Origin of the sequence: Streptomyces sp. NPDC049585 (genome assembly GCF_040675615.1) — a bacterium.
Taxonomy (GTDB): domain Bacteria; phylum Actinomycetota; class Actinomycetes; order Streptomycetales; family Streptomycetaceae; genus Streptomyces; species Streptomyces luteosporeus.
The window spans coordinates 56,398-111,363 of sequence record NZ_JBFAPE010000018.1; the positions used below are offsets into that span (position 1 = coordinate 56,398).

General features: G+C 73.5%; 54 protein-coding genes, 4 tRNA genes and 1 riboswitch (2 of these 59 cut by a window edge). Of the genes, 32 read left to right on the forward strand and 26 right to left on the reverse strand.

Annotated features, from left to right (window positions below; translation table 11 throughout):
• From AB0K17_RS19515 to AB0K17_RS19525, 3 genes are all read left to right on the forward strand, one after another.
• Positions 1-179, forward strand: the 3' end of a protein-coding gene (locus tag AB0K17_RS19515) for a cysteine synthase (protein WP_365966727.1). The gene continues 772 nt to the left of window position 1, outside the view; only the last 179 of its 951 coding nucleotides appear in the window; the start codon falls outside the window, past its left edge; its stop codon occupies positions 177-179.
• 92 nt (positions 180-271) lie between these two features.
• Positions 272-424 carry a transposase gene (locus AB0K17_RS19520; RefSeq protein ID WP_365983696.1) on the forward strand — a complete coding sequence of 51 codons (153 nt, stop codon included), beginning with the start codon at positions 272-274 and terminating at the stop codon, positions 422-424.
• Positions 425-820: 396 nt separating this feature from the next.
• Positions 821-1,573 carry an MBL fold metallo-hydrolase gene (locus AB0K17_RS19525; protein ID WP_365966726.1) on the forward strand — a complete coding sequence of 251 codons (753 nt, stop codon included), beginning with the start codon at positions 821-823 and terminating at the stop codon, positions 1,571-1,573.
• 89 nt (positions 1,574-1,662) lie between these two features.
• On the opposite strand, the gene AB0K17_RS19530 is transcribed toward AB0K17_RS19525, so the two are convergent.
• Both AB0K17_RS19530 and AB0K17_RS19535 read right to left on the reverse strand, forming a co-directional pair.
• Entirely contained in the window at positions 1,663-2,940 is a 1,278-nt protein-coding gene (locus tag AB0K17_RS19530; RefSeq protein WP_365983658.1) for a PTS transporter subunit EIIC, read from the reverse strand.
• A 260-nt stretch (positions 2,941-3,200) separates the two neighbouring features.
• The gene (locus AB0K17_RS19535; RefSeq protein WP_365983659.1) at positions 3,201-4,514 is read right to left on the reverse strand and encodes a PTS transporter subunit EIIC; all 1,314 of its coding nucleotides are present in this window, start codon (positions 4,512-4,514) and stop codon (positions 3,201-3,203) included.
• A 107-nt stretch (positions 4,515-4,621) separates the two neighbouring features.
• Between AB0K17_RS19535 and AB0K17_RS19540 the strand changes: the two genes are divergently transcribed.
• From AB0K17_RS19540 to rdgB, 3 genes are all read left to right on the forward strand, one after another.
• The gene (locus tag AB0K17_RS19540) at positions 4,622-4,921 is read left to right on the forward strand and encodes a PTS glucose/sucrose transporter subunit IIB (protein WP_344434523.1); all 300 of its coding nucleotides are present in this window, start codon (positions 4,622-4,624) and stop codon (positions 4,919-4,921) included.
• 96 nt (positions 4,922-5,017) lie between these two features.
• On the forward strand, positions 5,018-5,749 hold the full coding sequence (rph, locus tag AB0K17_RS19545; protein WP_365966723.1) for a ribonuclease PH: 732 nt from the start codon (positions 5,018-5,020) through the stop codon (positions 5,747-5,749).
• On the forward strand, positions 5,746-6,357 hold the full coding sequence (gene rdgB / locus AB0K17_RS19550; protein WP_365966722.1) for an RdgB/HAM1 family non-canonical purine NTP pyrophosphatase: 612 nt from the start codon (positions 5,746-5,748) through the stop codon (positions 6,355-6,357). Before rph ends, rdgB begins: the two co-directional genes overlap by 4 nt.
• A gap of 47 nt (positions 6,358-6,404) precedes the next feature.
• On the opposite strand, the gene AB0K17_RS19555 is transcribed toward rdgB, so the two are convergent.
• A tRNA-Leu gene (locus AB0K17_RS19555) sits at positions 6,405-6,488 on the reverse strand.
• A 244-nt stretch (positions 6,489-6,732) separates the two neighbouring features.
• On the opposite strand from AB0K17_RS19555, the gene AB0K17_RS19560 reads away from it, so the two are divergent.
• Together AB0K17_RS19560 and AB0K17_RS19565 are read left to right on the forward strand one after the other, a co-directional pair.
• Positions 6,733-7,260: a hypothetical protein gene (locus tag AB0K17_RS19560; RefSeq protein ID WP_365983660.1), complete on the forward strand. Its 528-nt coding sequence runs from the start codon at positions 6,733-6,735 to the stop codon at positions 7,258-7,260.
• Positions 7,260-8,522 (forward strand): HAMP domain-containing sensor histidine kinase, encoded by a 1,263-nt coding sequence (locus tag AB0K17_RS19565; protein ID WP_365983698.1) that lies wholly within the window; start codon positions 7,260-7,262, stop codon positions 8,520-8,522. Before AB0K17_RS19560 ends, AB0K17_RS19565 begins: the two co-directional genes overlap by 1 nt.
• Positions 8,523-8,581: 59 nt before the next feature.
• Here the strand turns inward: AB0K17_RS19565 and bcp are convergent, their stop codons facing one another.
• A complete protein-coding gene (bcp, locus tag AB0K17_RS19570; RefSeq protein ID WP_344434516.1) occupies positions 8,582-9,049 on the reverse strand; it encodes a thioredoxin-dependent thiol peroxidase in 468 nt (155 codons plus the stop codon).
• Between the two features lie 146 nt (positions 9,050-9,195).
• Between bcp and AB0K17_RS19575 the strand changes: the two genes are divergently transcribed.
• The 3 genes from AB0K17_RS19575 (at position 9,196) to AB0K17_RS19585 (ending at position 10,404) form a co-directional block, all read left to right on the forward strand.
• Positions 9,196-9,546 (forward strand): DUF3618 domain-containing protein, encoded by a 351-nt coding sequence (locus tag AB0K17_RS19575; RefSeq protein ID WP_365966720.1) that lies wholly within the window; start codon positions 9,196-9,198, stop codon positions 9,544-9,546.
• A 122-nt stretch (positions 9,547-9,668) separates the two neighbouring features.
• On the forward strand, positions 9,669-9,971 hold the full coding sequence (locus AB0K17_RS19580) for a co-chaperone GroES (protein WP_048831771.1): 303 nt from the start codon (positions 9,669-9,671) through the stop codon (positions 9,969-9,971).
• A gap of 21 nt (positions 9,972-9,992) precedes the next feature.
• Positions 9,993-10,052: riboswitch (guanidine-III (ykkC-III) riboswitch) on the forward strand.
• 31 nt (positions 10,053-10,083) lie between these two features.
• Complete coding sequence (locus AB0K17_RS19585; RefSeq protein WP_365966719.1) at positions 10,084-10,404, forward strand: multidrug efflux SMR transporter; 321 nt, start codon at positions 10,084-10,086, stop codon at positions 10,402-10,404.
• Positions 10,405-10,450: 46 nt separating this feature from the next.
• Here the strand turns inward: AB0K17_RS19585 and AB0K17_RS19590 are convergent, their stop codons facing one another.
• Both AB0K17_RS19590 and AB0K17_RS19595 read right to left on the reverse strand, forming a co-directional pair.
• Positions 10,451-12,733, reverse strand: coding sequence for a transglycosylase domain-containing protein (locus AB0K17_RS19590; RefSeq protein WP_365983661.1), 2,283 nt, complete (start codon positions 12,731-12,733; stop codon positions 10,451-10,453).
• Between the two features lie 243 nt (positions 12,734-12,976).
• Positions 12,977-14,299 (reverse strand): SGNH/GDSL hydrolase family protein, encoded by a 1,323-nt coding sequence (locus tag AB0K17_RS19595; protein ID WP_365983662.1) that lies wholly within the window; start codon positions 14,297-14,299, stop codon positions 12,977-12,979.
• A 176-nt stretch (positions 14,300-14,475) separates the two neighbouring features.
• Here AB0K17_RS19595 and AB0K17_RS19600 point away from each other — a divergent pair, with 176 nt between their 5' ends.
• The 7 genes from AB0K17_RS19600 to AB0K17_RS19630 all read left to right on the forward strand — a co-directional run bounded on the left by AB0K17_RS19600 (position 14,476) and on the right by AB0K17_RS19630 (position 21,270).
• Positions 14,476-15,768 carry a DUF445 domain-containing protein gene (locus AB0K17_RS19600; RefSeq protein WP_365966716.1) on the forward strand — a complete coding sequence of 431 codons (1,293 nt, stop codon included), beginning with the start codon at positions 14,476-14,478 and terminating at the stop codon, positions 15,766-15,768.
• Positions 15,769-15,809: 41 nt separating this feature from the next.
• Positions 15,810-16,010: a DUF3311 domain-containing protein gene (locus AB0K17_RS19605; RefSeq protein WP_365966715.1), complete on the forward strand. Its 201-nt coding sequence runs from the start codon at positions 15,810-15,812 to the stop codon at positions 16,008-16,010.
• Between the two features lie 41 nt (positions 16,011-16,051).
• The gene (locus tag AB0K17_RS19610) at positions 16,052-17,539 is read left to right on the forward strand and encodes a sodium:solute symporter family protein (protein ID WP_365983699.1); all 1,488 of its coding nucleotides are present in this window, start codon (positions 16,052-16,054) and stop codon (positions 17,537-17,539) included.
• Positions 17,540-17,611: 72 nt separating this feature from the next.
• Complete coding sequence (locus AB0K17_RS19615; RefSeq protein WP_365983663.1) at positions 17,612-17,926, forward strand: DUF6412 domain-containing protein; 315 nt, start codon at positions 17,612-17,614, stop codon at positions 17,924-17,926.
• A 115-nt stretch (positions 17,927-18,041) separates the two neighbouring features.
• Complete coding sequence (yidC, locus tag AB0K17_RS19620) at positions 18,042-18,782, forward strand: membrane protein insertase YidC (RefSeq protein ID WP_365983664.1); 741 nt, start codon at positions 18,042-18,044, stop codon at positions 18,780-18,782.
• A gap of 133 nt (positions 18,783-18,915) precedes the next feature.
• A complete protein-coding gene (locus AB0K17_RS19625) occupies positions 18,916-19,773 on the forward strand; it encodes a fumarylacetoacetate hydrolase family protein (RefSeq protein WP_365983665.1) in 858 nt (285 codons plus the stop codon).
• A 144-nt stretch (positions 19,774-19,917) separates the two neighbouring features.
• Positions 19,918-21,270, forward strand: coding sequence for a choice-of-anchor A family protein (locus AB0K17_RS19630; protein ID WP_365983666.1), 1,353 nt, complete (start codon positions 19,918-19,920; stop codon positions 21,268-21,270).
• A 20-nt stretch (positions 21,271-21,290) separates the two neighbouring features.
• Here AB0K17_RS19630 and AB0K17_RS19635 read toward each other — a convergent pair whose 3' ends face one another.
• Positions 21,291-21,923: a pyridoxamine 5'-phosphate oxidase family protein gene (locus AB0K17_RS19635; protein ID WP_365983667.1), complete on the reverse strand. Its 633-nt coding sequence runs from the start codon at positions 21,921-21,923 to the stop codon at positions 21,291-21,293.
• 94 nt (positions 21,924-22,017) lie between these two features.
• Here AB0K17_RS19635 and AB0K17_RS19640 point away from each other — a divergent pair, with 94 nt between their 5' ends.
• Entirely contained in the window at positions 22,018-22,950 is a 933-nt protein-coding gene (locus tag AB0K17_RS19640; RefSeq protein ID WP_365983668.1) for an aminoglycoside phosphotransferase family protein, read from the forward strand.
• A gap of 10 nt (positions 22,951-22,960) precedes the next feature.
• Here AB0K17_RS19640 and AB0K17_RS19645 read toward each other — a convergent pair whose 3' ends face one another.
• On the reverse strand, positions 22,961-24,049 hold the full coding sequence (locus AB0K17_RS19645; protein WP_365966708.1) for a Gfo/Idh/MocA family oxidoreductase: 1,089 nt from the start codon (positions 24,047-24,049) through the stop codon (positions 22,961-22,963).
• 56 nt (positions 24,050-24,105) lie between these two features.
• Between AB0K17_RS19645 and AB0K17_RS19650 the strand changes: the two genes are divergently transcribed.
• The 6 genes from AB0K17_RS19650 (at position 24,106) to AB0K17_RS19675 (ending at position 29,783) form a co-directional block, all read left to right on the forward strand.
• A complete protein-coding gene (locus tag AB0K17_RS19650) occupies positions 24,106-25,341 on the forward strand; it encodes an ROK family transcriptional regulator (RefSeq protein WP_365966707.1) in 1,236 nt (411 codons plus the stop codon).
• Between the two features lie 67 nt (positions 25,342-25,408).
• Positions 25,409-26,176, forward strand: coding sequence for a hypothetical protein (locus AB0K17_RS19655; RefSeq protein WP_365983669.1), 768 nt, complete (start codon positions 25,409-25,411; stop codon positions 26,174-26,176).
• Positions 26,177-26,287: 111 nt separating this feature from the next.
• Complete coding sequence (locus tag AB0K17_RS19660) at positions 26,288-27,067, forward strand: HAD-IIA family hydrolase (RefSeq protein WP_344434496.1); 780 nt, start codon at positions 26,288-26,290, stop codon at positions 27,065-27,067.
• Positions 27,068-27,207: 140 nt separating this feature from the next.
• The gene (locus tag AB0K17_RS19665; RefSeq protein ID WP_365966705.1) at positions 27,208-27,858 is read left to right on the forward strand and encodes a hypothetical protein; all 651 of its coding nucleotides are present in this window, start codon (positions 27,208-27,210) and stop codon (positions 27,856-27,858) included.
• A 24-nt stretch (positions 27,859-27,882) separates the two neighbouring features.
• Entirely contained in the window at positions 27,883-28,575 is a 693-nt protein-coding gene (locus AB0K17_RS19670) for a class F sortase (protein ID WP_365966704.1), read from the forward strand.
• A gap of 161 nt (positions 28,576-28,736) precedes the next feature.
• Positions 28,737-29,783: a glycoside hydrolase family 6 protein gene (locus AB0K17_RS19675; protein ID WP_365983670.1), complete on the forward strand. Its 1,047-nt coding sequence runs from the start codon at positions 28,737-28,739 to the stop codon at positions 29,781-29,783.
• A 29-nt stretch (positions 29,784-29,812) separates the two neighbouring features.
• On the opposite strand, the gene AB0K17_RS19680 is transcribed toward AB0K17_RS19675, so the two are convergent.
• From AB0K17_RS19680 to AB0K17_RS19690, 3 genes are all read right to left on the reverse strand, one after another.
• The gene (locus AB0K17_RS19680; protein ID WP_365983671.1) at positions 29,813-31,777 is read right to left on the reverse strand and encodes a kelch motif-containing protein; all 1,965 of its coding nucleotides are present in this window, start codon (positions 31,775-31,777) and stop codon (positions 29,813-29,815) included.
• A complete protein-coding gene (locus AB0K17_RS19685; protein ID WP_365966701.1) occupies positions 31,777-33,624 on the reverse strand; it encodes a cellulose synthase catalytic subunit in 1,848 nt (615 codons plus the stop codon). The genes AB0K17_RS19680 and AB0K17_RS19685 overlap by 1 nt, the downstream gene beginning before the upstream one ends.
• 323 nt (positions 33,625-33,947) lie before the next feature.
• A tRNA-Lys gene (locus AB0K17_RS19690) sits at positions 33,948-34,021 on the reverse strand.
• Between the two features lie 252 nt (positions 34,022-34,273).
• Here AB0K17_RS19690 and AB0K17_RS19695 point away from each other — a divergent pair.
• Both AB0K17_RS19695 and AB0K17_RS19700 read left to right on the forward strand, forming a co-directional pair.
• Positions 34,274-35,056 (forward strand): C40 family peptidase, encoded by a 783-nt coding sequence (locus AB0K17_RS19695; protein WP_365966700.1) that lies wholly within the window; start codon positions 34,274-34,276, stop codon positions 35,054-35,056.
• Between the two features lie 179 nt (positions 35,057-35,235).
• The gene (locus AB0K17_RS19700) at positions 35,236-35,826 is read left to right on the forward strand and encodes a lytic polysaccharide monooxygenase (RefSeq protein ID WP_365966699.1); all 591 of its coding nucleotides are present in this window, start codon (positions 35,236-35,238) and stop codon (positions 35,824-35,826) included.
• A 49-nt stretch (positions 35,827-35,875) separates the two neighbouring features.
• On the opposite strand, the gene AB0K17_RS19705 is transcribed toward AB0K17_RS19700, so the two are convergent.
• The 5 genes from AB0K17_RS19705 to AB0K17_RS19725 form a co-directional block, all read right to left on the reverse strand.
• Positions 35,876-36,739, reverse strand: coding sequence for a cytochrome c biogenesis CcdA family protein (locus AB0K17_RS19705; RefSeq protein ID WP_365966698.1), 864 nt, complete (start codon positions 36,737-36,739; stop codon positions 35,876-35,878).
• On the reverse strand, positions 36,736-37,500 hold the full coding sequence (locus AB0K17_RS19710) for a DsbA family protein (protein ID WP_365966697.1): 765 nt from the start codon (positions 37,498-37,500) through the stop codon (positions 36,736-36,738). The genes AB0K17_RS19705 and AB0K17_RS19710 overlap by 4 nt, the downstream gene beginning before the upstream one ends.
• 78 nt (positions 37,501-37,578) lie before the next feature.
• Positions 37,579-37,983 (reverse strand): hypothetical protein, encoded by a 405-nt coding sequence (locus AB0K17_RS19715; RefSeq protein WP_365966696.1) that lies wholly within the window; start codon positions 37,981-37,983, stop codon positions 37,579-37,581.
• Positions 37,984-38,069: 86 nt separating this feature from the next.
• Positions 38,070-38,143, reverse strand: a tRNA-Lys gene (locus AB0K17_RS19720).
• Between the two features lie 98 nt (positions 38,144-38,241).
• On the reverse strand, positions 38,242-39,000 hold the full coding sequence (locus tag AB0K17_RS19725; protein ID WP_365966695.1) for an IclR family transcriptional regulator C-terminal domain-containing protein: 759 nt from the start codon (positions 38,998-39,000) through the stop codon (positions 38,242-38,244).
• Positions 39,001-39,183: 183 nt separating this feature from the next.
• Here AB0K17_RS19725 and AB0K17_RS19730 point away from each other — a divergent pair, with 183 nt between their 5' ends.
• Positions 39,184-40,284 (forward strand): LLM class flavin-dependent oxidoreductase, encoded by a 1,101-nt coding sequence (locus AB0K17_RS19730; protein ID WP_365966694.1) that lies wholly within the window; start codon positions 39,184-39,186, stop codon positions 40,282-40,284.
• A 90-nt stretch (positions 40,285-40,374) separates the two neighbouring features.
• Here the strand turns inward: AB0K17_RS19730 and AB0K17_RS19735 are convergent, their stop codons facing one another.
• Positions 40,375-42,090, reverse strand: a complete 1,716-nt coding sequence (locus AB0K17_RS19735; protein ID WP_365966693.1) for a bifunctional diguanylate cyclase/phosphodiesterase — start codon at positions 42,088-42,090, stop codon at positions 40,375-40,377.
• Positions 42,091-42,597: 507 nt separating this feature from the next.
• On the opposite strand from AB0K17_RS19735, the gene AB0K17_RS19740 reads away from it, so the two are divergent.
• Positions 42,598-43,833, forward strand: a complete 1,236-nt coding sequence (locus tag AB0K17_RS19740; RefSeq protein WP_365983672.1) for a M6 family metalloprotease domain-containing protein — start codon at positions 42,598-42,600, stop codon at positions 43,831-43,833.
• Between the two features lie 65 nt (positions 43,834-43,898).
• Here the strand turns inward: AB0K17_RS19740 and AB0K17_RS19745 are convergent.
• The 7 genes from AB0K17_RS19745 to AB0K17_RS19775 all read right to left on the reverse strand — a co-directional run bounded on the left by AB0K17_RS19745 (position 43,899) and on the right by AB0K17_RS19775 (position 50,538).
• A tRNA-Lys gene (locus AB0K17_RS19745) sits at positions 43,899-43,972 on the reverse strand.
• 56 nt (positions 43,973-44,028) lie between these two features.
• Positions 44,029-44,682: a bifunctional DNA primase/polymerase gene (locus AB0K17_RS19750; RefSeq protein ID WP_365983673.1), complete on the reverse strand. Its 654-nt coding sequence runs from the start codon at positions 44,680-44,682 to the stop codon at positions 44,029-44,031.
• Positions 44,683-44,816: 134 nt separating this feature from the next.
• Positions 44,817-45,182 (reverse strand): hypothetical protein, encoded by a 366-nt coding sequence (locus tag AB0K17_RS19755; RefSeq protein ID WP_365983674.1) that lies wholly within the window; start codon positions 45,180-45,182, stop codon positions 44,817-44,819.
• 270 nt (positions 45,183-45,452) lie between these two features.
• A complete protein-coding gene (locus AB0K17_RS19760; RefSeq protein WP_365983675.1) occupies positions 45,453-46,805 on the reverse strand; it encodes an AAA domain-containing protein in 1,353 nt (450 codons plus the stop codon).
• Positions 46,802-48,361 (reverse strand): hypothetical protein, encoded by a 1,560-nt coding sequence (locus tag AB0K17_RS19765; protein WP_365983676.1) that lies wholly within the window; start codon positions 48,359-48,361, stop codon positions 46,802-46,804. The genes AB0K17_RS19760 and AB0K17_RS19765 overlap by 4 nt, the downstream gene beginning before the upstream one ends.
• 112 nt (positions 48,362-48,473) lie before the next feature.
• On the reverse strand, positions 48,474-49,625 hold the full coding sequence (locus tag AB0K17_RS19770; RefSeq protein WP_365983677.1) for a hypothetical protein: 1,152 nt from the start codon (positions 49,623-49,625) through the stop codon (positions 48,474-48,476).
• Entirely contained in the window at positions 49,546-50,538 is a 993-nt protein-coding gene (locus AB0K17_RS19775) for a phosphatase PAP2 family protein (protein ID WP_365966686.1), read from the reverse strand. Before AB0K17_RS19775 ends, AB0K17_RS19770 begins: the two co-directional genes overlap by 80 nt.
• Before the next feature lie 224 nt (positions 50,539-50,762).
• Between AB0K17_RS19775 and AB0K17_RS19780 the strand changes: the two genes are divergently transcribed.
• Positions 50,763-51,356 (forward strand): histidine phosphatase family protein, encoded by a 594-nt coding sequence (locus tag AB0K17_RS19780; protein ID WP_365983678.1) that lies wholly within the window; start codon positions 50,763-50,765, stop codon positions 51,354-51,356.
• A gap of 27 nt (positions 51,357-51,383) precedes the next feature.
• Here the strand turns inward: AB0K17_RS19780 and AB0K17_RS19785 are convergent, their stop codons facing one another.
• Positions 51,384-52,763: a tetratricopeptide repeat protein gene (locus AB0K17_RS19785; protein WP_365966684.1), complete on the reverse strand. Its 1,380-nt coding sequence runs from the start codon at positions 52,761-52,763 to the stop codon at positions 51,384-51,386.
• A gap of 276 nt (positions 52,764-53,039) precedes the next feature.
• Between AB0K17_RS19785 and AB0K17_RS19790 the strand changes: the two genes are divergently transcribed.
• Positions 53,040-53,525 carry a hypothetical protein gene (locus AB0K17_RS19790; RefSeq protein WP_365966683.1) on the forward strand — a complete coding sequence of 162 codons (486 nt, stop codon included), beginning with the start codon at positions 53,040-53,042 and terminating at the stop codon, positions 53,523-53,525.
• A 30-nt stretch (positions 53,526-53,555) separates the two neighbouring features.
• A complete protein-coding gene (locus tag AB0K17_RS19795; RefSeq protein ID WP_365966682.1) occupies positions 53,556-54,425 on the forward strand; it encodes a fused MFS/spermidine synthase in 870 nt (289 codons plus the stop codon).
• A gap of 7 nt (positions 54,426-54,432) precedes the next feature.
• Here the strand turns inward: AB0K17_RS19795 and AB0K17_RS19800 are convergent, their stop codons facing one another.
• A protein-coding gene (locus AB0K17_RS19800) for a GH1 family beta-glucosidase (RefSeq protein ID WP_365983679.1) crosses the window boundary here: on the reverse strand, positions 54,433-54,966 show its 3' portion. The gene runs 858 nt beyond the window's last position; only the last 534 of its 1,392 coding nucleotides appear in the window; its start codon lies beyond the right edge, outside the window; the stop codon is at positions 54,433-54,435.

The following is a 54,966-nucleotide window of genomic DNA, read 5'->3' on the forward strand; positions in this document are numbered from 1 at the left end:
CCGGTGCCGTGCTGCACGCGGCGCTCGGTGTCGCCCGTAAGGCCGTACGGGCGCAGCGCAGTGCCGACATCGTCTTCGTCGTCGCCGACGGCGGTTGGAAGTACTTGTCCACCGGCGTCTACACCGCCGCCACCACGGAAGAGGCCGTCGAGGCGCTGCACGGCCAGCTCTGGGCCTGATCGGGCCGGCGGGCGCACGGCGCGCGCATGCGCGGGGCACCCCCGTGCATGGGTGAAGTCGCTACTACCGATGTTGGGACGCTGCTGACATCATCACGTGGGAGACGCACATGAACTGTCCCGCATGTGGATCTTCGGACATGAGGCAACTCAACAATGGAAACTGGCAGTGCGGAAACTGCGGCGCGGTCACGGCTGGAGCGCACACGGCTCGACAGGGCGGCCTGGGAAGCGCTCGCACCTGAGACGCGTGAGCGGCTCTCGGCGTTCATGACGCCGGAGGTGTTCACGGTGACGGCCGGCAGCGAGGAGTCGGCCGACCGCTTCCAGCGCTTCATGGAGACGCTGGACCGCGCGGAGCGGCACCGCCCGCTGTAGCCGCGCCCGCCCAGGGCCGCACGCCGCCGGCGAGCGCCCTCCGCACTTCTGCACGCCCCCGGGCCCCGGACGCGCGCCCTCACCGGCAGCGCGGCCGGGGCCCCGCGTCTGCCCGGAGCGACCGGGGCCCCGGGCCCGGCCACGTCCGTCCTGGTGATTCCGCCCACACGCCCCGTTCCCGGAGGAGCCACCGACCGGATCTCGCCTTACGCTCGACTGCACGCATGGCCCCCCGTAACCGGCCCACGGAGGTTCAGGCCCGCATGAAGCTCACCGTCGTCGGATGCTCGGGCTCGTTCCCGTCCACGGACTCGGCCTGCTCGAGTTATCTGGTGGAGGCCGACGGCCACCGGGTCCTCCTCGACATGGGCAACGGCGCCCTCGGCGAGCTCCAGCGCCACGTCGGTCTGTACGACCTCGACGCCGTGCTCCTCTCCCACCTGCACCCGGACCACTGCATCGACATGTGCGGGTACTTCGTCGCCCGCTACTACCGTCACGACGGCGGCAGGGCCGGCGCCATCCCCGTCCACGGCCCCGAGGGCACCGAGAAGCGGCTGCTGACCGCGTACGGCGACGTGCCCGACGAGGCGTGCATGAGCGAGGTCTTCGACTTCCGCACCCTGACCCCCGGCACCTTCCAGGTCGGCCCGCTGACGGTGCGTACGGTGCGGGTGAGCCACCCCGTGGAGGCGTTCGCCTTCCGGGTCGAGCACGGCGGCTCCTCGCTGGTGTACTCCGGCGACACCGGCCCCTGCGAGGCCCTCGACGAGCTAGCCCGCGGCGCCGACCTGCTCCTGTGCGAGGCGTCCTTCACCCACGGCAAGGAGGACATCCCCGGCCTCCACCTCAACGGCCGCCAGGCGGGCGAGGTGGCCCGCACGGCGGGCGTCGGCCGGCTCGTGCTGACCCACATCCCGCCGTGGACGGACCCCCTGACCAATCTGCGCGACGCGCGCTCGGTCTTCGACGGGCCGGCGGAACTGGCGCGCGCGGGCGCGGTGTACGAGCTGTAATCCCACGGCCCCCGTACAGCGGGTACGACGAAGCCCCCGGAACACCTGACGGTTCCGGGGGCTTCGGGTCTCGGGGCCCGGTCAGGACGTCACTTGACGTCCTCGAGCTGGCCTTCGGGCTCGCGGCCCGGGGTCGGGATGTTGAACTTCGTAATGGCGAACCGGAAGATCGCGTAGTACAGCGCGCCGAAGCACAGACCCACGAGCATCAGCATCCACGGCTTGGTGGCGATGCCGAGGTTCAGCAGGAAGTCGATGACACCGGCGGAGAAGCCGAAGCCGTCCTTCATGCCGAGCGCCCAGGTCAGGGCGTGCGAGACGCCCGTGAGCACCGCGTGCACCGCGAAGAGGGCCGGGGCGAGGAACATGAAGGTGAACTCGATCGGCTCGGTGACGCCCGTGACGAAGGAGGTCAGGGCCAGCGAGCCCATCATGCCCGCGACGCGCTTGCGGTTCTCCGGGCGGGCGCAGTGCACGATCGCCAGGCAGGCGGCGGGCAGGCCGAACATCATGATCGGGAAGAAGCCGGTCATGAACTGGCCCGCGCTCGGGTCGCCGGCCAGGAAGCGCGCGATGTCGCCGTGCTTGCCGTGGTAGTCGCCGGCCTGCAGCCACGGGAAGGAGTTGAGCAGGTGGTGCATGCCCACCGGGATCAGCGCGCGGTTGAAGACACCGAAGATGCCCGCGCCCACGGCGCCGGAGCCGACCAGCCACTCGCCGAAGTTGTGCAGACCCGTGCCCAGGACCGGCCAGATGAGACCGAAGAGGATGCCGATGACCAGGCCGGCGAAGGCCGAGATGATCGGGACCAGGCGGCGGCCGCCGAAGAAGCCCAGCCACTCGGGCAGCTTCTTACGGTGGTAGCGCTGGTAGAGCAGGGCGACGACGATGCCCATGACGACGCCGCCGAGGACGCCGGCATTGACCGGTGCGTTCGTCATGACGATCTTGCCGTCGACGACCGTGGCGACCTTGGGCAGGTTGCTGTCGGTGAAGGTGGCCAGGACCTTCTGGAAGACCAGGTAACCGGTGACGGCGGCGAGCGCCGTGGAGCCGTCCGACTTCTTCGCGAAGCCGATGGCGACACCGACGGCGAAGAGCAGGGCCATGTTGTCCAGCAGGGCGCTGCCGCCCGCCGACATGTAACCCGCGATCTTGGTGATGAACTCCGGGAAGGAGTCGCGGCCGAGCATGTCGTTGTTGCCCAGCCGGACCAGGAGCGCCGCGGCAGGCAGGACGGCCACCGGCAGCATGAGGCTGCGGCCGATGCGCTGCGCGACCGCCATGGCACCGGCGCCGAACTTCTTCTTCTCTTCCGGTGCGGCCTTTTCAGGCGCCTTCTTCGCCGCCTTGGCTGCCGTACTCATCGGATTCCTCCAGGTGAGGCGGGCGCTCGGGGGAAGTGGGAGGGGCCCGCAATTTGGTCTACACCACTAGTGGTTTAGACCTGTTGTAGCACGTACGCCGGGCATAAAGGAATCCACTGTTCCCCGTGGTGGGGGCCACAAGGTTAAGGATGGCGTCAGCGTTCTGCGCTGGGTCACCCGCCCCTCACATGCCGTTGCCGCGCAGGCGGCAAAAGCGGCGAAAACCGCTGAAGGGTTCCCTCCGTGTCACCGGACGGGTTCTACTCGACGGTCTTCTTCTCGATCTCTTCCGCGATCTCCTCCGGTTCACGCCCCGGAGTCGGCAGATCGAAGAAAATGATCGCCAGGCGGAAGAGCACGTAATAGACGGCGGCGAAGACCAGCCCGATGGGAATGATCAGCCACGGCCTGGTGGCCAGACCCCAGTTGATGACGTAGTCGATCAGGCCCGCCGAGAAGCTGAAGCCGTCGTGCACCCCCAGCCCCCAGGTGACGGCCATCGACACGCCCGTCAGCAGCGCGTGCACCACGTACAGTCCCGGCGCGATGAAGAGGAAGGAGTACTCGATGGGCTCGGTGATGCCGGTGACCAGGGAGGTCAGGCCGACCGAGAGCATCATGCCGCTCACCGCCTTGCGGTGCTCCGGCCGCGCGCAGTGGGCGATCGCCAGGGCCGCGGCCGGCAGGGCGAACATCATGATGGGGAAGAAGCCCGAGGTGAACTGGCCGGCGTGCGGATCGCCCGCCAGGAAGCGGTTGATGTCGCCGTGCACCACCTGGCCGTCCGGCTTGGTGTACGAACCGAACTGGAACCAGACGAAGACGTTCAGGAACTGGTGCACGCCGATCACCAGCAGGGCGCGGTTCGCCACGCCGAAGATCCCGGCGCCCCATGCGCCCAGGTCCGACAGCCACTCGCTGAAGCTCGTCAGCCCCCGGCCGACCGGCGGCCAGATCCACAGGCACAGCGCTGCGAAGGCGATCGCCACGAAGGCCATGATGATCGGCACCAGCCGGCGCCCGTTGAAGAAGCCGAGCCAGTCCACCAGCCGCACCCGGTGGTACCGCTGCCAGAACCAGGCCGCCAGCAACCCGATGACGATGCCGCCGAAGACGCCGGGATTCTGGTACGTCGCCGGGCCCGCCGGCCCCGTCGTCCCCACGCATACCCCGCCCAGCAGGCCCAGGCCCGTGAAGTGGCCGCCGCCCGGGCACGTCTCGGGGAACTGGTGCACCACCGCGTAATAGACGAGGAAGCCCGTCACCGCCGCGAGCGCCGTCGAACCGTCCGCCTTCTTCGCCATGCCGATCGCCACACCGACCGCGAACAGCAGCGGAAGCCCCAGGGAGGAGTCCAGCAGCGCCCCGCCCGCGCCCGCCATCACCTTGGCGACGTCCGTCCAGCCCAGGCCGTCCTTGCCGAAGACGTCGGGCTGTCCCAGGCGGTTGAGGATGCCCGCCGCGGGCAGTACCGCGATCGGCAGCTGCAGGCTGCGGCCCATCTTCTGCAGACCCTGGAACAGGCCCTGCAGCCGCATGCGGCCGCCGGAGGCCGAGGCGGCGGTCGAGCTCATCGGCGTCCTCCCGGCGGCTGGCATACTGGTGTAGACCACTTGCGGCGCGCTTCCGGGACCCATCCTTCGCCAGATGGCGGACGAGCGCCCGCACAGCTGGTCCGAACGTGGAATACCGTGGGAAAGCCGGTCGGCGGCACCGCCGAAGGGCGCAAGACAACTCAGGAGTGCACATGGCCAGCAAGGCTGAGAAGATCGTCGCCGGCCTCGGCGGTATCGACAACATCGAGGAGATCGAGGGCTGCATCACCCGCCTGCGCACCGAGGTCGCCGACGCCTCCCTCGTCGACGAGGCCGCACTCAAGGCCGCCGGCGCCCACGGCGTCGTGAAGATGGGCACCGCCATCCAGGTCGTCATCGGCACCGACGCGGACCCCATCGCCGCGGAGATCGAGGACATGCTGTGAGCTGAGCCACCGCGCTCCGCAGCCGGGCCCCGCCGGAACCGTACCGAAACGGTCAACCGGAACGGGGCCCTCTCTTGTCCCGATAGGCTCACCACCATGTCTCGCATCGACGGCCGCACGCCCGACCAGCTCCGCCCCGTGACCATCCAGCGCGGCTGGAGCAAGCACGCCGAAGGCTCCGTCCTCGTCTCCTTCGGCGACACCAAGGTCCTCTGCACCGCCAGCGTCACCGAAGGGGTGCCCCGCTGGCGCAAGGGCACCGGAGAGGGCTGGGTCACCGCCGAGTACGCGATGCTGCCCCGCGCCACCAATACCCGCGGCGACCGCGAGTCCGTCCGCGGCAAGATCGGCGGCCGCACCCACGAGATCTCCCGCCTCATCGGCCGCTCCCTGCGCGCCGTGGTCGACTACAAGGCCCTCGGCGAGAACACGATCGTCCTCGACTGCGACGTCCTGCAGGCCGACGGCGGCACCCGCACCGCCGCCATCACCGGCGCCTACGTGGCCCTGGCCGACGCCATCACCTGGGCCCAGGGCAAGAAGCTCGTCAAGCACGGCCGCAAGCCGCTGACCGGCACCGTCTCCGCCGTCAGCGTCGGCATCGTCGACGGCACCCCGCTGCTCGACCTGTGCTACGAGGAGGACGTGCGCGCCGAGACCGACATGAACGTCGTCTGCACCGGCGACGGCCGCTTCGTCGAGGTCCAGGGCACCGCCGAGGCCACCCCCTTCGCCCGCGACGAGCTCACCCGCCTCCTCGACCTCGCCGTCGCCGGCTGTGCCTCCCTCGACGCCGCCCAGCGCCAGGCCCTGGAGGGCACCCTGTGAGCACCCGGCGCCTCGTCCTTGCCACCCGCAACGCCGGGAAGATCACCGAGCTGCGCGCCATCCTCGGCGCGGCCGGCCTCGACGTCGAACTCGTCGGCACCGACGCCTACCCCGACGTCCCCGACGTGAAGGAAACCGGCGTCACCTTCGCGGAGAACGCCCTCCTCAAGGCCCACGCCCTCGCCCGCGCCACCGGACTGCCCGCCGTCGCCGACGACTCCGGCCTGTGCGTCGACGTCCTCAACGGCGCCCCCGGCATCTTCTCCGCCCGCTGGGCCGGCCGCCACGGCGACGACCGCGCCAACCTGGAGCTGCTCCTGGCCCAGCTCTCGGACATCGCCGACGAGCACCGCGGCGCCCACTTCGCCTGCGCCGCCGCCCTGGCCCTGCCGGACGGCACCGAGCGCGTCGTCGAGGGCCGCCTCGAAGGCACGCTGCGGCATGCGCCGTCGGGCAGCGGGGGCTTCGGCTACGACCCGATCCTGCAGCCGCTGGACGACACGCGCACCTGCGCGGAGCTGACGCCGCAGGAGAAGAACGCGATCAGCCACCGGGGCAAGGCCTTCCGCGGGCTGGTGCCGGTGATCCGGGAGCTGCTGACCCCGTGAACGCCGAAGGGCCGTCCCGCTGAACGCGGACGGCCCTTTGTTCTCTGTGCGGCCGGAGGGACTCGAACCCTCACGGGTGTGAACCCACTGGGACCTAAACCCAGCATGACTGCCAATTCCATCACGGCCGCTCGGCACGGCCATCGTACTGGGCCGCAGCTCGGCCGCGACCACGGTCATCGGTATTCGGCCGCCCGCGGCCGCCGGCGCCCCGAGCTCCTCGATCGGGCACGGCAGTTCACCTGCCGCCGGCCGTGGTGCGGTGCGGGTGTCCGTCCGCGCACAAGGGAACGTCCGGCCGTATTTCTCCGTCACTCAGGGTGGGGAGGGCAGGCCCCCGCAGGAACGGCCGCCCGTGAGCGAGGAAGAGAGCCGATGACCGATCGCGCCGCGGCCCGGTGGGCCGGCCTGCGTACCGTGGTTGCCGGGCTCACCGGGGTGCTCGCGCTGGTGCTGGGTGCGGTGTGGCTGGGGGACGTCACGGACCGGGCGAGCGTGGTGGACGCGGCGCCGAAGACGGCGGCCGCCCAGAAGTCGAGCGCCCAGCAGGACTCCCAGGTGGAGCTGGACGACGCCACGTCGCGGCAGCTGCCGGGCGTACGCGACTGCGGGGTCGGCGAGCCGGTGCCGGAGCCGACGATCATCACGCTGGACTGCTCGACCTCGGGCCGGGTCGCCAGCGGCATCCGCTGGGACGACTACGCGGCGGACGGCGCGGCCGGCAGCGGCGTGGTGCAGGTCTCCGGCGGCGCGGCGGGCGGCGCGGGCAAGTCGTTCCCGGCCAAGCTGCGCCTGTACGGCCCCAAGGAGGTGGACGGCTCCGTGGCGTTCACCGCGCTGGAAGTCGTCTACACGGGTGCCACCCCGGCGGGTGAGCACCGAGAGGTGCTCCCGATCGCGTGATGGGTATCCGGGGCCGGATCGCGTTCGCGATCTCCTTCGTCACCGCCTTGGCCGTGGTGGTGCTGGGCGTGGCCGTGCACCACATTTCCGGGCTGGAGCGCGAGCGCCAGGCCAAGGCGTACCAGGACGGCCTGCTGAGCTCGGCGTTGCAGATCTACCAGCGCGACGGTTCGCTGGCGCTGGGGGCACAGCTCGACGACTCGACGTTGCCGTTCCCGCTGCGGCAGGCGACGGCCAAGGGGGAGTCCGGGACGTACATCAGCGGGGGCGAGGATCCCCGGGTGTGGGCGGCGACGCCCGTCGGCGGCGACAAGGTCTTGTCGATCTCCGCGTCGTACCCGGCGCGCGACCCGTTCCAGACGGCGCTGGACAAGGCGCTGGTGGTGGCGGGCGCGGCGACCGTGGCGCTGATGGCCGTGGTCGCGTGGTTCGTGGCGCAGGGGTTGTCGCGGCGGCTGCGGCTGAGCGCGGCCGTGGCGCGACGGATCGCGGCGGGCGAGGCGCCGGACGCCCGGGCGCTGGACAGCGGCGGCCGGGACGAGGTGGCGGAACTGGGCCGCTCGGTGCACCACATGGCGACGTCGCTGGCCGCGCGGGTCTCCGCGGAGCGGCAGTTCACCGCGGACGTGGCCCATGAGCTGCGCACCCCGGTCGCCGGCCTGGTGGCGTCGGCGGAGCTGCTGCCGCACCCGCGCGCGGTGGAGATGGTGCGCGAGCGGGCGCAGACGATGCGGGCGCTGGTGGAGGACCTGCTGGAGGTCTCCCGGCTGGACGCGGGCGTGGAGAGCGCACAGCTGGACGCGGTGGAGCTGCCGTCGCTGGTGCGCGGGGTCGTGGGCCGGGCGCAGGGCCAGCGCGGGGTCGCCGACGTGGCCGTGTCGGTGGTCGGCGAGGGCCGCATCGTGAGCACGGACGCGCGCCGGGTGGAGCGCATTTTGGTCAACATCCTGGCGAACGCGGCCAAGCACGGGCGGCCGCCGATCGAGGTGACGGTCGAGGGCACGCGGATCGTGGTGCGCGACCACGGGGACGGCTTCCCGCCGGGGCTGGTGGACCAGGGGCCGCGCCGCTTCCGTACGGCGGCGCCGGAGCGCGGCACGGGCCACGGCCTGGGGCTGACGATCGCGGTGGGCCAGGCGGCGGTGCTGGGGGCGCGGCTGTCGTTCGGGGAGGCGGCCGGCGGTGGCGCCATGGCCGTCCTCGACCTGCCGGAGGCCGAGGACGTGCCGGAGGACGTGGCGGTGACGGCCTCGGGGGCGTGAGACGCGGGCCGGGTAAGGACCGGCGTCCAGGGCTGCAGCCCCTTACGGCCCGGGTCCTTCTACAGACCCAGGTCCTTGATGATCTTGGCGACGTGGCCCGTGGCCTTGACGTTGTACAGGGCGCGCTCGACCTTGCCCTCCTCGTCCACGATCACCGTGGAGCGGATCACGCCCGTGACGGTCTTGCCGTACAGCTTCTTCTCGCCGAAGGCGCCGTACGCCTCCAGGGTCGACTTGTCGGGGTCCGCGAGGAGGGTGACCTTCAGGCTCTCCTTCTCACGGAACTTCGCGAGCTTCTCCGGCTTGTCGGGGGAGATGCCGATGACGTCGTAGCCGTGGCCGGCGAGCAGGTCGAGGTTGTCGGTGAAGTCGCACGCCTGCTTGGTGCAGCCAGGGGTCAGGGCGGCGGGGTAGAAGTAGACGATGACCTTGCGGCCCTTGCGGTCCGCGAGGGAGACCTCGGTCCCGTCCGCGTCGGGGAGGGTGAAGGCGGGGGCGGTGTCGCCGGGCTGCAGTCGCTGGCTCATGGCTCTCCTCGGGAGGTCGCGTTACGGTCCGTCCCGAGCGTAGTCAGGTCACGGATCGGGGGTGCCGCGGGGCGTGGCCGGGGCGCAGCTGACAGACTGTAGTCATCACTCTTCATCATTCTTATCGACGAGACGGAGGCAGCGCGGTGGCTGAGGCCAGGACCCCTGCGCAGATCGAGGCGGACATCGCCCGCCGGCGGCAGGAGCTCGCCGTGGTGCTCGACGAGATCGGGGTGCGGATGCACCCGAAGACGATCATCGGGGACGCCCGGGCGAAGGTGGCGTCGAAGGTGGACCGGACGGCGGGCCGGGCGTACGTGGCGGCCAACCGCGTCGTCTCCGACGTGCGCTCGCGCTTCGTGGACGAGGAGGGCCGGCCGCGGCTGGAGCGGATCGTCCCGGTGGCGATGGTCGCGGTGGGCGTGCTCGGCCTGCTGACGGCGTCCGCCAAGAGCTCGGGCAAGGACGCCAAGGGCGGCCGCCGCCGGGGCCGCTAGGCAGGGGCGATTTCCGGCAGGTTCCTGTACGGATGGCGGCCCTGTGACACCGGTCCCGGCCGGGGCCGGGTACCGTCGTGGGCGTGAGGACGAACACCAGCCACGACAAGCTGCCCATCCGCATGCTCCACGACCGGGTTCTGGTCAGGACCGACATCCCGGAGGGCGAGCGCCGGTCGACCGGCGGCATCGTCATTCCGGCGACGGCCGCGGTGGGCCGCAGGCTGGCCTGGGCCGAGGTGGTCGCGGTCGGGCAGAGCGTGCGCACGGTGGAGCCGGGCGACCGGGTGCTGTACGACCCGGAGGACCGCGCCGAGGTGGAGGTGCGCGGGGTCGCGTACGTCCTGATGCGCGAGCGGGACCTGCACGCGGTGGCGGCGGAGCGCCTGGAGGGGTCGGAGGACTCAACGGGCCTGTACCTCTGAGGCCCGTCGGGCCTGCTGTTTGTTACCGTCGTACGTACCCGACGAGACGCGCCGTACCGGGTCAGGACAAGACGACGCACCCCTGGACGTTCCTTTCCCGGAGGTGCCCGTCATGGCATGGTTCCTGCTCGTCGTCGCCGGCCTGCTGGAGGTCGGCTGGTCGGTCGGCATGAAGTACACCGAGGGCTTCACGCGCCCCCTGCCCAGCGTGCTGACGATCGCGGGCATCGCGGCCAGCATGTACCTGCTCTCGCGTGCCGCGCGGACGCTGCCCATCGGCACGGCGTACGGCGTCTGGGTCGGCATCGGCGCGGCCGGCGCCGCGGTGGCCGGCATGGTCCTGCTGGGCGAACCGGCGACCGCCTGGCGGATCTTCTTCGTGGTGCTGTTGCTGGTGGCGGTGGTGGGCTTGAAGGCCACGGCCGGCCACTGAGGCGGCTGGGGGTCCGGGCCGGCCATTGAGACCCTGGGGGCCGCCCTCAGTACTCGTATCCCAGCAGGTCCCTGCCCTCGCCCGGCGGGCCGAAGGTGGGCGGTCCCTGCGGCGTGGGGAAGCCCGGCGGGGTGACCGGCGGCGGGCCGGGGAACGTCGGCTCCGGCGGCGGGGAGAACGTCGGCGGACCCGTGGGCGGCCCCGTCGGGCTCGGCGGGCCGCTGGACGAGGGCGACGCCGAGGACGGCGTCGGCTCCGGGGCGGGCGGCGTCGCGCCGCTTTCGAGCACCAGGTCGAAGTCGGTGGCCTCGGTGCCCTCCAGCGCCTTGGCGGTGTAGGCGCCCCAGATCTGTGCGGGGTAGCCGCCGCCGTTGATGCGGGGCTCGCCCGCAGCGCCGTACAGGGACTTCTGGTCGCCGGTGTCGGGGTCCTGGCCCATGACGGCCACGACGGTGGCCAGGTCGGGCGTGTAGCCGGCGAACCAGGCGGCCTTGTCCTCCTCCGCGGTGCCCGTCTTGCCGGCCGCGGGCCGTCCCGCGGACTGGGCCCGGCGCCCGGTGCCGGACTCCACCACGCTCTGCAGGATGGACGTCGTGGTGTCGGCGGCCTCGCGGGAGACGGCCTGCCGGGTGTCGTGCCCGTCGGGCAGCTGCACCTCCTCGCCGCCCTTGGCCACCTTCTCGACCAGCGTGTACGGGCCGTGCCGGCCGTGGTTGGCGAGGGTGGCGTACGCCTGGGCCATGTCCAGGACGCTGGCGGTGGCGGGGCCGAGAGCGATGGAGGGGGTGGCCGTCAGGTCGGGGGTCTTCTCGGGGACGCCGAGGGCGACGGCGGTGTCCTTGACCTTGTCCGGGCCGACGTCCTGGGCCATCTGGGCGTAGACGGCGTTGACGGACAGGTCGGTGGCGCGGGTGACGGTGATGTTCGGATAGGAGATGCCGTCCTCGTTCTCGGGGCTGTAGCCCACCGGTCCGTTCGCTCCGAGGACGGGCCGCTTGTTGGTGCCGTCGTAGACCGTGTAGGGCGTGATGGTCTGGCCGCCCTGGGTGGTGGAGTGGTTGTCGACGGCGGAAGTGAAGACGAACGGCTTGAAGGTGGAGCCGACTTGGTAGTCGCGCCGGGTGGCGTTGTTGACGTACTGCTTGGTGTAGTCGATGCCTCCGTAGAGGGCGACGACCTTGCCGGTCCTGGGATCGACGGAGGCGCCTCCCGCGCGCACGTACCGGTCGACGGTGCGGCTGGTGCCGAGGTCGTTCATCAGCTCGGTGCGCACAGCGGAGACGAAGGCGTCCTCCTTCTCTTTGTCGATGGTGGTGGTGATGCGGTAGCCGCCGGCGGCGAGCGTCGTCTCATCGACGATCTTGTTGCTGGTGAGGTAGTCCTTGACGGCCTCGACGAGGTAGCCGCGCTGCCCGGACATGTTCAGGCGCGGCCTGCTCTTGCCGGGATTGGGGAAGGCCATGGCCGAGCGCTGCGCAGGGGTGAGCCACTTCTTCTTCACCATGCCGTCGAGAACGTAGTTCCAGCGGGCCAGGGCCCGGCCCCGGTTCTCGGGGTGGGCGCCGACGTCGTAGGCGCTGGGGGCGTTGAGGAGGGTGGCGAGGTAGGCGCCCTCGGCGGTGGTGAGCTGGTCGGAGTCCTTGCTGAAGTACGCCTGGGAGGCGGCCTGGATGCCGTAGGCGTTGCGGCCGAAGTAGCTGGTGTTGAGGTAGCCCTCGAGGATGTCGTTCTTGCTGTACTCGCGGTCCAGCTTGATGGCGATGAAGAACTCCTTGACCTTGCGGCTGATGGTCTGCGCCTGCACCAGGTAGTAGTTCTTGACGTACTGCTGGGTGATGGTGGAACCGGACTGCTTGCCCTTGCCGGTGGCGGTGTTCCAGGCGGCGCGCAGCATCGCCTCGGGGTTGACGGCGGACTCGGAGTAGAAGTCGCGGTCCTCGGCGGCCAGTACGGCGTGCTGCACATCCTTGGGGACCTTGCTCAAGGACACGCTCTCGCGGTTGACCTCGCCGTCGCGGGCGAGTTGGGAGCCGTCGGAGTAGAGGAAGACGTTGGACTCGGCCGTGGCGGCCTTGTTGGCCGGGGGGATGTCGACCAGCAGGTAGCCGGCGACGAGCCCGCCCACGATGAGGAGCACGATCAGCAGGAAGGCGCCGAGGACCATGCGCCAGGTGGGCAGCAGCCGGCGCCAGCCGTGGCGGCGTGCCCGCCCGGGCCGGCCCGGCCCGGCCGGCCGGCCGGGGTCCGTGGCCTCCCGGCCCCTGGGGGCCCAGCCCGGTGGTGCGTGGCCGCCACCAGCGGGACGCTGCTGTGACTGCTCGTCGCTCATGTCTCTTGGGACTCCTCGGCCGCCGCCGGGGTTGTGCGGCCCCGGCGACGGGCTGTCGTCTGACGGCGGTTGAGAGCGCTGCAGGACTGCGTTCCACGCCCCCGGGACACTGTCGCATCATGCGTTCCGGTGCGGGGGCCAGCGCACCGTTGAGGGCCCCGGAAGGGCCTATCGGGCCGGTCCGACCACTCCTGGGGGTGAAACACGGTGATTCGAGGTTCGGACCTCACCCCATCGGGGGCGCTACAGCCGGGCCGGGCCCTGCCCTTTGAGCGTCGCCAGGTCCAGGGCCTTCGCCATGACCAGGTAGCCGGTGTCGTTGGGGTGCAGGTGGTCCCCGCAGTCGTAGGCCGGCAGCAGCCGCTGCGGGTCGGCCGGGTCGCGCAGCACCACGTCGAAGTCGACGACGTCGTCGAAGACGAGTCCGGTGCGGATGGCGTCGTTGACGCCCTGACGGACCAGTTCCTGGTCGGGGCCGGTGCCGACGCGCCCGCCGAAGGGCGACAGCGTCGCGCCCACCACCCGCAGCCCGTGTGCGTGGGCCCGGTCCACCAGCCGCTGCAGGGCCGCCACGATCGCCTCGGGGCGGGTCTGGCGGGGGCGGCGCAGGATGTCGTTGACGCCGAGCTCGACGACGACGGCGCGCACGCCCGCGCGCGCGAGCACGTCGCGGTCGAAACGCTCCAGCGCGCTGGGGTTGTTCACCCGGGAGGCGCCCATGCCGCCGAGCAGGACGCGGTTGCCGCTGATGCCCTCGTTGAGCACGCCGTAGCGCGGGGCGCCGGGTTCGGTGTGCAGGCGGCGGGCGAGGAAGTCGGTCCAGCGGCGGTCGGCGCCGACGGTGGCGGAGACCCCGTCGGTGATGGAGTCGCCGAGGGCCACGACCGCACCCTGTGCCTCGGTGCTGCGGACGTCGACGGCGGTGACGTAGCGCCAGAAGGGCGTGGGGACGGTGTACGCGCTGCCGTCGCCGTCCTGGGTGTGGTCGCCGGCCGCGAGGAACGACAGCTGGCGTGCGTGCGGATGCAGGGTGACGGGCCCGGAGGGGCTGGGCGAGTAGGTGCTGACGAGCAGGTCCGCCGGATAGCCGACGGCCAGGCGCACCGGGTCGCTGACGGCCGCCCGCCCGGCCGGGATGGTCACCGACGTGCGCCCGCCGAAGGTCAGGGCGCGCACGCTGCCCGGCACGGCGGCGGGGCTGCCGGGCGCGGCGGCCACGGCGAGGGAGGCGTGGCCGATGGTCAGCGGGGTGGTGCCGAAGAGGTTGGACAGCTGCACCCGGGCGGCGGTGCCGGCCAGCGTGGTGTGCACGACGTTGCGGATGGACCGGCCGGCGTAGCCGTGGGCGGTGCCCGGTTCGGCGGCGGCCGGGGCGGCGGCCCAGGAGCCGGCCCAGCGGCCGGGGGCCGGCGTCGCGGGGCGCGCGGGGACCGCCGGCCGGCGCTGCGCGGGTGCGCCGGCGCCCTGCGTGCCCGCCCATATCGGGACCGACACGGCCAGCAGCGCTGCCGCCAGCGCGGCGAGCACGGCCCGGACCGCGCCGCGCGGGGCCGGGGGCCTGGTCATGGCGGCGATCTCCTGTCCGAGGCGTCGGACACGGGGAACTCTTCGTCCGTCCCCCGAGTCGGTCGGGTAGGGACAATGCACAGGGGCGACAGCCGGAACGGGTGGTGTGGATGAAACGGTTCCACGGTGCGGGGCCGGCTGCCGCCGGAGGCGGCGCGAATGCCGCCGATGGGGTGATGCCCGGCCGTCCGGGCGGCTTCACCTCCGGCGCCGCCGAGAGCGCCGCCGACGCCGAGAAGCGGCGCGGGGTGCGCCGGATGAAGGCGCTGGCGACGGGCCTGCTGCTGGCGGTGGCGCTGGTGTACGCGCTGGCGAAGTGGGCACAGGCGGCGGGTGCGGGCGGCTGGGCGGCGTACGTGGCCGCGGCGGCGGAGGCCGGCATGGTCGGCGCGCTGGCCGACTGGTTCGCCGTCACCGCGCTCTTCCGGCGGCCGATGGGGTTGCCGATCCCGCACACGGCGATCATCCCGACGAAGAAGGACCAGCTCGGCCGGCAACTGGGCGACTTCGTAGGGGAGAACTTCCTGTCGCCCGAAGTGGTGCGGCTGCGGCTGCGCTCGGTGGGCATCGGTTCCCGGCTGGCGGCCTGGCTGGCGGACCCGGCGCACGCCGACCGGGTGACGGCCGAGCTGGCCACGGCCCTGCGCGGGGCGCTGACCGTGCTGCGGGACACCGACGTGCAGGCGGTGGTGGGGGAGGCCGTCACCCGGCGCGCGGAGGCCGCGGAGGTCGCCCCGGGCATCGGGGCGGCACTGGAGCGCATCGTCGCCGACGGCGGCCACCGGCGGGTGGTCGACCTGGTGTGCGCCCGGGCCCGCGACTGGCTGGTGCTGCACGGCGACTCGGTGGCGGCTGCCGTCACCGGCGGGGCGCCGGGGTGGACGCCGCGCTTCGTCGACCGCAAGGTGGGCGAGCGGGTCCACAAGGAGCTGCTGCGCTTCGTCACCGAGATGCGCGACATGCCCGACCATCCGGCCCGCGGCGCCGTGGACCGCTTCCTCGCCGACTTCGCGCACGACCTGCAGGCGGACGACGACACCCGGGCGCGGGTGGAGCGGCTGAAGTCGGAGCTGCTGGGCCGGGGCGAGGTGCAGGAGGTGATCGCCTCCGTGTGGTCCGCGGTGCGCGGGATGATCGTGGCGGCCGCGGAGGACGAGCACAGCGAGCTGCGGCGGCGCACCCGCGCGTCGGTGCTGTCCCTGGGCACCCGGATGACGGCGGACGACCGGCTGCGGGCGAAGGTCGACGGCTGGCTGGAGGACGCCGCGGTGTACGTGGTGACGACCTACCAGAACGAGATCACCGCACTGATCACGGACACCGTCGCGAGCTGGGACGCCGAGCACACCTCCCGCAAGATCGAGGCGCACATCGGCCGGGACCTGCAGTTCATCCGCATCAACGGCACGGTGGTGGGCGCACTGGCGGGCCTGCTCATCCACACGGCGTCCCGACTGCTGGGGGCGTGAGGGGCGGCGCGGGCCGCCGCTCGCACCTAGGGTCGGACAACGTGCTGAAGAAACGTCCCCACCTGCTGTGGCTCCTGGCGCCCTACGGGCTGTACCTGGTGGCCCTGCCCCTGGCGAACCGTCTGCGGCCCACCGTCGCGGGCCTTCCCTTCCTGTTCTTCTGGCTGCTGCTGGCCACTCTCGCCACCCCCCTCGCCGTCTGGCTGGCCTGGCGGGGCGACCGCAAGCAGGGCCGGGCGTGAGCGCGAACGCCGCCGTCGCGACCGGCATCTTCGGCGGATTCATGGTGCTCACCGTCGCCCTCGGACTGCTCGCCGTGCGCGGCCGCACCCGCCGTGATCCGCACGGCGCCCTTGCGGACTGGTCGGTCGGCGGGCGCAGCCTGGGCAGCGTCTTCATCTGGGTCCTGATGGCCGGTGAGGGCTACACCAGCTTCAGCTACCTCGGCGCCGCCGGCTGGGGCTACAACCACGGTGCGCCGGTGCTGTACGTGATCGCGTACCTGTCCTGCGGCTACGCGATCGGGTACGTCGTCGGGCCGGCCCTGTGGGCGTACGCACGCCGCCACAACCTGGTGACCATCACCGACATGGTGGCCCACCGCTACGGGCGGCCCTGGCTCGGCACGCTCGTCGCCGTCCTGGCCACCGTCTGCCTGCTGCCCTACATCCAACTCCAGATCACCGGCATGGGCGTGGTCGTCTCCACCATCTCCTACGGAACCATCGGCCTGAACTGGGCCTACTTCATCGCCTTCGCCGTGACGACCGCCTTCGTGGTCGTCAGCGGGCTGCGCGGCAGCGCCTGGGTCTCCGCGCTCAAGGACGCCCTGGTCATCCTCACCCTCGGCTTCCTCGCCGTCTATGTGCCGCTGCACTACTTCGGCGGCTACGGGCCCTTCCTCGACCGGCTGGTGACGCAGAAGCCGGACTGGCTGACGCTGACCGGGCACGGCGGCAGCGGCATGGGCGTGAGCTGGTTCGCCACGACCAGCCTGCTGAACTCCCTGACCGTCGTCATCTTCCCCACCACGGTCGCCGGCTACCTGGGCGCGCGCAATGCCGACGCGCTGCGCCGCAACGCCGTCCTGCTGCCGTTGTACAACGTGCTGCTGTTCGTGCCGATGCTGCTGGGCCTCGCGGCCCTGTTCGTGGTGCCGGGGCTCACGGGGGCGGGCTCGAACCTCGCCCTGTTCAAGCTGGTCGTCGACTCGCTGCCCGCCTGGGCGGTGGGGGTGACGGGAGTGGCCGCGGCCCTGTCCTCGATCGTGCCGATGGCGGTGTTCATGCTGGTCATCGGCACCATGTGGGGCCGCAGCGTGCTGGGTGCCGTGCCCCGCCTCGCGGGCCGGCCGGACCGGCAGAAGACGGCGGCGCAGGTCGTCGTGGTGCTCTCCGGCGCGCTCGCGCTGCTGCTGACGTACACCGAGCCGAACACGCTCGTGCGGCTCTCGCTCATCTCGTACGAGGGCATGGCCCAGCTCGTCCCGATGATCCTGCTGGGGCTGATGTGGCGCAGGCTGACGCTGTGGGGTGCCCTGAGCGGGCTCGCGGTGGGCGGGACGCTGGTGTGCGCCCTGGTCTTCACCGAGCACGACCCGGTGGGCGGGGTGAACGCCGGCGCCCTGGCGCTGGCCGTGAACCTGCTGGTCGCGGTGGGTGTCTCCGTGTGGGGGCCGAAGCCGTCGGCGGCCGACGCGGCCCGGCCCGACGAGGAGGTCCTGGCCCGGGACCCGGGCCCGGATGCGACCGCTGTCAGTGGGGGCGTCTAGTATCGGTTCCGAGCCGATGAGTGCTCAGGAGTTCGACGGGCAAAGGGCCGGACGGCCCGGGAGGGGAGTGCCATGAGTGCCGTGTTCCGCACGCACATCGGCCTGCTCCTGCTGCTGTTCGCCGAACTCCTGCTGACCCAGAGCGGCCTGGGCGGCCTGCTCGGCGCCCTCGCCCTCGCCACGGCCACCGCCGTGGTCGCCGCGGCGGCGCTGCTGCTGTGCGCCGCGGCCGCCGCCCGCTCCAGCGGGCCGCTCACCCCCATGCGCATACGCACCGCGATACGCGACCGCGAGCTGCGCACGGCCTTCCTCGCCCAGCGCGACCCCGACGCCCGGGGCCGCCGCCGTCCCCGGGCACCGGGGTACGCCCTCCCGGCGACCGCCTAGGCACTCCGCCGCGCACCGGCCGCAAGGCCCCTGCGCAAGGGCTGCCCTGGCGACTCGTCACGCCGATCGCTCCACCTTCCTCATCGGCACGACGGGACCCCCGGAGGGCTCACCCATGTCCGTCTTCGCATTCCTCGCCTCGCTCCTCGGCCACGTCGCCGACGCCCTGGACCCGCTGTTCGGTGCCTCGGCGGCGGCCGCCGCGGTCGTCCTGCTCACCATGGCCGTACGGCTCGCCCTGCACCCCCTGGCCCGGTCCGCGGCGCGCGGCGAGCGCACCCGCGCCGAGCTCGCGCCCCGGCTCGCCGAGCTCAAGCGCAAGCACCGCAAGAACCCCGAGCGGCTGCAGCAGGAAGCCGCCGAGATGTACCGGGAGGCCGGCTCCTCGCCGCTGGCCGGCTGCCTGCCGATGGCCGTCCAGCTGCCGGTCTTCTACGTCATGTACCACCTCTTCTCCACCGACGGCGGCGGCGACCTGCTGCGGCACACCCTGCTGGGTGCGCCGCTGGGCGACCGGTGGACCGACGCCCTGGCCGACGGCGGGCCGCTGGGCGCGCGGGGGCTGGTCTACCTGGGCCTGTTCGTGCTGGTCGCGGCCGTCGCCACCTGGACGTACGTGCGCGCCCGCAAGGCCGCGGCCGCCGTTGCGGCCCCCGCCGCGGGGGACGAGGAGGTGCCGGGCGCCGCGGTGCTGGCCCGCATGGGCAAGGTGCTGCCGCTGCTGTCCTTCGGCACCCTCGTCACCGTGGCCGTCGTGCCGCTCGCGGCCGGCCTGTACCTGGTGACGTCCACGACATGGACGGCGGTGGAGCGGCTGGTGCTGCAGCCCCTGCGCACACCGGCCGAACGGGCCTGAGCCACCCGGAGGAACAGCGCCCCGCGACGGGGGCGGGAGGGGCCCACGGGCCGAAAGGGGGCTTGTGGAGAGGGCCTCCGGTCCTGGACGATCAAGCCGGGCCCGACGACTTGAGGACAACCGGAGTGTGGCGATGAGACTGCTGCGGGTCGGACCCGCCGGTGGCGAACGTCCGGCGCTGCTCGAGGAGGACGGCACCCTGCGGGACCTGTCCGCCCTGGTGCCGGACGTCGACGGCGCGCTGCTCGCCGACCCCGCCGCACTCGACCGCATCCGGGCGGCCGTCGGCGCACGCGTCCTTCCCGCCCTCGACCCGTCCGGGCTGCGCGTCGGCCCGCCGGTCGCCCGCATCGGCAAGATGGTCGGCATCGGCGTCAACTACCACGACCTCGTCGCCGAGATGCGGGTGGGCGTCCCCACCGAGCCGGTCGTCTTCCTCAAGGCGCCCGACACGGTCGTCGGCCCGGACGACACCGTGCTCGTGCCGCGCGGCAGCGTGCGCACGGACTGGGAGATCGAACTGGCCGTCGTCATCGGACGCACCGTGCGCTACCTGGACTCCGACGAGGAGGCCATGGCGGCGGTCGCCGGCTACGCCGTCGCCAACGACCTCTCCGAGCGCGACTTCCACCACGGGCGCGCCGGCCAGTGGGGCAAGGGCAAGAACTGCGAGACGTTCAACCCGCTCGGCCCCTGGCTGGTGACCGCCGACGCGATCCCCGACCCGCAGGACCTGCGCATGCGGCTGTGGGTCAACGGCCGCCTGGCACAGGACTCCGGCACGGCCCGGATGATCTTCCCGGTGGCCCGGCTGATCCGCTACCTCAGCCACTACATGCCCCTCCATCCCGGCGACGTGATCAACACCGGCACTCCGGCGGGCGTGGCCCTGGCCCAGCCGGAACCCAAGCCGTACCTGCGGGCCGGGGACGTCCTGGAGCTGGAGATCGAGGGGCTGGGCCGGCAGCGGCAGGAACTCAAGGACGCCTGACGCCCTGGCGGGGCGCAGCACGATCCGCCGGATACTCCCCAGTGCCCTGACGCCCTGTCGAAAGATGGGGCTGCTGGGCCGTCCGGGGCAGTCGGTGGCGTGTGCTGCCGGCTTCCGGTCCGCCCGTTATGCATATTTTCGTACATGGAGCAGAAGGAGTACGTGCGCTGGCTCAGGGTGAACCGCCCCGCTGCGTCCGGCATGGCCCTGCTCTCCCTCATCGGGGGCACGCTGCTGGCCGGCGCCTTCACCCTGCTGGGCAGCACCGGCACGGCACCCGCCCCCACCGGGCCCGGCCCGTGCGTCCCGGGCAGCTGCCCCCGCTCGTACCCCGAGCCGCACCACGGCCCCCTCAGTGGCCGTGACAACGGCGTCAACGTCTTCGTCGGCGGCGACTACGCCGTGCGGGCGGCCGCCGCCGGAGCCGAGGGCCGGGTCGTCGTCCTCGGCGACGTCGACGTCGCCAAGGACACCGGAGTGTCGCCCGACTACAACATCGGCGTGCTCGCCACCGGTTCCCGCGTCGTGCCGGACGACGGCTCGCCGTTCCTGCGGGCCGGCGGTGACCTCAAGGTCGCGGCCGGCCAGCGGCTGGTGGCCCGGGAGGGCCCGGTCGCCGGTACCGTCGCCTACGCCGGCCGCCTCCACACCGGCACCGTCGCCCCCAAGGCCGTACGTGATGCGGGTGCCGTCGCCGCATACGGGGCCGTCCGCGACCGGCTGACGGCCGCCAGCACCTGCTACGCCTACGACGGGGGCCTGCCGCGCAGGACCACGGGCAGCGCCGTCAACCGGGGCGGCACCACGGTCCTCACCGGCAACGGCAGCTCCACCCCGCAGGTCTTCGACGTCCCCTTCGACATCGCCGCGCCCGGCGGCGGGCCGCAGGAGGTGTCCTTCCGCAACGTGCCGCCCGGCGCGACCGTCCTGGTCAACCTCACCAACCCCACCGGGCGCACCCGTACCCTCAGTACCGCCGGCTCCGTCACCGGAGTGCGGCGCGAGAAGCTCCTGTGGAACTTCCCCGACGCCCAGGACGTCCGCCTGGCCGGCAGCGGCCACCTGGAGGGCAGCGTCCTCGTCGGTCGGCGCACCAGCACCGTGCGGGTCAGCGCCCCGGCAGTGAACGGGCGGCTGTTCACCGCCGGTTCGCTCGTCCACGAGTCCCGCGCGGGAACCAGCGGCCAAGCCCTGTACGCGTACCCCTTCGAGGGCACCCTGCCGGAGTGCGGCACGGCCCCCACGGCCGACCCCGACGACTCCGGCGAACCCCTGCCCCTGCCGGTGCCCAGCGGCCCCCGGCCCCCCGACCCGGCCGGCCTCGCCGGCCCCCAGCAACGCGCCGCCGCCCCCGCCCCCGAGGCCCCCCGCGCCCGCCGCACGCCCGCCCGCAGCGGCCCCCCGATGAGCCCCGCGCTGGCCCTGGGCACGGCCCTGGTCACCACGGGCGCGGTGCTGGCCCTGGCCGTCCTGTACCGCACGCGGGTCGATCGCTGACGCCGAGCGCTCCCGCTCCCTCAGCCGTAGAGTCTCTCGGCGTAGCGCGGGCCGTAGTAGTGCTCCAGCTCCTCCAGGGACTGCTCCGGGCTCTCCAAGGTCTTGGCGATGCGGGCCCGCGAGGGCATCGCCTGGGGGGTCCAGGTCTCCGGCTTCCACAGGTCGGAGCGCAGGAAGGCCTTCGCGCAGTGGTGGAAGACCTCCTCGATCCCGACGACCAGCGCCAGCTGGGGGCGGTGGCCGGCCACGGTGAGGCGGTCGAAGAAGGGGGCGTCGCGCAGCAGGCGGGCCCTGCCGTTGATGCGCAGGGTGTCGCTGCGGCCGGGTATGAGGTAGATCAGGCCGACGTGCGGGTTGGACAGGATGTTGTGGAAGCCGTCCGCGCGGCGGTTGCCGGGGCGTTCGGGCAGGGCGACGGTGGTGTCGTCCAGGACGAGCGTGAAGCCGGCCGGGTCGCCCTTGGGCGAGACGTCGCAGGAGCCGTCGGCGGCCGACGTGGCCACCAGGCAGAACGGCGACTGCGCCAGCCACTGCCGGTCCAGCTCGTGCAGGCGGTGGCGCACCTTGTCCCGGGCCCGGGGGAGTGGCGGACCGAGCAGTTCCGTCAGTTCCTCGTGCGTGGTGATCTCGGCTGTGTCCGCGGCGGTCCCCATCGGTGCCTCGTCCCTTCGTGCAGTCGCACCCGCGCGCGCCTGCCGTGCGAAAACGCTTCGACGGAGCGCGGCTCCCGAGGGCAAGATCGCACGCATGAGCAACCTCAGCAAGCGTGCAGAACACGCTGTGGCCCTGGCCACAGCGGCGGGAGAGCGGTTAGGGCTGCGGGCGGAGCAACCCCGCGTCCTGCACGACGTGTTCAACGTGCTCGTGCACCTCGCCCCGCACCCGGTGGTCGTGCGCGTGCCGTCACTGACGCTGGTCACCACCGGGGAACAGGCGGCCAAGCAGCGCCACGAACTGGCCGTCACCGGCTGGCTCGCCGACACCGGCGCGCCGGTCGTCCGCCCCAGCCCGCTGGTGCCGCGCGAACCCGTGGAGTGCGGGGGACGGTCCCTGACGTTCTGGGAGTTCGTGACGGAGGAACCCCTCGCCGACGGCGCCGACCTGGCAGAACTCTTCGTCCGCCAGGCCGCGGACGCGGCCGCGCTGCACCGGCTGCTGGCCGACTACCCCGGCGGGAGCGAACTGCCCGTGCTCTCCCCGCTGGTTCCGGCGACCGGCGCCGCCCTCGCCCGCCTGCGCACCCAGGACGGCCACGGCCTGACGGAGGCCGAACTGCAGCGGGCGGAGCGGGAGTACGCCGTCCTGGAGACCCTGGTGCGCGACCTGACGGCGCACTTCCCCGGCGCACGCGTCCAGACCCTGCACGGAGACTCGCCCGCGTACAACATCCTGCGCACCACCGGTGGTCCCCTCTTCAGCGACTTCGAGGACGTCACCCGGGGGCCGGTCGAGTGGGACCTGACCCTCGCCGGCCCGCAGGCCGTCGAGGCGTACGAGCGCGCCGGCGGCCGGCCGGTCGACCGCGCGCTGCTGGACGTCATGGACGGCGCCCGCCTGCTGCAGGTGGTCGGCGCCCTGGCGCTCGTACCGCAGATGCCGGAGATGGGGCCGATGATGGCGCCCGCCATCGACCTGTGGCGCAGCCGGGCCCCGCTCGCCCTGCCGCAGGGCGCCCCGTAAGGGGCACGTCTCAGTCCTGCGGCAGGGGGTCCAGGGTGACCGTGGTGCCCTTGGCGGCCGATTCCCTGGCCGCCTCCAGCACCCGCAGCGCGGCCGCGGCCTCCCGGGCCGTGACGGGCGGTTCGCCGCCCGTGCGCAGGGCCTCGGCGACGGCGGCGTAGTACGCGGGGTAGTCGCCCGGAAGGGTGCGCACCGGTTCGCCGCCGCCGGTGAGCGGGGACTCGCCCGCGCCCAGCCGGCCCCAGGCCGACTCCGCCTCGACGCCCCACGACGACGCCGTGCCCGGGCGCAGGCCCTCGCGCAGGGCGGCCTCCTGGGGGTCGAGGCCGTACTTCACGTAGCCCGCCGTGCTGCCCAGCACGCGGAAGCGGGGGCCGAGCTGGGCGGCGGTGGCGCTCATCCACAGGTGCGAGCGGACGCCACCGGTGTGGGTGAGGGCGATGAAGGTGTCGTCGTCGGCCTCCGCGCCCGGACGGCGCACGTCCGCCTCGGCGTAGACGGTGGTGACCGGGCCGAAGAGGGTCAGTGCCTGGTCGACCAGGTGGCTGCCGAGGTCGTAGAGGATCCCGCCGACCTCGGCCGGGTCGCCGGACTCCCGCCAGCCGCCCTTCGGGTGCGGCCGCCAGCGCTCGAAGCGCGACTCGAAGCGCTGGATCTGCCCGAGCGCGTCGTCGGCGACGAGTTTGGCGACGGTGCGGAAGTCGTTGTCCCAGCGGCGGTTCTGGAAGGCACTCAGCAGCAGGCCCCGGTCCTCGGCCAGCCGGGCCAGCGACTCGGCCTCGGCGGCGGTCGCGGCCAGCGGCTTGTCCACGACGACGGCCAGATCGGCGTCGAGCGCGGCGCGGGCGAGGGGGACGTGCGTGCGGTTGGGGGTGGCGACGACGACGAGGTCGAGCTCGCCGGCGCGGGCCCACAGCTCGTCGGCGGTACCGGCGACGTGGACGCCGGGGTGCTCGGCGAGGGCCTGGTCGCGGCGGTCGGGGTTGGCGGTGACCACCGTGTCCAGGACGAGCCCGTCGGTGGCGGCGACCAGCGGGGCGTGGAAGACGGAGCCGGCGAGGCCGTAGCCGAGGAGGCCGACGCGGAAGGGATGGTCCATGGACTCCACTTTGGCAACAGTGTTGCGTAAGTGCAAACGGGAGTGAGAATGGGCCCGTGAGCAATCTTGGGGCCAACCTCTCCGTCCTGCGCGACCACAACACGGCGGTCGTGCTCGGGCTGCTGCGCGACGCGGGCGAGCACGGCGCGAGCCGCGCCGAACTCGCGGCCGCCACGGGGCTGACACCCCAGGCCGTCAGCAAGATCACGGCCCGGCTGCGGGAGGAGGGACTGGCCGCGGACGCCGGCCGCCGCGCCTCGACCGGCGGCAAGCCGGCGGCGGCCCTGCGGCTGGTGGCAGGCGCTGCGCTGGCGGTGGGGGTGCAGGTGGACCGGGATGCGGTCACGGCCGTGCTCGTGGATCTGGCGGGGGCGGTGCTCGCCGTGCGGACGGCGCCGGTGGCGTTCGGGGCGGGGGCGGAGGTCGTGCTGTCCGCTGTCGCGGGCGAGGTGCGGGCCGTCGCGGAGGGTGCCTCTTTCCCCGATCCCGCCCCTTCACCGTTTCCTGAGGGGCTGCTTCCTGAGGGGCTGCGCCCCCCGGCCACCCCGGGGCCGCGCTCAGCGTGGTCTCCTCGAATGCCGCACGGGCTGGAGGGGGAACCCGCAGGAGGCGGCGCCAGGCTTCTCGGCGTCGGGATCGCCGTGCCCGGGCCGCTCGACCATCGGCTCGGGGTGCTCGGCAAGGTGACCGGGTTCGCGCAGTGGGACGGGTTTCCGTTGCGGGACGCGTTGCGCGAGCGGCTCGGGCTGCCCGTCGTCCTCGACAAGGACACCAACGCCGCCGCCCTCGGTCTCACCCGCCGTACGGCGCGGCCCGGCGGCTCCTTCGCCTATCTCCACCTCGGCACCGGTCTGGGCGCCGGTCTCGTGCTCGGCGGGGCGGTGCACCGGGGTGCCAGGACGGGGGCGGGCGAGTTCGGCCACCAGGTGCTGCAGCTCGACGGGCCCCCGTGCGCCTGTGGCCGCCGCGGCTGCCTGGAGGTGCTGTGCCTGCGCGCGGTCGCCGCGGGCGACCGTGCGCAGGCCGCGCGCCTGCTCGGCACCGGTGCCGCCAATCTCGTCCAGCTCCTCGACGTCGACCGCGTCGTGCTGGGCGGCCGTACGGTCCTGGCCGATCCGGAGGTGTACCTGCGCGGCGTACGGGCCGAGGTGCCGGCCACCGTCGCGGTGGCCGTCGCACCCGCCAGGGAGCGCACCGTCGCCGAGGGGGCGGCGGAGTCGGTGCTGGCTCCGCTGTTCGGGCCGGCCACCCGCCCGGATGATGCGATCATCGCCCCGATGAGCGGCGTTTGACGGCCAGTCGGGTGTAAACGCCCGCTCCGCCCTCCGGTGTCGCGGGCACCGTGGGAGGTTCCCTCACATGCCTCCACGACGCCTGCGGCGTGCCCTTCTCGCCGGCGCCGCCGTCCTCGCGCTCGGCGCCGCGACCGGCGCGGCACGCCCGTCCGCGGACACCCACGGGCTGCACTGCGGCGACCCGCGCAGCACCGAGTTCCCCATCACCTCGCGCCTGATCGGTGGCCCGGAGGCGTACGAGCGCGGCGGGGCGCCCGCCGCCTGGCGGCTGGAGCTGCACAACACCACCGCCGGCGCGTGCCGGGACGTCCATCCCGTCGCCGTCCTGGCCGACCGCCGGCGCGCCCTGCAGCCGGGCCACTTCCACCTGGACTTCTACGACACCGCGCACTCCCGCTGGCAGCCGGTGCGCTTCGAGCGGACCGACGAGGCGGAGAACGTCGGGGTCCTGGAGTCCGGTTTCGCCGTTCCCGGCCACGGCACGCTCGTCGTGCCCGTGCGCCTGGGGTTCTCCGGCGACGCGCCCGAGGGGCCGGTGACCGCCAACGTCACGACCGTGCAGCGGCGCGGCGCGGACGGCGCGTGGGTGGGGGAGTCCGGCGACTACGCCTTCGCCGTCGGTGCCGGTACCGGTGCCGGTGCCGGTGCCGGTGCCGGCGACCCCGGTTCGCCGGCGCCGTCCCCGCGGGGCACTCCCGCCCGTACGCCGGTGGCCGGCGGGCTCGCCGACACCGGTGACGCCCGGCTGATGTTCGGCCTGGGCGCGGTCTCCGGCGTCCTGCTCGTCGCCGGTGCCGGACTGCTGTTCGGGGGCCGCCGGCTGCGGCGCTGATGCCTGCCGGGCGACTGACTAGGCTGGGGGTGCCGGGACGGCGCACGAGTGGTGCCGTTCCGGTTGTCAGCAGGCCCCCGCCGCGGGGCGCGAGCACGGCAGGAGTCCGTTGTGGCAGAGCGCAAGCCGATCGAGTCCTGGCTCACCGACATGGACGGTGTCCTCATGCACGAGGGCATCCCGATCCCCGGTGCGGACACCTTCCTCAACCGGCTCCGCGAGTCCGGCAAGCCCTTCCTCGTCCTGACCAACAACTCCATCTACACCCCGCGCGACCTGCACGCCCGGCTGCGGCGCATCGGCCTGGAGGTGCCGGTGCCCAACATCTGGACCTCCGCGCTGGCCACCGCCCAGTTCCTGGACGACCAGCGGCCCGGCGGCACGGCGTACGTCATCGGCGAGGCGGGCCTGACCACCGCCCTGCACGACATCGGCTACGTCCTGACCGACTCCGACCCCGACTACGTGGTGCTCGGCGAGACCCGGACGTACTCCTTCGAGGCGCTCACCAAGGCCATCCGGCTGATCGAACAGGGCGCGCGGTTCATCGCCACCAACCCCGACGAGACCGGCCCCTCCGCCGGCGGCCCGCTGCCGGCCACCGGTTCCGTCGCGGCCCTGATCACCAAGGCGACCGGCGCCGAGCCGTACTTCGTCGGCAAGCCGAACCCGCTGATGATGCGCGCCGGCCTCAACGCCATCGGCGCCCACTCCGAGACCAGCGCGATGATCGGCGACCGCATGGACACCGACGTGCGGGCCGGTCTGGAGGCCGGCATGGAGACCTTCCTGGTGCTCACCGGGCTGACCCGGCCCGAGGAAGTGGACCGCTTCCCCTACCGCCCCTCACGCGTCGTCGACTCCATCGCCGACCTCGTCGAGCTGATCTGACGGACCCTCGCCGGCCCGCCGGCGTTGCTCCGTTCGCCGCCCGGTGGGCTGAGCCGATCACCGGATGGAGCAATAGGACTACGGTCCGGATGCGGCGGCGGACCGTACCGGGTGAACCTCTGGATGACAGGAGGTTCACCATGGATGCAGTCCGCTTCGCCCTCTGCGGAGCCGTGACGGCGGCCCTCACCGTCTGCGCGGGCCCCGCCCACGCCCACGACGGTCCCGCCCTGCGCTCCGGAACCCTGCAGCTCGCCCCGGTCTCCGGCAGGCCCGGCGGCGAGGTGCGGCTGCGGGTCTCCGGCTGCGCCGGAGAGCGCGGCACCGCCTCCTCCGAGGCGTTCGTCACCGACGCCCGGCTCGCCAAGGGCACCACGGGCCTGTTCGCCGAGGCCACCATCCGCCGAGCGGTGCGCCCGGGCACGTACCCGGTGAAGGTGACCTGCGCCGGCACGGACGCCACCGCCGACGGCCGGCTGACCGTCGTCGACGCCCACCGCGGCACCGCGCCCCACGACGGCCCCGACGACGACTTCGAGGCCGCCGGGCGCGCCGGCCACGACGCGTACGGCGGGCACGAGGAGGACGACGACGGGTTCGGGGACGCCGCCGGCCGCGACCGGGCGCACCCGCACGCCTCGCCGGTCGCCCCGGTGCCCGCCGGGGGCGGTGGCAGCGTGCCGGCGCCCGAGCGGCCCGACACCGCCGGCCTCGTCCTCGCCGGCACGACCGCGGCCATCGCCGGCGGGCTGATCTGGTACCGGCGGCGGACCGACGCGGCCGGGCGCTAGGGGCGCGGGAGGCGAACGGCTGCCATGTCTGCCCCCTCTGCGCGTTCGAGCGGCACCGGCCGCCTGCTGACCGGCGTGGCCTGGGCCGCCCTGCTGGCCGCCCTGTGGCTGTGGGGCCGCGACATCACCGAGGTGCCGGTCGCCGGCGACACCACCACCGGCGACGTCGCCGCCGTGGGCCGGCCCGCCCCGAGCGAGCTGCCCCCGGCGCACCCGCCGCTGGCCGGGGCCCGCCCCCAGGGCCTGGCCATCAAGGCCATGAACGTGCGCGCCCCCATCGAGGAGCACGGCCTGAACCCGCTCGGCGCGGTGGACCCGCCCCCCTACGACCGCCCGGGCGCCGTCTCCTGGTACCGGGACGGGCCCCAGCCCGGCAGCGCCGGGACCGCCGTCCTCGTCGGCCACCTGGACACCGACCGCGCCCCGGCCGTCTTCTACCGGCTCGGCGAGCTCAAGCGCGGCGCGAAGGTGAGCATCGCCCGGGCCGACGGCTCCATCGCGGAGTTCACGGTCGAGGACGTCTCCGTCTACGGCAAGGACCGCTTCGACGCCGCCAAGGTCTACGGCCCCCGCGAGAAGGGCCGCGCCGAACTGCGCCTGATCACCTGCGGCGGCGCCTACGACCACGACGCCGCCTCCTACACCGCCAACCTCGTCGTCTCGGCCTACCTGACGGGTGTCGTCGAGCCCGCCCCCGCCGCCGGCCGGACGACGTGAGGACCTCCCGGCCGGCCGGTCCCCCGGGAGGACGACGCACCCCGTGTCGTACCGGGACCGCCCCCGCAGGGGGGTGCACCTGTGCCAGCATGGACGGGGCCCGCAGGGCCCAGGCACGTTGGCACGTCACCTCCACAGGCAGTACACCCAAGGGGGAGTGGATGTACCGCAGTCGGTCCGGCCGCCCGCGCCGGGGACGCAGGGCGGCGGTGGCCCGGGGCGCGGCGGCGGTGCTCGTGCTGCTGGCCGCCGCGGGCTGTTCGACGTCTCCCGACGAGGGCCCGGCCACGGGCGCGGCCTCCCTGCGCCCGCCCTCCCAGCTGCCCAAGGAGCGCACCCCCTTCTGGGTGAACCCGGACGGCACGGCGGCCCGCGCGGCCGTCCGGCTGATGAAGGACGGCAACGCGCACGACGCCGCCCTGCTGCAGAAGATCTCCGCCCGCCCGGTCGCCGAATGGGTGGGCCCCGACGACCCCGACGGACAGACGCGCGGTTTCACCGAGGCCGCCGCGGACGCCGACCGCGAGGCGCTGCTGGTGCTCTACAACATCCCCCACCGCGACTGCGGCCAGTACTCGCGGGGCGGCGCCGCCGACGGCAACGCCTACCGGGCCTGGCTGGAGAAGGCGGCGAGCGGCATCGGCGACCGCCGGGCCACGGTGATCCTCGAACCCGACGCGCTGCCGCACATGGAGGACGGCTGCACCCCCCAGCAGTTCCACGAGGAGCGCTACGCCCTGCTGAAGGAGGCCGTCGGCAGGCTCAAGGCCCTGCCGCACACCAGGGTCTACCTGGACGCGGGCAACCCGAGCTGGGTCACCCCCGCCGACCGGATGGCCGAGCCGCTGCGCCGCGCCGGCATCGACCGGGCCGACGGCTTCGCCCTGAACGTCTCCAACTTCCAGACCACGGACGCCAGCAAGGAGTACGGCCACCGCCTGTCGGAGCTGCTGGGCGGCAAGCACTTCGTCATCGACACCAGCCGCAACGGCAACGGCCCGCTCTCCGGCGACCACGACAAGGCGTGGTGCAACCCCGCGGGCCGCGCCCTCGGCGACCCCCCGACCGTGCGCACCGGCGACGCCCTGGTGGACGCCTTCCTGTGGGTCAAGCGGCCGGGGGAGTCCGACGGCGCCTGCCGGGGCGGCCCGGACGCGGGCAAGTGGTGGGAGCCGTACGCCCTGGAGCTGGCCCGCAACGCCCACTGACCGGCGCCGGCCGGTGGGCATTGCGCACGTCACTCGTCCCGCGACTCCGGGGCGATCTCCTCGGCGACCGGCACCTTGACCCACACCGCCTCGGACGGGGTGCCCTCGTCGTCGACGACCTCCAGCATGTACCAGCCGGGCGGCACCAGGGAGGGGTCCTTGGGGACGGTGACGGTCACACCGCCGTCCGTCCGCGCGAGGTCCAGGGCGATCGAGCGCTGCTCGTTGTTGGTGACGTGGGTGAAGGAGCCCGGCCGGATCAGCCGGGCCCGCGCGATCCTGCGCGGATCGCTGGTGCGGTAGGTGCTCTGCTCCCCGAGCTTCACCGTCCTCGGCTCGGTGTCCTTGAACTCCGGCCGGTCGTCGCGGAAGCCGTAGGGCGGGGTGTAGAGGTCGATCTGCTGCTGGAAGGTGCCTGGCTTGCTGTTGGCCTTGTCGCCGAAGAGCGAGTCGGAGCCGAAGGTCATCACCCGCCCGTCCGGCAGCAGCAGGGCGCCCGAGTGGTAGTTGCGGCCCACCAGGGGGTCGGCCACTGCGCGCGTGGTGTCGGTGGCCGGGTCGTACAGCTCGGCCTTGAGGACGTTGGAGTCGCTGCGCCCGCGGTAGTCGCCCGAGCCGTTGGTGGTCAGCACGGTGTCGTCCGGCAGGATGACGCTGCTGGGGTAGCGGACCTTGGCGTACAGCTGGGGGCCGTCGTGGAAGCGGGGATTCTCCTCGCGCAGGTCCACGATCCGGGTCTTCGCCGTGGACCTGCGGTTCTCCCCCACCCCGCCGCCGCCGAGGACCATGTAGCGCTGCTCCTGGGCGGGCGGCAGCAGCACCGACATCGAGGTCTCCAGCAGGTCCGGGTCGCTCATGCCGGGCACTTCGGTGAAGTCGTTGGTCTCCAGGTCCCACAGGCCCGGGGTGCGGCCCTTGTCGGCCGGTCCGTAGCCGGCGTTGGAGCCGGTGTAGAAGATCCGGCCCCGGTCGGCGAGGAAGAGGGCGGGGTAGGTGGGGAAGAAGCGCTCGGTGGGCAGGTAGCGCCAGGTGCGACTCGCGGGATCGTAGACCTCGTTCTTGCCGGGGACGACCTGGCCGATCTCGTCCAGCCCGGACACCGACAGCACCCTGCCGTCCTGCAGGGTGGTCAGCGTGGGATACCAGCGGGCCTCCTGCATGGGGTCGACGGTGATGTAGCGCTCGGCGACCGGGTCGAACTCGAAGGCGTCCTTGATGCCCTGGAAGTCCTTCTTGTCGAAGGACAGCTTGTTGGCGATGCCGTACGCGTTGCGGGCGTCCTCGCCGGTGAGGCCCTCGATGCGGTAGTTGTCGGTGGTCCCCGTCTCGTACTCCGCGCCCTTGCCGAGGGCCTCCACGTAGACGCGCGCCGTGCTGGCCGTGACCTTGACCTGGTCGCCGTCGCCGGTCTTGCGGGCCCGCGGCACGAGAACGGCGTCCTTGGACTCGAAGGTCTTGTGGTTGTCCTTGCCGGTGAAGCGGGTGCCGGCGGGGAAGGTCATCGGCTTGTCGGGGTTCTCGTTGTGGACGACCATCAGGCCGCCGGCCTTGGTGACGTCGCCCTCCAGCTTCTCGTAGCGCTGGGTGCCCCCGGCCACCAGCAGCTTGCCGTCGGCGAGCTGGGTGTGGCCGGCGCAGAAGAGGTCCTTGGGCGTGGGGATGTTCTTGAAGGTGTTCCTGCGCGGGTCCCACAGGACCGTGCGGAAGGTCTTGGCCTTGAAGTTCGCGGCGTTGTTGCCCGATCCCGCGACCAGTAGCACCTTCCCGGTGTGCAGAAGGGCCGCATGGATGGTGTTGATGCGGTACTCGCGGGGCACGTCCACGACGTCCCAGTGGCCGTTCCTCGCCTTGTAGGCCGGCTGATTGATCTTGTAGTCGTGGTACTGGTGCGCGGCGTAGCCCCACAGGGCCGGGCCGTTCATGCCGGCCAGCGCCATCAGGGAGGCGGCCCCGAGGGCCGTGCGCCGGGTGCGGCGGCTCGGACGCAGGCGCATCACCGGGCGGCCTCCTCGGCGGGCCGGGCGCGGTGCAGGCCCCAGCGCCAGGCGACGACGGGCGCCACGGTGATCACCAGGGCGAGCACGGCCCAGGTGCGCATCGCCACGTGGGTGTGGCCCAGCACGAACGAGGCCGCCAGCGAGCCGCCGAAGACCACCAGGAAGAACAGGTGGATGCGGAAGGTGCCGAAGAGGGTGTCGGGGCTGGCGGAGTCGCCCTTGGGCGTCACCACGAAGCGGCTCCTGCGGCGCAGCACGGCGTCCATGAGCGAACGGGCGTAGATGGGCGCCGACAGCGCGGACATCACCATGCCGGCCAGGCCGCCGGAGCCCTCGGGCTCGTGCGGGGAGACGTTGTGCCGGCGGTTCCAGATGTACAGGCCGATCTGGAGGGCGGCGGCGTCGCTGTAGAGCATCATCCAGATCTCGGAGTCGATCGAGATGCCGGAGGCGCCGAGGCCCAGGAAGAGCGTGCAGCTCAGGGCGCCGAGCATCCAGTTGATCGCGGTCATGGGGTAGTAGATGACCATGAGCGTGTAGTTGAGGAACGGACCCGGCCCGAGGGTGAAGGGCCCCTTCCAGTACTGCTTGAGGATGGTCTCGTACGTGCCCCGCGACCAGCGCAGCTGCTGGGTGAAGAAGTCCGTCCAGGCGTTCGGTCCCTCGCCGACGGCGAGGACGTCGGGGGTGTAGACCGAACGCCATTTGCGACCGGTGGCCGGGTTGCGGTGCCGGTGCAGCTCGAAGCCGGTGGCCATGTCCTCGGTGATCGAGTCGTACAGGCCGCCGATGCTCCTGAGCGCGGAGATGCGTACGGCGTTGTTGGTGCCGACGAACATGGGCGCGCCGTAGCGGTTGCCGGCGCGCTGGATCAGGGCGTGGAAGAGGAACTGCTGGCTCTCGGCGGCCTTGGTGACCGCCGTGTCGTAGTTCCCGTACACCTGCGGTCCAACGACAAAAGCGACATCCGGGTCACGGAAGTAACCGAGCATGCGCTCGAGGAAGTTGGGCAGCGGCACGTGATCGGTGTCGACGGAGGCGAAGAAGTCGTAGTCGTCGCCGTGCGCGTCGAGCCAGGCGTTGTAGTTCCCGTGCTTCGTCCTGGCCCGGTGCGGGCCCTTGGGCGTGTTCCACTTCTCGATCCCCTTGCGGCTGAAGTGCCGTACGCCCAGCCGCTCGCAGACCGCCTTGACCTCGGGGTCGTCGCCCTCGTCGAGGAGCCAGACGTGCACGGGACCCCGGTGGCGGACCCGCACGGCCGCCTCCAGAGTCTTGGTGACCATGGACAGGGGCTCCTTGCCGGGCACGAAGGACGTCAGGAAGGCGACCTTGGTGCCCGACTCGGGCACCACCGGTATGGGATCCCGGGCCACCAGGGTGGCGTGGGCGTTGGAGACGACGTTCAGCGTGCGGAAGAGCTCGATCAGCCCGATGGACACCAGCATCACCGTGTCCAGGGCCCGCATCAGCGCACTCGCATGGTCGCGCTGCGTCCAGTGCGCGGGCTGCATCAGCCAGATCAGCAGGCCCAGCGAGACCACGGGCGCCGCCCCGAGCAGCAGTGCGGCCTGGATCCGGTGCGGCTCGTCGGCCAGCAGGCTGCGGTAGCGGACGCGGTAGGGGCCGGGCCCCTCGGGCGGCCGGCTCAGCGGGCCTGCCAGCCGGCTGTAGTGCTCGTAGTCGTAGCGGGGCAGGGGTTTGCGGCGGTACGGCGAGGAGGTCCGCCCCGGCGGGCCGGTGCGCCGGGGCCGGTCCGGCGAGCGGGCCGGCGCGGGCACGAGCACCCCCTCGGGCGGTGCGGAAACGGATCTCTGCTGCCGGGCACCGGCAGGCGTCGACGTCATAGTCATTCCCCCCGCACGCATGCGACTGCGTGTGTACGTGCCGTACGTGGGCCCCCCGGCCCCCCTCGACCCCGCCCAACTCACGGATTTCCCAGTGATATTGGGCGAAGACGTGCGTTTCAGGATCTCGGACCCAAGGTCATGATCGCAAGGGTGAAACGCGGTGCTTAGCGGGCAAAGTGGTGCGTCGAACGAAGATGCCCATGAAGAGTGAGGAAGGGAAGGAAAGCGGTCACATCTGACACGCTTGTGCCCTCGTGACCCGCAGGACGCGCAGAACGACTCAGGGCCCCTCACATCTGTGAGGAGCCCTGAGTCTCGCGTGCGCCGCCAGGGACTCGAACCCCGGACCCGCTGATTAAGAGTCAGCTGCTCTAACCAACTGAGCTAGCGGCGCCTGCTGACGAAGAAAACTCTACCCGACGTCCGGAGGTGCTTCCGACCACCCCGGATGCCGCCCGGCGCCCGACGGCCGGTCGTCCCCGCCGGGCATGGACGGACAGGGCGGGCGTTCTGTCCATTTATGCGGAGTTTTCCTTTACATAGGGTAATCGGCTTGCGGCATGCGGTTCGGTGCGACCGCTGGGAAGCTGTGGCGAACGAGGCGAAAGTTTTCTCGTGATCCTCGTGAGGGGAAGGTGGCAGCGAGATGGCCGAGGACGCACCCGAGGACATATCCACCGCAGGCCCCGCCCGCACCCGGCGGCACCCGGCGCGCGGGGCGCTGGTCGCCGCCGTCGGAGCGGCCGTGATCGCCGGCGCCGGCCCGGCCGCGGCGGCAGCGGAACCGTCGGACCCGTCGCCCGGCGTGGGGTCCGAGGCCGGGACGGCCGTCCAGGAGGACGCCCGGCACGGCACCGACGAGGACCACCGTGGCGACGCGGGGGAGGACGCGGGCCGCGAGAGGGCCCCGGCGGGTACCGAGGAGGCCCCTGAGGGTGCCGCCGAGGGCGCCGGCGCCCCCGCCGGGAGCCGGCCCGCCGCCCCCGACCTGGAGCCCGCCGTCGCCTACGCGCTGCGCCACATCGGCGACCCGTACGCCTTCGGCGCCGAGGGGCCGCACAGCTGGGACTGCTCCGGCCTCGTCCAGCAGGCGTACCGGCGCGCGGGCGTGCGGCTGCCGCGCCTGGCCGCCGACCAGTACCGCGCCACCCGGCCCATTGCGCGCAGCGCGCTGCGCCGCGGCGACCTGGTCTTCTGGTCGACCGACGGCAGGGCCTCGGGGGTGCACCACGTGGCCATCTACACGGGCGGCGGCCGCTACATCGAGGCGGCCCGCCCCGGCACCCGCGTCCGGGTCTCGACCCTCGCGTACTACCCGCCGCAGCTCTACGGGCGGGTGGTGTGGGCGGGCCCGGCGCACGTCCTGCTGGGCGAGGAGGAGGCGGACGCGCACGTCACCTGTTCGGACGATGCCGCGGGGTGCGGCTGAGGGGTTCGGGTCCGGCCGCCCGGTCACGGTGCGTGGCGTGATCGGGCAGGGGTCCGCGGCGTCCGTCAAGGGCGCCTTTTTGGCCTGGACATGACTACGGGCCGGTACTAGCCTCCGTGTTGGTCTAGACCGCGTTCCACTCGTCTCACAGAACCCCCCACGTTCGCGAGGAGTGACGTATGCGCAAAAAGATCAGCGCGACGATCATCGGCCTGAGCGTCGCCTGCATCTCCCTCTTCCCCGTCGGCAGCGCCGGCAGCCACGGCTACACCGACGCACCCACCAGCCGCCAGGCCTTCTGCGCCCAGGGCGCGGTGGAGGACTGCGGCGAGATCCAGTGGGAGCCGCAGTCCGTCGAGGGTCCCAAGGGCTTCCCGTCCCACGGCCCCGCCGACGGCACGCTCTGTGCCGGCGGCAACAGCCGCTTCGCCGAGCTCGACGACCCGCGCGGCGGCGCCTGGCCCGCCACGCAGGTCACGGCGGGCCGGGACTACACGTTCCGCTGGAGGCTCACCGCCCGCCACGCGACCACGGACTTCCGCTACTACCTCACCAACGACCACTACCGGCCCGACCGGCCGCTCACCCGCGCCGACCTCGACCTGCACCCGTTCCTGACCGTGCCCTACGGCGGTCGCGTCCCCGACGCCACCGTCACCCACCAGGCCACGATCCCGGCGGGCCGGAGCGGCAAGCAGCTGGTCCTGGCGGTCTGGACGATCGCCGACACGGGCAACGCGTTCTACGCCTGCTCCGACGTGCAGTTCTGACGCCCGCCTCCGGCGCCGGGGCCGTGCCCCGGCGCCGGAGTGCGCGCCGTCAGGACGGCCCGCCCGCTCCGCCGTCGCCGTCCCGCCGCTGCTCGGCGGGGTCGCGCCGCAGCGCGTACCGGGCCAGCAGGCCCGCGACGACCAGGGCGACCACCGCCAGCAGCGCGTAGTCGGGCACCGCGCCGCCCGCCCGTGAGGCGAGCTCCTGCAGACGGGACTCGGAGGCGTCGTCCACCAGCCCCGGCAGCCCGGTCGTGCCGCCCCAGCCGAGGAAGAGCACCCCGATCCCGATGAAGAACAGCCCCGACAGCAGGGACGTGGTGTGCAGCCGCAGCCGGCCCAGCCGCAGTTCCCGGCCGCGCAGCCAGGCCCGGCGGCCCAGGTGGAAGCGCTCCCAGAACAGGGCCAGCACGAACAGCGGCAGGGCCATCCCCAGCGCGTAGACGGCCAGCATCGAGGCGCCGTGCACCGGGTTGCCGTGCAGTGCCGTCATCGTCAGCACGGCGCCCAGGATCGGCCCGGCGCAGAAGCCGGCCAGTCCGTACACGCAGCCCAGCAGGAACGTGGAGGCCGCCGACGTCGGCGTGATGCGGCCCGCCGCCTCCTGCGCCCGCCGGGAGGCGAAGCCCAGGCCGAGGATCTGGGCCGCGCCCAGCGCGATCACCGTCCAGCCGCCGATGGTGATCAGCAGCTCGCGGTGGCCGTTGAAGAGCCGGCTGGCGGTGGAGGAGGCCGCCCCCAGGGGGACGAGCGTGGTGGCGAGCCCGAGGTAGAACACGCAGGTGCGGGCGAGCAGCCGGCCCGGCGTGGCCAGGGAGTAGGCGAAGAACGCCGGCAGCAGCAGCGCGCTGCACGGGCTGACCAGGGCGAGGACGCCGCCCAGGAAGGCGGCGAGATAGCCGATGTCGGTCACTGGCCCGCCTTCCCGGATGCCCCGGCCGCCTCCTTCGCGGCCCTGGCCTGGGCGATGGCGGCCTCGAACTCCTTCAGCGGCTGCGCGCCCGCCAGCGGCCGGCCGCCGACGAGGAAGGAGGGCGTGCTCTGCACGCCCAGGGAGTAGCCCTCCTCCTGGTCCTTCTTCACGGCCGCCGCGGCCTCGTCGCTGCCCAGGTCGGCGCGGAACTTCTCCAGGTCCGCGACGCCCGCGGAGCGGGCCAGGTCGGCCAGCTTGTCCTCGGCGAGCGCATCGCCCTTGCGGTGCTCGGCGAACAGCAGGTCGTGCAGTTGCCAGAAGCGGCCCTGCTTGCCGGCGGCCCAGGAGGCGCGGGCGGCCCGCTCGGAGTCCTTGCCGAAGATCGGGAAGTTGCGGAACTCGATGCGCAGGACGCCGGCGTCGACGTACTTCTTGATCAGCTGGGGCTGCGTCTCCCGCGTGAAACGGCCGCAGTAGGAGCACTGGTAGTCGGCCCATTCGACGAGCACGACGGGTGCGTCCGGCTTGCCGACGGCGAGCGCGTCGCCCTGCTTCCGGCGGCTGGTGGCCTGTTCGAGCTTGTCGTAGGTGGCCTGCTGCGGGTCGTAGGCCGGCTGCGGGTCGGCGGAGGCCTGCGTGCCGGAGCCGCCGGAGGAACCCTTGCCGATGGCGATACCGGCGGCCACCAGGGCCACCAGGAGGGCGACTATGGCGCCCACGGCCGCCCACCGGCGGGAGGGCGTGGAGATACGTGCGGACATGGGGAAGACGACTCCCTGGGTCGTACGGGATCTGGGTGTGCCTGAGCGCGGCCCGGCAGTGGGCCGCTGCGGGGCGGTCTAGATCCGTAGGACGGGGAGCGGGCCGGTGACGGCGGCCAAGGGAGCGGGCGGGGCGCGCACGCCCCCGGTCCGCGGCACCCGGTCCTGCGCCAGGGCGCCGCGGGCACCGGCCGGGCAGGTGACGGGATCGGCGTGCGGGGCGGCGACGGCCGCCTGGACGCCGCCCAGCGGGGTGTCCTGCTGACGGCAGGAGCCGCCGGGGGAGGAGGTGTCCACGCGGAGGTCCGCCACGGGGACGGCCTCGGGGGTACGGACCGCGGAGGCGGCCCGCGCCGTGGCGGGCCCGCCGGGAACGCCCCCGCCGGGCGCGGTCGCGCCGACGAGGGGCGCGAGGACGACGGCCAGGAGGAGCAGGAGCACGGCGAGCGGGGCAGGGCGCTGCCACTGGGTCGTGGGCGACACGCGCTGCTCCTTTCCGCCGATGCCCGCTTCTTCGGCCGTACTACGGCGAAGGCCCCCACCGTGTGGTGAGGGCCTTCGTCTGTCTGTGCGCCGCCAGGGACTCGAACCCCGGACCCGCTGATTAAGAGTCAGCTGCTCTAACCAACTGAGCTAGCGGCGCCTGCTGACAGAGAAAACTCTACCTGATGTTCGGGGGTGCTCCGAACCACGTGTCCCACCGGCCCCGGGCGCCCCGGTCCGGCCGGGGCGCCGCGCGGCTCACAGGGCCATCGACAGCAGCAGGGGCGCGGCGTGCCGGCTGAGCGTCTCCGCCGCCTCCCGCAGCCGGTGCGCGTGTCGCACCGGCAGGGACAGTGCCAAGGAGCCGACCGAGCGCCCCGCGGTCATCGGGACCGCCGCGCACACGGTGCCCACCGCGTACTCCTGCAGGTCGAGCACGGGCACGCTCGCCGGGTGCGCGTCCAGCTTGCTGAAGAGCACCTTCTCGTTGGTGATCGTCCGGGAGGTCAGGCGCGCCGTGCGGTGCCGGGAGAGGTGGTCGCGCCGGCCGTCGTGGTCGAGCTGGGTGAGCAGGCACTTGCCGAGCGCGGTGGCGTGGGCGGCCGCCCGGAAGTCGACCCACTCGTTGACCTTGGGGGTGCGCGGCCCGTCCGCGTACTGCGTGATGCGCAGCTCGCCGTCCACGTAGCTGCTGAGGTAGACGGCCGCGCCGACCGTGTCGCGCAGCTTCGACAGCGAGTGCTGCAGCTTGCGCTCCAGGGCGGACTTGCGGTCGTACCCGGCGCTCAGAAGGACCAGGGCCTCGCCCGTGACGTAGCCGCCGTCGCCGGTGCGCCGCACGTACTGCTCGCGGCGCAGCATCGCCAGCAGGCGGGCCAGGTGGGTCGCCGGCAGCCCGGTCTCGCGGGCGAGCTGGGCCTCGCCGATGCCGCCGGTGTGCCTGGCGACCGTCTCCAGCACGCGCAGGGCGTGCTGGACCGCGTGGAACGGTGCGGTCGGCTCGTGCCTGAGCGCCACGGTCTCCCCCTAGCGGTTACCTGTGGGTGTACCTCCGCCCACGATAAGGGCGAACCGGCCGCTCATGAGAGGGACTTGACGGGATCGGGAGGGAGCCGGAATAAACGGAGAGTCACTCCGGTTGAACACCGGCCGAGCCCACCGGCTCGCAGGCACAGGCGTTCATCAAGGAGGCGGGCCACCGTGGCCGACGTACAGGACGACACCATCCGCGCGACGGCGCTCGGGAGCGCCCCCGTGCCCCTGTCCGTACTGGACCTGGCGACCGTCGGCACCGGCCGCACCGCCCACCAGGCCCTGGGCACCACCGTCGAGCTCGCCCGGCTCGCCGAGCGGCGCGGCTACCACCGCTTCTGGGTCGCCGAGCACCACTCCATGCCGGGCGTGGCCAGCTCCTCCCCGGCCGTGATCCTCGCCCACCTGGCCGCCCGCACCGACCGCATACGCCTCGGCTCCGGCGGCGTGATGCTGCCCAACCACGCGCCCCTGGTGATCGCCGAGCAGTTCGGCACCCTGGAGGCGCTCGCCCCCGGGCGCATCGATCTGGGACTGGGGCGCGCACCCGGCACGGACGGCGCCACCGCCGCCGCCCTGCGCCGCCGGGACCGGCTCGCCGAGGGCGCCGACGAGTTCCCCGAGCAGCTCTCGGAGCTCACCCGCTTCCTCGACGACGACTTCCCCGACGGCCACCCCTACGCCCGCATCCACGCCGTCCCCGGGCCCGTCCAGGGCCGGGTGCCCGGCGGGGTGCAGCGCGCCGACCGGCCGTCCATCTGGCTGCTGGGCTCCTCCGGCTTCAGCGCCCGCCTGGCCGGGCTGCTGGGCCTGCCGTTCTCCTTCGCCCACCACTTCTCCTCGGCGAACACGCTGCCGGCGCTGGAGCTCTACCGCGAGTCCTTCCGGCCCTCGGCCGTGCTCGACCGCCCCTACGCCAAGATCGGCGTGCAGGCGCTGGCCGCCGACGACCCCGCCGAGGCCCGCCGGCAGGTCCTCACCGGTGCGCTGTCGATGCTGCGCCTGCGCACCGGCCGGCCCGGCCTGGTGCCGTCGCCGGAGGAGGCCGAGAGCCACGCCCTGGGCCTCGCCGAGCAGGAGTTCGTCGCCGACTGGCTGCACAACGTGGTGTACGGCACGGCCGAGCAGGTGCGCGAGGGACTGGACGCGCTGGTGAAGCGGACGGGCGTGGACGAGCTGATGATCACCGCCAACGTGCACGGGCCGCAGGCCCGCCTGCGCAGCTACGAACTGATCGCGGACGCGTACGGCTTCCCGGCCGGCCGGTAGCCCACGCGCCGGACGGGGACGGCCCCGCGCCAGGCCGTGTCCGGCGGCAGTGCCCCGCGCCCCTTACCGGGCGCCGCGGCCGGACACGGCCTACGGCCGTACGCCGGTGCTCAGCAGCGCCGAGATGCGGTCCGCCGGCACCGGGCGGGAGTAGAACCAGCCCTGCCCGGTGTCGCACCCGATCCGCCCCAGCCGCTCCGCCTGCTCCGCGCTCTCCACGCACTCCGCCGTCACCGTCAGCCCCAGCCGGTGCGCCAGCTGCACCAGCGCCTCCACGATCGTCTCGTCCGCCGGATTGGGGTGCTCCTCGGCGCGGAAGCCGTGGACGAAGGAACCGTCCAGCTTGAGCGTGGAGACCGGCAGGCGGCTGAGGTAGGCAAGATTGGAATAGCCGGTGCCGAAGTCGTCGATGGCGATGGCGACGCCCATGTCGCTGAGCGCCTGCAGCTGTTGCAGCGGCCGCCCGGCCGAACCCATCACCGCCGACTCCGTCAGCTCCAGCTGCAGCAGGCTCGCCGGCAGCCCGGTCTCGGCGAGGATGCCGGCCACGTCGGCGACGAGGTCGGAGTCCCACACCTGACGCACCGCCACGTTCACGCTGACCACGAGCGGTTCACCGGGGTGGTCCAGCTGCCAGCGGCGGGCCTGGCGGCAGGCGGTGGCCAGCACCCAGCGCCCCAGCGGCACGATGGCGCCGGTCTCCTCGGCCAGCCCGATGAACCGGTTGGGGCCCAGTGTGCCGAACTGCGGGTGCCGCCAGCGCACGAGCGCCTCGACCCCGCGCACGACGCCGTCGCCGAGCCCCACCAGCGGCTGGTACTGCAGGTCGAACTCCTCGCGTTCGACGGCCGGCCGCAGGGTGTTCGACAGGGTCTGCCGGGTCATGCGGTGGGCGTTGCGCTCGGGGTCGAAGAGTGTCCAGCGGGCCTTGCCGTCCGCCTTCGCCCAGTACAGCGTGGTGTCCGCGGCCTGCATCAGCTCGGTCGCGTGCGTCCCGGCGCACGGGCGCTCGACGACCCCGATGCTCGCCGAGACCGCCAGGCGCTGACCCGCCACCTCGAACGGGCGGGCGAGCGCGCTCTGCACGGCACCGGCGAGGTCGATCAGCTGCTGGGTGCCCGTGGAGTCCTCCACCATCAGGGCGAACTCGTCCCCGCCGAGCCGGGCCACCAGGTGGCCGCCGGGCGCGGCGCACTCGGTCAGCCGCCGGGCCACCGCGGTCAGCAGCCGGTCGCCGGCACGATGGCCGAGCGTGTCGTTGACGGCCTTGAAGCCGTCCAGGTCGAGGTAGCACAGCCCGATCCGGCCGCTGCGCCGCGGACGTTCGCCGGCCGGCACGGCCTCCGGGGCGGCCGGCGCACGCGGCACGGCCAGCGCCCCGGCCAGGCGTTCGAAGAACAGGCTGCGGTTGGGCAGCCCCGTGACCGGGTCGTGCATCCGCAGGTGCCGCAGCCGGGCGCGCAGGTCGCGGCGGTCGCTGATGTCGGCCACCGACAGCAGTGCGGTGCGGGTCTCGGGCAGCGGGGTCACGGTCACCTCGGCCCACAGCCGTCCGCCGCCGGCTTGTCTGAGCCTGCGTGTGCAGTGCAGGCTCTCGCGGCGGCCGAGCAGCACCTCCCGGTAGGCGCTCCACAGCCGCAGGTCGTCGCGCAGCCCGGTGAACTCCGCGGCAGGGCGGTCCCGCAGGTGCTCCGGATCGGTGCCCAGCAGGGCGGCGAGGGCGTCGTTGGCGATGCGTACGAGGCCGTCGCTGCCGACGACGGCCATGCCGAGGCGCGCGGCTCGGAAGGCAGCGCGGAATTCCATCGAAGTGACGTTACGTTGCGTGACGACTGGTGGCTCCGAATCGGGCGTTCCGTCCCGGCCGTCGAGTGCTCCGCTCAACGCTCGCTCCCGCGTGGCATCGGTTCCGCACGGGTCCCGTGCGGGTGTCGTGTGTCTCGTACGCGTGGTGGAAAAGGCGGCAAATGGCCGCCTGTAGGGGGATTCCGTGCTGGAAGTGTGGCGAGCATAGAGCCCGCGCAGGGACCGTTCCAGCGGCCCTGCCGCGAGGGGTGGTGCCGCAGGCGTGGTCCCGACCGATTCCGTCCGTCCGTGAGCGCGTGTGAACCGTCGTGCCCGGGACTGCTTGGCAAATCTTCTTGATTGTCTTCCTCGATTGACCGTCCGTGACTGAGTGTGATGTACCCAGAAGTCGGCTTAGTCACTCGACTGGGGTAGTGAAACGGGGCATAACACCGCAAATAACAAGAGGGTGGGTGAGGTCTCCCAATTCCGTCCTCGGAGGTCGACGTGGTGCGTCCGCTGACACCCATGGGAGTGGACCCGCTGCGGCCCCGCCGCCCGCGGCGGCCCCGGCTGCGCCGCGCGGGCGCGGTCCTGACCAGCCTGTGCGCCATCGCCACGACCATCGCCGCGGCCCCGGCGCACGCCACCGGCCCGGGCGGCCCCTGCGCGCTCCCGCGCAGCCAGGCGCACCACTCCGAGGGCCTCGACACCTGGAACCCGGACTACCCCCGCCCCCTCGGCCGGCTCGACGCCGTCATGATCTTCCTGTCCTTCCCGGACTCCCGCCCCGTGGTCACCCCCGACCGGCTCGCCGCCGACCACTTCCCCGGCACGTCGCGCTTCTTCGAGCGCGCCTCCTACGGGCGCTTCACGCTGCGGGTGCACCCCCTCAAGCGGTGGCTGCGCATGCCCCGCCCCTCCGGCGAGTACCACATACAGCGCGACTGGGACGGCGAGCGGCGCTCGGCCTACCTGCGCGACGCCGTCGCCGCCGCCGACAAGACGGTCGACTTCCGTCACTTCAACCTCGTCTACCTCGTCGCCGACCCCGACGCCCCCGGCGTCGACTCGGACGCGACCAAGGTCGTCAACCTGGAGGAGCCCATCCACGTCGACGGCACCGAGCTGCAGCGCGTCGTCACCGTCTTCGAACACCACCCGCCCGACCGCAACGTCCTGGCCCACGAGACCGGCCACGTCCTGGACCTGCCCGACCTGTACCACCGGCCCACCGACGGCAAGGGCGACTGGGACACCCACGTCGGCGACTGGGACATCATGGGCAGCCAGTTCGGGCTGGCCTCCGAGCCCTTCGCCTGGCACAAGTGGAAGCTGGGCTGGCTCGGCCCCCGCCAGGTCCACTGCGTCAGCAGCTCCGGCAGCACCCTGCACACCCTGCAGCCGCTGGAGTCGCCCATGCGCGGCAGCGCGGACGGCCGCACCCGGATGGTGGTCGTGCGCACCGGCGCGGCCACCGCCATCGTCGTCGAGGCGCGCACCGCGAACGGCAACGACGCCGGCACCTGCACCGAGGGCGTGCTCGTCTACCGGGTGCGCAGCGACACCGCCTCCGGCAGCGGACCCATCCAGGTGCTGGACGGCCACCCCGCCGGCCACGCCTGCTGGGGCGAGTCCGTCTACCCCCCGCTCGCGGACGCACCGCTGGGCGTGGGGGAGTCCCTGGAGGCGGACGGGGTACGGGTCGAGGTGCGCGGCCGGGCGCCCACCGGCGCCTGGAACCTGAGGGTCACCCGAGGGTGACGCCCGGTACCGCGAGCGCATACGCCGAAGGCCCCCACCATGCGGTGGGGGCCTTCGGCTGTCTGTGCGCCGCCAGGGACTCGAACCCCGGACCCGCTGATTAAGAGTCAGCTGCTCTAACCAACTGAGCTAGCGGCGCCTGCTGACGTGGAAGACTTTAGCACCCCGATCCGGTGGAAAGAAAATCCGTATGTTTCAGCGGGTGGGACGCGTGGGTACAGAGCCTTCTCCCGCGGCCCGCAGACACGCCCACAGCAGCACGTCCGCCCCCGGGAGCCACGGGCGGCGGACCTCCGGGGCCACCAGCCAGCGCGAGGCGGCCGGCCCGTCCTCCCCGCCCGCGGGGAACGGCGGCGGCACGGTCACCGCATCGCCCGTGCCGTAGTACAGCAGCGACGGCGCGCTGCGGCCCGTACGGCTCCACTCCTCCCAGGCCAGCAGCGCCGGCAGGCGCTGGGCCGTGCCCGGCGCGGCGAACAGCAGCAGCCTGCCCCGGTGCGCGGCCACCGGGCCGGACCCGGGCGCACCCGGCGACCACAGGCGGTCCAGCATCCGGCGGCCGAAGAGCACGGGCGTGTCGATCACGTCGAAGACGCTGCCGCAGGGCAGCTCCACCGGGGCACCGGGATGGTGCGCCCACAGCGTGTGCACCCGGTGCGGGAAACGGTCCGCAGAGGCCAGCCAGTCGATGCCCGCCAGCGTGACGAAGGCGCCCTGAGCCCGCGGGCCGGCGCCGGCGCGGGTGCCGGTGCCGGCGCCCCGGGCGGAAGGCCGGTGATCGGGGGTGCGACGGGCCGGGGAGGCAGAGGGCGAGGGGACGGGGTGCGGAAGGTACGACCGGGTGCTCATGGCCCCATCGTCGGGGGCCCGCCGGGGGGTCCTCGGGGTACTTCCCGGAATTCGGGACAGGGGCCCGGACCGTGCGCTACTTTGTGCGCCGCATATGCCAACGGCCCATGGTCGGGGACCACGGGCCGTACGGGTCACTCGGCGGCGGCGCTGCCTCGCAGCAGGTCACGGCCGAATTCGACCATCTTCTTGGTGTAGTCCTCGCTCCACTCGGCGCGCGCCGCGATCACCGCCATCGGCAGCCGGTCGAAGCGCCGGGGATCGGCGAGCTGAGCCGCCGCGACCGCCTGGAACTCCATCGCCCGGTCCGCGGCCGCCCGGAAGGCCAGTGCCAGCTCCGTGGAACGGGTCAGCAGCTCACGCGGATCCTCGATCGACTCGAGGTCGAAGAAGTGCTCGGGGTCGGCGACGGCATCGGGCGGCTCGAAGAGCAGCTGCGCGGGCTTCAGGCGGCGCGGGGCACTGCCCTGCGCGCCGGGAGCCTGCTTCGGCTCGCACATGTACATACCTCCACAGATTCGTCTGCACCGCCATCCATTGTCCTGCCACGCGCAAGTGCGCCCCCACTTCCCCCCGCGCGCTGCCACGGCCCGCGATCACGGCTGCCAGGCGATGCGGGGCTGGGCGATCACGGCTGCCAGGCGATGCGGTGCTCGGCGAGGTGGGCCAGGACGGCATGGTTCGCCTCCCAGCCATCGGGGCTGTGTTCACCGGCCGCCTCCGGCGGCGTGCCGGACTCCGTCCGGCGGGTTGGGGGCGCCCCGCCGCGATCACGGCTGCCAGGTGATGCGATGCTCCGCGAGGTGGGCCAGGACGGCATGGTTCGCCTCCCAGCCATCGGGGAACTTCACCGTCACGCCCAGCTGGACCGGCTCCGTCGAGGGGTGCTCGTCCAGGAGGCGGTCCACGCCCGCGCGGCAGACCACGATGCACGCGTGGCGGTGGCGCGAGGCCAGGACGCACAGGCGGCCCGTCTCCAGGTGGAACGCCGTCGCGTCCGGGCGGCCCGAGAGCGGGTGCAGGACCACCGTCACGTCGAACTCGCGGCCCTGCAGACGGTTCGCCGTGTCCACCGTCACCCCGGTCGCGCCCAGGCCGGCCAGGGCCGCCCGGACGGCCGCCGCCTGGTCGCGGTGGGCCGTGCCCACCGCGATGCGGTCGGCCGTCAGGGGCGCCGGGTCCGGGGAGCGCTCGCTGGTCACCGCGCCGCCGCGGTCCAGCAGGCGGCGCACCACGAGGGCGACCGCGCCCACCGCCTCGGGGTCCGTGCGCGGCGTGTGCCGGGCCGGCAGCTCCAGCAGGCCCCAGCCCGACGCGGCCGCCTCGTCCAGCACCCGGTCCGGGCCCGTGCCGTCGGAGGGCACGCCGAAGGCCAGCCGCCGCTCGCCGTGGCCGGTGCCGCTGCGGAACGGCGTGTACGGGTAGAACGCGTCCGACACCAGCGGCGCCGCCGACGCCGGCAGCCGCCAGGACACCGGCAGCCGGTGCTGCGGCAGCGACGGGTTGTGGGCGAGCAGGGTGCTGACGGCGCTCGCCGACGGGTCGTACGACAGCCCCGCCCACTGCTCCGCGGCGACCTGGCTGAACGGGTCCAGCTGGCCGGGGTCCCCGACGAACAGGGCCCGCTCGAACAGGCCGGCCACCGCCAGCAGCGCGTCCGAGCGCATCTGGTAGGCCTCGTCGACGATCGCGTGGCCCCATGGCTCGGCGACCTTGGTGTGCGCCCACTTCGCGGCCGTGGAGACCACCACCTCCAGCCCGGCCAGCTCGGCCACCTTCGCCGAGGTGACCACCGACGCGAGGCCGTCGAGGGCGGGGTCGTAGGCGCCCTTGTCGTTGCTGTGCAGCCGGCCCACCGGCAGGTCGGGGTCCTCCTTCGCCAGCCGCAGGACCAGGTCGTCGACCTGCGCGTTCGTCTGGGCGACGATCATCAGCCGGCGGCCGGCGGCGGCCAGCTCCCGGGCCGCCCGGACCACCAGCGTCGACTTGCCGGCGCCCGGCGGGGAATCCACCACGACGCCGCGGTGCGGGCCGTGCAGGGTGTCGTGCAGGATCGCGTCCGTGGCCGCTGCCGCCGCCCGTGCGGGGTCGAAGACGCGGCCGTGCGCCGTGCGTACGGTCACAGGTAGTCCTCCGGGGTCACGGGATCGGGGCCGCCCGCAGGGCCGCTCGCCGGGCCGTCCGGCGGGCCGCCGTGGGTCCACGGCGTCTCCTCGGGGTCCGGCAGCTCGGGCCCGCCGCGCGGCGCGTGCTCGAAGAGCGTCCAGCACACGGTCTCGCCGGGGACCGGCACCGAGCCCTCCTCGGGCACCTTGCCGCGCCCCATCCCGCCGGTCAGCCGCACGGTGATCTCGCCCGTCGGCTCGTGGTACGCCACGAACTCGGCCGGCTGGGACCGGCCGCTGCCGTCCGGCAGGGCGCGGTACACCCGGGCGCCGTCCGCCAGGTGCGGGGTGTCGTCGGTGCGCAGGGTCACCAGCGGCCGCGGCCGCGGCACCTTGGCGTCGGTGTGGAGCATCACGACCGCTGTCACCTTGCCCGCGAACGCCTCGCCGGCCAGCCGACGCTCGGCCATCACCAGCGCGTCGTCCAGTGCCTCCTGGGCGTGCAGCTGTGCCTGGGCCGTCTCGCGGGAGGCGAGCTTGCGGGCGGCGGTCACCGCGTCGTCCCGTCGGGGCTGCGGGGGCTCGCCGGCGCGCAGCCGGTCGCGGTGGGCGGTGTACGACCAGCGGTCGCGCTTCCAGCGCTCGGCCACGTGCGCCCCCTCGGGCAGGGCACGCAGCAGGTCGAGGCCGTGCCAGACGGCGTCCCAGGTGGGGCGCAGCTGGCCGGCCAGCAGGTCGCGTATGTCCCGCTCGGCGGCGGCGAGCCGCTCCCGCGCCGCGGCGGCCTGGTGCGGTGCGGCCTCCAGCAGCCGGCTGCGGGCGGTGTCGTAGCGGGCGACGGCGGGGCCGAGGAGCTTGTTGTCGAAGACGGGGTCGGTGGCGGGGCCGGCCGGGGGCTGCCGCAGCAGCCCGTCCGCGCCGCGTTCGGTCTCCGCGCGCAGGGCGGCCTCGGCGCCCGTCGTGCCCTCGGGCGGGTCGATCCAGGCGAGCAGGGCGCCCAGGTGCTGGTCCTCCAGGACGCTCTGGCCGGTGGCCCAGTGCCGGCCCAGGACCTGGGTCATGGCCAGCAGCAGCGAGGAGCCCGGCACCCGTGCGCGCTCGCCGTAGTGGGTCAGCCAGCGGCCCAGCAGGGGCACGCGCGGCGGGGCGGGGTGGGGCGTGTCGGGGGCCTGCTCGGCGGTGCGGCGGAAGCGCATCGAGCGGCCGAGCAGACGGACGTACTCCACGGCCGCGGCGGCGGGCACGAGCAGCTGCGGGGCATCGGCGCACAGCTCCGAGCCGGGCTCGGTGGCGTCGAGGTGCTCCTCGATGTGCGGCAGCAGCGCGTCGGCCAGCTCGGCGAGGAACGCCGAGCGCAGGTCGCGGTCGCGCGGCTGGGGCACGATCAGCAGCCGCGGGGCGTCGCGGTCGGTGCCCACCATGGCGCCCAGCGGCGCGCCGGCCTCGCCGGCGGTCGTCAGGGGGACGAGGACGAGCGGGCGCTCGGCAAGGTGCCGGTGGCGCACGGTGGCCAGCGGCGTGGCCCGCCCGTCCCGAACGGCCTCCAGGCGCGCGAGCGTACCGATCAACGACATGCGGCCTCCTTTCGCGAGATCAGCCACGAACGGTCCGCACCCGACGCACCTGGCCCCGCCACCCCGGGGGCGCGGGGAACTGCGCGATCAGCCACCGACGACCCGCACTTGCTCATCGCACCGCCCCCGCCAGCGCCTCCGCGCGGAGAGTCGCGGCCCTCCGCAGGGCCGCCACCGTGGGGTCGGCCGCGTCGCCGTGCTCGCCGCGGGCGGCGGCGAGCACCGAGCCGACCGTGGTCAGTCCGCCCAGCTCGCCGCGCACGCCGCGGCCGAGCGCCTGCACGGAGCCGCCCGCCCGGGCCGTGGCGCGGCAGTGGAAGGCGAGCTCGCAGGCGGCCAGGCACTCGGGGGCGTAGGCGGCGGGGACGGCGTCGAGGGCCTCGGTCAGCTCGCCGGCGGGGCGGCACACGTCGAAGCTGGTGCCGTCGGGCAGGGCGGCGGCGATGTCCTCGACCGTGGTGAGCCGCGTGAGCTGGCGGCGCGTGGTGGCGCGCTGCTTGCGCAGGTCGACCAGGGCGGCGGTGGGGAGGTTGGAGAAGTCCTTCGGGCACACGAGCAGGGCCTGGGACCGCACGGTCGCGCCCTCGGTGTGTCCGGCGACGGCTTCGAGGGCGAGGGCGTAGACGGCGGCCTGCCGGGCCGCGGCGCCCACCTTTGCGGCGTCGGCGGAGCCGTCGATCATGGGGAAGGACTTGATCTCGACGACCGTCCACTCGCCGCCGGGGCGTACGACGATCGCGTCCGGCTCCAGGTAGGCGGGTGTGCCGGCGACGGGCAGGGCGAGCATCGGGTGGTCGAGCACCGCCCAGCCGCCGGCGGCGGTGGCCTCGCGCAGGGCCAGGGCGGTGCGGGCCGTGCGGCCCTCGGGGCCGGCGGCGGTGAGGTCGGGGGCGGTCACGGCGCCGGGGGCGGGCGGCTCGGAGCCGTCGGCGAGCCGCTCGTGCAGCAGGCGGGCCAGCTCCGCGCCGCCGTCGGCCTTGACGCGGGCCTCGAAGGAGTGACCGCGCATGAAGGCGAACTGCGACTGGCCGAAGGCCGAGGGTGCTCCCAGTGCCCGGGCGAGGGCGGCCTTGTCGACGCCCGCCCCGTCGAGCAGGGCGCGGCGGTGACAGCCGGGGTTGGCGGCCAGGGCGGCGAGGGCGCGGGCGTCGAGCGGCAGCGGTGGCACTGCCGGGCCGCGCAGCTCAGCGAGCCGCTGTCGCAGCGCCTTCGGTGCGGGTGTCTCCGGCCTCGCCCCGGGCCGGCTGTCGGGGGAACTGGTCACTGGCGTCCGCCTCGCGAAGTGTCTGTGGCGCCTCCGCCGCCACGCCCGCTCCGGCGGGGGAGCCGGACGGGGTCGCGCCGGTGGGCGCTGTACCCGCCGAAGTCTCGCACCCACCACTGACATTCGCGGCCGCCTCGGCCGCCTTGGCGGCCGGCGTGCCGGTGAGCCGGGCCCGGATCCGGTCGGCCAGGCGCAGGGCGCGGGGGGCGAGCAGGTAGCCGGTGCCCATGACGGCGGCGCCGGCGAGGGCGTCGAGGAAGTAGTGGTTGGCGGTGCCCATGACGACGAGGGCGGTCAGCAGGGGGTAGCCGATGCCGGCGACCTTGGCCCACAGGGAGCGGCCGTGGCGCCACAGGACGACGCCGCACCACAGGGCCCAGCCCACGTGGAGGCTCGGCATGGCGGCGTACTGGTTGGTGAGCCCGCCGAGTCCGCGCGGGGCGCTGGCCTCGGCGCCCCACCAGCCGTACGAGGAGTACTGGCGCATCGTGTCGACGAAGCCGTAGGCGTCGTCGAGCAGCCGGGGCGGGCAGGTGGGCAGCAGGGTGAAGCCGATGAGGCCGATGAGGGTGGAGAGCATCAGCCAGGTGCGCAGCCGGCGGTAGTGGCCGGGGCGGCGCCGGAAGAGCCACACCAGGAGCGCCGGCGTGACGAGGTAGTGCAGCGAGGCGTAGGCGAAGTCGGCGGGTATGCCGAGCGACGCGTGCTCGGTGAAGAACCGGTTGAGCGGGTGCTCGAAGTTGATGCGAAACGTTTTTTCAAGGTCGAGTATGCGCAGGCCGTGATCCACGGCGTCCTGCTGATCGCCTCGGGCGAGGAGCCGGCCGGCCGAGTAGAGCCCGTACACCACGGCTATCAGTGGCAGTTCGGTCCACCAGCGCGGCCGCTTCTCCAGCGGTGCGGTGCGGTACATCCGGACGGCTCTCCATCGGTTCAGGCGATATCTTCAGGCGACCCATGAGCGCGCAAGCAACCAACCGTACGGTGTACGCCACATTGCTCGCACACCGCCCCAGGACTTCACGGGAGCCACGGAGCGCAGTCCGGGAGACGTCGCAGGTGGCCGCAGGGTTGCCCCGAAGTGACGTGAGTGATGATGGAGACGCACGTCGTCTCACATCCCGGAGGGGCCGAACCATGGCACCGCGCATCCTGCTGGCCCGGCACGGGCAGACCGAGTGGTCGCTGTCCGGCAAGCACACCGGCCGCACGGACATCCCGCTCCTGGACGAGGGGCGGCGCGGCGCCAAGCTCCTCGGCGAACGCCTGCACCGCGCGCCCTGGGACGGCCTGCCGGACGTGGAGGTGCGCACCAGCCCCCTGCTGCGCGCCAAGGAGACCTGCGACCTGGCCGGCTTCGGCGACCGGGCCACCCCCTGGGACGCACTGCTGGAGTGGGACTACGGCGCGTACGAGGGCATGACCCCCGACGAGATCAAGGCCGGCCGCCCGGACTGGCTCATCTGGCGCGACGGCGTCCCCGAGGGCGAGACGATCGCGCAGGTCAGCGCGCGGGCGGACGAGGTCGTGGCCTGGGCCCGGTCGGCCGACCGCGACGTGCTGGTCTTCGCCCACGGCCACATCCTGCGCACGATCGCCGCCCGCTGGATGGGCGAGGACGCCTTCTTCGCCTCCCGTATCCGCCTGGCCCCGACCTCGCTGTCCGTGCTGGGCTGGGCGTACGGCGCGCCCGCCCTGGAGCGCTGGAACGACACCGGTCACCTCGACTGACGGCCGGGGCGGGCGGTGAGGCGCGTCTCACACCGCCCGGGCGGTCGTCTCGTGGCGGGTCAGGAACGAGGCCACCGCCGGGTCCGCCGCGTGCCGGCGCAGCATCCGGCCCGTCGCGGTGAGCATCGAGCTGATCCGCGCCGAGCGCACCTGGTCCAGGTGGCCCAGCGCCCGCTCGCCCGCGGCCGCCGCCGCGTCCGGCGCACCCCCGCGGGCCAGGTCGCCGGCGAGCTGCGAGGTGTACAGCGCGATGTTCCGCGCGAAGTGCGGGTCCTGCAGGGCGACCGCGCACCGCGCGTGCTCCACCGCCCGGCGCCAGTCGCCGAGCACGGACCAGCACTGGGCCTCGAGGAACTCCAGCTCCGCCTCGCCGAAGAAGCTCATCCACTCCGGGTCGTCCTCGTCCGCCCCGTGCGCGAACAGCGTCCGGGCGCGCAGCAGCGCCTCCTCGGTCGCCGCGCGGTCGCCCATTCCCGCCAGGCCGCCCGCCTCGCGCAGGGCCAGCAGGGACATCAGCCGGTGCGAGCCCAGCGCGCGCCCGGCCTGCTGCGCGGCCTGCGCGGCGCGCACCGCCTCGCGGGGCCGGCCGGCGTCCCGGGCGAGGAAGGACATGTTGCAGAACGCATGCGCCTCCAGGCCCGCGTCCCCGGCGACGCGGGCGGTGGCCAGCGCCTCGGCGTAGTGGGAGCGGGCGTCGGTGAAGCGGCCCGAGTCGTGGGCCAGCCAGCCGACCGAGACGGCCAGCTCGCCCGCGCCCCGGTGCAGCCGGTCGGCCACCGAGCGCCGCCGGGTCTCGGCGTCCAGCAGCTCGTAGGCCGCCTGCAGCGGGCGGGCCGCGCGGCGGTAGAGGCCGTCGGCCCCGTGCCGGTCGTCGAGCAGCCGGATGCGCCGCACCGCCTGTTCGACGGCGCGGGCCTCGGCCTCGCCGGCGCGGCGGTGGCCGGGGCCCGCCGGGGCCGGACCGCCCAAGGAGGCGGCGGCCAGGGCGGCCGGTCCGGAGGTCATGAACGCGCGACGCAACACGTCGCTCTCCTCGTTGTTCTCGGTGGATCTCTCCGCCGCCCCGGGGGTACGGCTTTCGGCGGGGCTCTCGGTTGGACCGGACGGCGCGGAGCCCTTCTTGCGCGCCCCCCGGCCGCGCACGCTCTCGCGCGGCGCGAAGCCCATGTCCGCCGGTTCCCGGCCGGGGAACATATGCCGGAACACTCGCTCGTAGGCGTAGTTGGGGCAGCGGATCTCCCCCGACTCCACGCGCCCGACGTAGCGCGCGTCACAGGAGACGTGCTCACCGATCTCGCGTGCGGCCCGGCGCACCGCCGCCGCGAACTCCCCTGGTGAGAGCTGTCCGCGCAACTGCCGGAACTTCGCGTTCGGGCGGGGCGACGGGGACTGGTGGGGCGGCGCCATGGCGGACCCTCTCCCTGGCGAGCCGCCCCGGGACGCTCCCCGGAAGCGGCAGCTGTGCTTGCCGTACGGCGTGATGACCGTACCGGCTGTGACGGGCCCACTATTGGGGGTCCCGAGGGGGAATTGGCTACAAACTGGATATCCCACCTGCCATCCGCCATGAACTGCCATCCTTTGCGGCGGCATGTCGCCGTAGCCGTTGACGCATCTGCGCCGTTGAACCATGTGAGCGTGAGTGCGCTCGACGCTAGGGCACGGCGTGAGGAGGGGTTTCCCGTGGTGGAGGCCGGAGTGGACATCGGCGGCTCACGGACGACGGCACTGCAGCACCGGCCGCGCCAGGACCACGGCCCGCGACCGGCGCCCGCCGGCGGCACGGCACAGGAGCGGCACGCCCAGCAGGACGCCGACGGCCGACCCTGCGACCTCGTCACCGTGCCGGCCCGCCAGGGCCTGGAGGCCGTCGACATCCTGCGGTTGCGCGACGGCGTCGGGCCCGTCCTGCACGACGGCGACTGCGACACCCTCGGTTTCCTCGTCCCGCCCGGCACCGCCGACGCCTGGGACCTGCCCGGCAGCGCCTGCACCCAGACCTACACCCACGCCCTGCACGCCGGCGTCCCCGCCGACCCGCCCGTGCGCGGTGCCGGCTGGCTCGTCGCCCCGGAGGCCGCCTATGCCTCGGCCACCGACCCCGCCGTGCTGCGGGCCGCCCTCGGCGAGGCGGCCCGCACCATCGAGGCCGTGGACCGCTGCCGCTGAGCCACCCCCGGCACCGGCGATACTGGACGGGTGGCGAAGGGCAGACGCAAACAGGAGCGCGGGCGCGCGGCAGAGGCGATATCCGCGCAGGTGGCGGGCGGTCTCGCCGAGCTGGTCCCGGACCGTGACCGCCCCCGCGCCCGGACGCTGCTGATCGACGGCGCCCCGCAGTCCCATGTGGACCCCGACGACCCGGCCCACCTCGACTTCGCCTACCAGCGCCGGCTCGGGCACATCGCCGACCTCGTCGCGCCCCCGGGCCGGCCGGTGCAGGCGCTGCACCTCGGCGGCGGCGCGTTCACCCTCGCCCGGTACGTCGCGGCCACCCGCCCCCGCTCGACCCAGCAGGTCGTCGAGATCGACGCCCCGCTCGTGGCGTTCGTCCGGGCGGAGCTGCCGTTCGACCCCGCCTGGCGCATACGGGTGCGCGGCGGCGACGCCCGGGAGGGGCTCGCCAAGGTGCCCGACGGCTGGGCGGACCTGATCATCGCCGACGTCTTCAGCGGCGCCCGCACCCCCGCCCACCTCACCAGCACGCAGTTCGTCGGCGAGGTCCGCCGGGCGCTGCGCCCCGGCGGCTTCTACGCCGCCAACCTCGCCGACGGGCCGCCGCTGGCCCATCTCAAGGCCCAGATAGCCACCGTGCGCACCGTCTTCCCCGAGGTGTGCCTGACCGCCGATCCGGCGGTCCTGCGCGGGCGGCGGTTCGGCAACGCCGTCCTGCTCGCCTCCGACCGGCCGCTGCCCCTCGCCGACCTCACCCGGCGCGCCGCCACCGACCCGCACCAGGGCCGCGTCGAACACGGCCGCGAACTCGACGACTTCACGGGCGGCGCCGCCCCGGTGGACGACGCCGCCGCCCGGCCGTCCCCGGCGCCCCCGCCCTCCGTCTTCGAGTGACGCCGCGTCAGTCCGGCCGACCGGTGCGCACGACCCGGGCGTACCACTGGGCGCTCGACTTGGGGATGCGGGCCTGCGTGGCGTAGTCGACGTAGACCATGCCGAAGCGCTTGCTGTAGCCGTAGGCCCACTCGAAGTTGTCCAGCAGCGACCACAGGAAGTAGCCGCGCACGTCGGCGCCTTCCGCCAGCGCCCGCAGCACGGCCTGCAGATGGGCGCGCACATAGGCGATGCGCTCCGGGTCGTGCACCCGCCCGCCGGCGTCCGGCTTGTCGTCGTACGCCGCGCCGTTCTCGGTGACGTACAGGGGCAGGCCGGGGGTTTCGCGGGTGAAGCGCATCAGCATCTCGTGCAGGCCGGTGGGGTCCACGGCCCAGTCCATCGCCGTCCGTTTGCCGGGCGGCTGGTGGAAGACCACCCGCTCGGCACCCGGCCAGGGCGAGGGTCCGCCATGCGCCGGGGGGTCGTTGTCAGTGGCGGCTGATACGACTGTGGGCGCGTAGTAGTTCAGGCCCAGCGCGTCGAGGGGGTGCTTGATGAC

Coding starts and splice junctions, on each gene's coding strand:
- AB0K17_RS19525 (WP_365966726.1), top strand. CDS start 821: ATGAAGCTCACCGTCGTCGGATGCTCGGGCTCGTTCCCGTCCACGGAC.
- AB0K17_RS19530 (WP_365983658.1), bottom strand. CDS start 2,940: ATGAGTACGGCAGCCAAGGCGGCGAAGAAGGCGCCTGAAAAGGCCGCA.
- AB0K17_RS19535 (WP_365983659.1), bottom strand. CDS start 4,514: ATGAGCTCGACCGCCGCCTCGGCCTCCGGCGGCCGCATGCGGCTGCAG.
- rph (WP_365966723.1), top strand. CDS start 5,018: ATGTCTCGCATCGACGGCCGCACGCCCGACCAGCTCCGCCCCGTGACC.
- AB0K17_RS19560 (WP_365983660.1), top strand. CDS start 6,733: ATGACCGATCGCGCCGCGGCCCGGTGGGCCGGCCTGCGTACCGTGGTT.
- AB0K17_RS19565 (WP_365983698.1), top strand. CDS start 7,260: ATGGGTATCCGGGGCCGGATCGCGTTCGCGATCTCCTTCGTCACCGCC.
- bcp (WP_344434516.1), bottom strand. CDS start 9,049: ATGAGCCAGCGACTGCAGCCCGGCGACACCGCCCCCGCCTTCACCCTC.
- AB0K17_RS19580 (WP_048831771.1), top strand. CDS start 9,669: ATGCTCCACGACCGGGTTCTGGTCAGGACCGACATCCCGGAGGGCGAG.
- AB0K17_RS19585 (WP_365966719.1), top strand. CDS start 10,084: ATGGCATGGTTCCTGCTCGTCGTCGCCGGCCTGCTGGAGGTCGGCTGG.
- AB0K17_RS19590 (WP_365983661.1), bottom strand. CDS start 12,733: ATGAGCGACGAGCAGTCACAGCAGCGTCCCGCTGGTGGCGGCCACGCA.
- AB0K17_RS19595 (WP_365983662.1), bottom strand. CDS start 14,299: ATGACCAGGCCCCCGGCCCCGCGCGGCGCGGTCCGGGCCGTGCTCGCC.
- AB0K17_RS19600 (WP_365966716.1), top strand. CDS start 14,476: ATGCCCGGCCGTCCGGGCGGCTTCACCTCCGGCGCCGCCGAGAGCGCC.
- AB0K17_RS19610 (WP_365983699.1), top strand. CDS start 16,052: ATGGTGCTCACCGTCGCCCTCGGACTGCTCGCCGTGCGCGGCCGCACC.
- AB0K17_RS19615 (WP_365983663.1), top strand. CDS start 17,612: ATGAGTGCCGTGTTCCGCACGCACATCGGCCTGCTCCTGCTGCTGTTC.
- yidC (WP_365983664.1), top strand. CDS start 18,042: ATGTCCGTCTTCGCATTCCTCGCCTCGCTCCTCGGCCACGTCGCCGAC.
- AB0K17_RS19625 (WP_365983665.1), top strand. CDS start 18,916: ATGAGACTGCTGCGGGTCGGACCCGCCGGTGGCGAACGTCCGGCGCTG.
- AB0K17_RS19630 (WP_365983666.1), top strand. CDS start 19,918: ATGGAGCAGAAGGAGTACGTGCGCTGGCTCAGGGTGAACCGCCCCGCT.
- AB0K17_RS19635 (WP_365983667.1), bottom strand. CDS start 21,923: ATGGGGACCGCCGCGGACACAGCCGAGATCACCACGCACGAGGAACTG.
- AB0K17_RS19640 (WP_365983668.1), top strand. CDS start 22,018: ATGAGCAACCTCAGCAAGCGTGCAGAACACGCTGTGGCCCTGGCCACA.
- AB0K17_RS19645 (WP_365966708.1), bottom strand. CDS start 24,049: ATGGACCATCCCTTCCGCGTCGGCCTCCTCGGCTACGGCCTCGCCGGC.
- AB0K17_RS19655 (WP_365983669.1), top strand. CDS start 25,409: ATGCCTCCACGACGCCTGCGGCGTGCCCTTCTCGCCGGCGCCGCCGTC.
- AB0K17_RS19665 (WP_365966705.1), top strand. CDS start 27,208: ATGGATGCAGTCCGCTTCGCCCTCTGCGGAGCCGTGACGGCGGCCCTC.
- AB0K17_RS19670 (WP_365966704.1), top strand. CDS start 27,883: ATGTCTGCCCCCTCTGCGCGTTCGAGCGGCACCGGCCGCCTGCTGACC.
- AB0K17_RS19675 (WP_365983670.1), top strand. CDS start 28,737: ATGTACCGCAGTCGGTCCGGCCGCCCGCGCCGGGGACGCAGGGCGGCG.
- AB0K17_RS19680 (WP_365983671.1), bottom strand. CDS start 31,777: ATGCGCCTGCGTCCGAGCCGCCGCACCCGGCGCACGGCCCTCGGGGCC.
- AB0K17_RS19685 (WP_365966701.1), bottom strand. CDS start 33,624: ATGACGTCGACGCCTGCCGGTGCCCGGCAGCAGAGATCCGTTTCCGCA.
- AB0K17_RS19695 (WP_365966700.1), top strand. CDS start 34,274: ATGGCCGAGGACGCACCCGAGGACATATCCACCGCAGGCCCCGCCCGC.
- AB0K17_RS19700 (WP_365966699.1), top strand. CDS start 35,236: ATGCGCAAAAAGATCAGCGCGACGATCATCGGCCTGAGCGTCGCCTGC.
- AB0K17_RS19710 (WP_365966697.1), bottom strand. CDS start 37,500: ATGTCCGCACGTATCTCCACGCCCTCCCGCCGGTGGGCGGCCGTGGGC.
- AB0K17_RS19735 (WP_365966693.1), bottom strand. CDS start 42,090: ATGGAATTCCGCGCTGCCTTCCGAGCCGCGCGCCTCGGCATGGCCGTC.
- AB0K17_RS19740 (WP_365983672.1), top strand. CDS start 42,598: ATGGGAGTGGACCCGCTGCGGCCCCGCCGCCCGCGGCGGCCCCGGCTG.
- AB0K17_RS19750 (WP_365983673.1), bottom strand. CDS start 44,682: ATGAGCACCCGGTCGTACCTTCCGCACCCCGTCCCCTCGCCCTCTGCC.
- AB0K17_RS19755 (WP_365983674.1), bottom strand. CDS start 45,182: ATGTGCGAGCCGAAGCAGGCTCCCGGCGCGCAGGGCAGTGCCCCGCGC.
- AB0K17_RS19765 (WP_365983676.1), bottom strand. CDS start 48,361: ATGTCGTTGATCGGTACGCTCGCGCGCCTGGAGGCCGTTCGGGACGGG.
- AB0K17_RS19775 (WP_365966686.1), bottom strand. CDS start 50,538: ATGTACCGCACCGCACCGCTGGAGAAGCGGCCGCGCTGGTGGACCGAA.
- AB0K17_RS19780 (WP_365983678.1), top strand. CDS start 50,763: ATGGCACCGCGCATCCTGCTGGCCCGGCACGGGCAGACCGAGTGGTCG.
- AB0K17_RS19785 (WP_365966684.1), bottom strand. CDS start 52,763: ATGGCGCCGCCCCACCAGTCCCCGTCGCCCCGCCCGAACGCGAAGTTC.